Origin of the sequence: Agarivorans sp. OAG1 (assembly GCF_037076485.1) — a bacterium.
In the GTDB taxonomy this organism is placed as follows: domain Bacteria; phylum Pseudomonadota; class Gammaproteobacteria; order Enterobacterales; family Celerinatantimonadaceae; genus Agarivorans; species Agarivorans albus.
This window is the reverse complement of record NZ_AP028990.1, coordinates 540314-597984: the sequence shown is the minus strand read 5'-3', so window position 1 is coordinate 597984 and position 57671 is coordinate 540314. Positions and strand designations below refer to the sequence as shown.

The window sequence follows — 57671 nt, the reverse complement described above, 5'->3', positions numbered from 1 at the left end:
CTTCTCTCGCATTCGATACACTTTACGCAGAAGGTCAGCGACGCTATGTAGAGTCTCTTTCTGCTTATGCTCGCCAGTTCCTGTCATTAATGGAAAAGCCCGATGTTGATCATATCGAAGGTTTATCACCAGCTATTTCTATCGAGCAAAAATCAACATCTCACAACCCGCGCTCTACAGTGGGAACCATTACCGAAATTTACGACTATTTGCGCTTACTTTACGCTCGCGTCGGCGAGCCTCGCTGTCCTCATCATAACGAACCGCTAGCTGCACAAACCATTAGCCAAATGGTCGATAAGGTTTTTGAGGAGCCAGAAAATAGCAAGCTGATGTTGTTAGCCCCGATAATACGAGACCGCAAAGGCGAACATGTAAAAACTCTGGAAAACTTAGCGGCACAAGGTTTCATTCGAGCACGCATAGATGGAGAAGTGTGTGACTTAAGCGATCCTCCAGAGCTAGAGCTGCACAAAAAACATAATATTGAAGTGGTGATTGATCGCTTTAAAGTTCGCGCCAGTGAAGATTTAGCCCAACGTTTGGCCGAATCTTTTGAAACAGCCCTAGAGCTTGCCGAAGGCACTGCCATTTTAGTTGACATGGACAGCGGCGAAACTCGCCAACTGTTCTCGGCAAATTTTGCCTGCCCAATATGTGGCTACAGCATGACCGAACTAGAGCCAAGGATATTCTCCTTTAATAACCCAGCGGGGGCTTGCCAAACCTGTGATGGTTTAGGTGTGGATCAATTCTTCGACGATAAAAAGGTGATTGTAAATCCTGAGCTTAGTTTATCGGGCGGTGCCATCCGCGGTTGGGACAAACGTAACTTCTACTATTACCAAATGCTCAAGTCATTGGCAGCGCATTTCGAATTTAACTTAGATATGCCCTTTCAAGACCTTAGCGACAAACACCAAAAAGTGATTTTGCATGGCTCGGGGCGCACCAGTATTGAATTCAAATACATGAACGATCGCGGTGATGTTACCGTGCGCAAACACCCTTTTGAAGGGATCATCCCTAATATGCGTCGCCGCTATAAAGAAACCGAATCAAACGCGGTGCGCGAAGAGTTGGCAAAATTCATTAGTAACCAAGAATGTCCAGGCTGTGGCGGCAGCCGGTTGCGCGAAGAAGCTCGCAATGTATTTATTGGTAGTACTAACCTGCCGGAAGTGAGCTGTAAGTCCATTGGCGAAGCCATGGAGTTTTTTGAAGCGCTTAATCTAACAGGCCAACGAGCACAAATTGCCGACAAAATCTTAAAAGAGATTTGTGAGAGGCTTAAGTTTTTAATCAACGTGGGCCTCGATTACCTTTCGTTAGATCGCAGTGCCGACACACTGTCTGGCGGCGAAGCGCAGCGAATAAGACTTGCCAGCCAGATTGGCGCAGGTCTAGTCGGCGTTATGTATGTGCTCGACGAACCTTCTATCGGCTTACACCAACGCGATAACGAGCGCTTACTCGCGACCCTCAATCACCTGCGAGATTTGGGCAACACCGTAATTGTGGTAGAACACGATGAAGATGCCATTCGAGCCGCAGACTATATTGTAGACATTGGCCCAGGCGCTGGTGTACATGGCGGAGAAGTTGTTGCTCAAGGTTCAATGCAACAAGTGATTGATACCCCAAGCTCACTTACTGGACAGTATTTATCTGGCAGTAAATCTATAGCAGTACCTAGCAAGCGACAAGAAGGCTCAGGCGATTACTTAAGCCTACTCGGCGCTAGTGGCAACAACCTCAAGAATGTAGATTTGCATATCCCACTAGGCCTGCTTACCTGTATAACAGGTGTATCGGGTAGCGGTAAATCTACCTTAATCAACGATACTTTATATAAAATTGCTCAAAAGGCGCTCAACGGTGCAGCTGGCGAAGATATCGCCCCGCACAAATCGGTAAAAGGCCTCGATAAACTCGATAAAGTGGTTGATATAGACCAAAGCCCGATCGGCAGAACACCGCGTTCCAACCCCGCTACCTATACCGGGATCTTCACTCCCATTCGTGAGCTGTTCGCAGCTACGCAAGAAGCCCGTTCAAGAGGTTACAAACCTGGTCGTTTTAGCTTTAACGTAAAAGGTGGTCGCTGTGAAGCCTGCCAAGGAGACGGCGTTATTAAAGTAGAAATGCATTTTTTACCCGATGTGTATGTGCCCTGCGACGTATGTAAAAGCAAACGCTATAACCGCGAAACTTTAGAGATAAAGTATAAAGGCAAGAGTATTCATCAAATTCTGGAAATGACGGTAGAAGAAGCTCGCCCCTTCTTTGATGCTGTACCAGCGATTGCCAGAAAATTGCAAACCTTGATTGATGTTGGCCTTACCTACATCAAACTCGGTCAGTCGGCTACTACCTTATCAGGCGGCGAAGCTCAACGAGTTAAACTCGCTCGCGAACTTAGCAAGCGCGATACTGGCCAAACCCTTTATATTCTTGATGAACCAACCACAGGCTTGCACTTTCATGATATTGAGTTGCTGTTAGAAGTTATTCATCGCTTACGTGACCATGGTAATACTATTGTTGTAATTGAACACAACCTAGATGTCGTTAAAACCGCAGATTGGATTGTCGATCTGGGGCCAGAAGGGGGCAAAGGTGGCGGAGAGATTCTAGTTGCTGGCACTCCGGAAGATATCGTTAATGAACCGCGCTCACATACCGCCCGATTCTTAAAACCAATGCTAATAAATCAAAAATAAGGCCAAAAGCCAGATTATCAAGGATGTAACATGCTATCGAAGTTTAGCCTAGAGCGTACTTTTATTTATGTATTTGCTGCAATGCTGTTGCTAGGCATGCACTACTTTCAACACAACCAAGGTGGAACAGGTCTAGCCCTCCCTTTTAATTTGGTTGTTTGGTGCTTTGCTAGCATTCTTATCGGCCTTGGCCTTATTAAAGTAAGTCAATCGCAAACTTTGCGCTATAACAAAACACTTATTGGTTTAGCTATTTGTGCTATTGGCTTATGGATCCCACTGTTTTATCCAAATGCTGAATTTGGCGCTTTTGCTTTAGACCGTTTAATCGGATTGGCAGCAGGTTTACTGCTTATCTTCTCCATTATTCAGCTCGAAATAAGCCAAAAGCAATGGCACCAAATGATGTACGTGATTGTTGCAGCAGTCTTAATCGAGAGCCTTTATGCATTAACCCAAATGTACCTATTAACAGAGGGTAATTGGGTCGGCTTTAATGTTAATTCAACCAGAGCTGCCGGCATTTTTCAGCAACCCAATGTATTAGGAACCTTTGTGCTTTTTGGTCCAGCCATATCCGCTTGGTTGTTGTCACAACAAGCTATAAACGAAAAATGGCAGCTCTTACTTATACTTGTAACTAGCTTTACAGCAACATGGGTATGTTTCTTAACAGGATCTAGAACAACAGTAGTAGCGTTGTTTCTTATACTCCCGCTAATGGCTCCTTACCTATTTAAAACTGCAAATTTATCGCACCTTAGATGGTGGCTAGTTTGTATTTTGTTTGGAGTTTTAGCACCTATGCTTCCCGAACTATTCAATTCTAACGAAGCAAGAGATGCCTTAGGTGGCGCAACCACAGCTTATAGAGTAACAATGCTTGAGGTTAGTTGGCAGCTGTTCAAGCAGCAACCGTTGTTAGGCTGGGGTTATGGTGCTTATGATGGTGTTTACCATGCGGCGCAAGCTTTACTTAATCAACAAGGCTTAATCGATGGTTATCATTTTAATGTAGCTCACCCCCATAACGAACTAGCTTATTGGGCGGTTGAAGGTGGGCTTCTGCCAGTCACAGCTTTGTTCGCGATGGCTTTCCTAATAATAAAGAGCATGCTCAAACAAAGCTGGGCTAAGGGATTATTTTATTTTGCAATGTTGTTTCCCAGCCTACTTCACTGCATGACTGAACTGCCTTTTTATCACTCTGCGGTCTTATGGATTCTATTCTGCACATTAATTAGTCAGATTCTAAAAAATGAAGAAATTGTAGTCAAAACGTTCCCGGCTAAATTTGCCCCAAAGATATTTGGAGTTCTAATTCCATGCTTCACTATCGTGTTCATGGCAACTGGTTTACAGGCCATCCATAAAATCACCCAATTTGAACGAACCGGTAGTACAAATGCAGCTTTGCTCGAAGAAGTGATCAATCCAGTACCCTTGCAAACTCGCTATGAATTCAACGCTATGTCATTTAGGTTAAACGCAGCTTTGTCTTTAGATCTCAAAGAAGAACTTAAAGGCTACCTAGCATGGTCAGAACAGCTGTTAAAGAGGCAAGCGAGAACTGAACATTTTTATAATCGCTCAGTTGCTTTACGAGCCCTAGGCTTAAACGAACAAGCAAAAGCTAATGACAAACTGGCTAACGATATATATCCAAACTTTGAACGTGTATCCTATAGGCTTGTTTCCGCAACTAATGGCGGTGAGGAAACACTACGACAGTACTTGCTATGGAATAAAGCAGAAATTGAAAAGACTCCTTTACCACAACTATATATTCACCAAATTAACGCTTTAGTAAAGCTTGGTGATATCAAACCAGCAGTAGATATGCTTATAAAAGCACAACACAACCTCCCTGAACAAATTAGTTTGAATAGTGTTCCGAGTTTAAAACCCTATATTAAGATTCAAACGCCTAGTTAAGTAAAAGCGTAGGTGGTGAGCAAAACTAGTTTTGCTCACCACTAGCAGTTTTGTTCAAGCTAAATCATCCTCAGTTTACCGGTTGTAAGCTCGAAAACTCTTCTTGGTAAGGATTGCGCCAACGCTTCCTGCTCTCAGAATAATCATTAGTTCCACAGTCGTCGAAGAATCGGAAACTCCCCCCCTGAGTTGTTTGACTGATACGAAAGTACCTTTCTGAGCTAAGGTTATAATAAGCCCTACCACCATCATGTTAGTCAGAATCTAAAGCCTGTTAGCAACAACAGGGTTTTGTTATTTCGGATATTGCCCAAACTACCCACCTAGTACACCTCCCAGAATCCAATACCTTAAGAAAGACTTCATTAACTTAAGAAAAAGTCCCTCAACACTATCTGCATAGACTTAGACGATGAACACATGTCACCACTAAGTATCAACGAGTTAAGCGAGCGGGCGAGCCTTGCCAAGAAACACGCCAAGCGCGGCCAATAATAAAAACGCTCTTTTATAAAAATGAGAGATAGGGAAGGGGATGATATGCCTGAGGGACTAAATCACAGGCAATAAAAAAGCCCTCGTCGTTAGACGAGGGCTTAGTATGAGAGCCTGGCGGTGGTCAGGTGCGCAGCATAGCTGCTTCCGCTTCGGCCTGAAAGCGCTTCGCCCTTTCCGAGCGACCTCCGCCCTACTTTTGAAAGCAGGCCACGCTAAACACAAACAAAAAGGGCTTCCCAATCGGGAAGCCCTTTTCGATAATGAGAGCCTGGCGGTGACCTACTTTCACATGGGGAAGCCCCACACTATCATCGGCGCAGTTGCGTTTCACTTCTGAGTTCGGCATGGAGTCAGGTGGGTCCACAACGCTATTGCCACCAGGCAAAAACTGTTGTCTTTAACATTCGAAAAAGCTGAAATATCTCATGAGCACTAACAAGTATTCATGGTTTCTAAAATAAAGTATCTATAAGCAACACCCTTTAGGTGTTGTATGGTTAAGCCTCACGGGTAATTAGTACAAGTTAGCTCAATGCCTCACAGCACTTACACACCTTGCCTATCAACGTTGTAGTCTCCAACGGCCCTTCAGAGGACTTAAAGTCCTAGTGAGAATTAATCTCGAGGCCTGCTTCCCGCTTAGATGCTTTCAGCGGTTATCAGTTCCGAACGTAGCTACTGGGCAATGCTATTGGCATAACAACCCAAACACCAGCGGTTCGTCCACTCCGGTCCTCTCGTACTAGGAGCAGCTCCCCTCAATTCTCAAACGCCCACGGCAGATAGGGACCGAACTGTCTCACGACGTTCTAAACCCAGCTCGCGTACCACTTTAAATGGCGAACAGCCATACCCTTGGGACCGACTTCAGCCCCAGGATGTGATGAGCCGACATCGAGGTGCCAAACACCGCCGTCGATATGAACTCTTGGGCGGTATCAGCCTGTTATCCCCGGAGTACCTTTTATCCGTTGAGCGATGGCCCTTCCATACAGAACCACCGGATCACTATGACCTACTTTCGTACCTGCTCGACGTGTCTGTCTCGCAGTTAAGCTGGCTTATGCCATTGCACTAACCGTATGATGTCCGACCATACTTAGCCAACCTTCGTGCTCCTCCGTTACTCTTTGGGAGGAGACCGCCCCAGTCAAACTACCCACCAGACACTGTCCGCAATCCCGATAAGGGACCAACGTTAGAACATCAACACTACAAGGGTGGTATTTCAAGGTCGGCTCCACGTCATCTAGCGACAACGCTTCAAAGCCTCCCACCTATCCTACACATGTAGGGTCAATGTTCAGTGTCAAGCTGTAGTAAAGGTTCACGGGGTCTTTCCGTCTAGCCGCGGGTACACCGCATCTTCACGGCAATTTCAATTTCACTGAGTCTCGGGTGGAGACAGCTTGGCCATCATTACGCCATTCGTGCAGGTCGGAACTTACCCGACAAGGAATTTCGCTACCTTAGGACCGTTATAGTTACGGCCGCCGTTTACCGGGGCTTCGATCAATAGCTTCGCGCGAACGCTAACCACATCAATTAACCTTCCGGCACCGGGCAGGCGTCACACCGTATACGTCATCTTTCGATTTAGCACAGTGCTGTGTTTTTAATAAACAGTTGCAGCCAACTGGTATCTGCGACTCTCAGCAGCTTAGGGAGCAAGTCCCATCACCATCAAGAGCGTACCTTCTCCCGAAGTTACGGTACCATTTTGCCTAGTTCCTTCACCCGAGTTCTCTCAAGCGCCTTGGTATTCTCTACCCAACCACCTGTGTCGGTTTGGGGTACGGTTTCGTATAATCTGAAGCTTAGAGACTTTTCCTGGAAGCAGGGCATCAACCACTTCGTGTCCGTAGACACTCGTCATCAACTCTCAGCGTAATGTAAACCCGGATTTGCCTAAGTTTACCGCCTACTGCCTTTCACGTGGACAACCATCGCCACGCTGGCCTAGCCTTCTCCGTCCTCCCATCGCAATTATACGAAGTACAGGAATATTAACCTGTTTCCCATCGACTACACTTTTCAGTCTCGCCTTAGGGGCCGACTCACCCTGCCCTGATTAACATTGGACAGGAAACCTTGGTCTTTCGGCGAGGGGGCTTTTCACCCCCTTTATCGTTACTCATGTCAACATTCGCACTTCTGATACCTCCAGCAAACCTTACGATTCACCTTCAACGGCTTACAGAACGCTCCTCTACCGAGCATGCAAGCATGCTCCCGTAGCTTCGGTGGTATGTTTAGCCCCGTTACATCTTCCGCGCAGGCCGACTCGACCAGTGAGCTATTACGCTTTCTTTAAATGATGGCTGCTTCTAAGCCAACATCCTGGCTGTCTAAGCCTTCCCACATCGTTTCCCACTTAACATACACTTTGGGACCTTAGCTGACGGTCTGGGTTGTTTCCCTTTCCACGACGGACGTTAGCACCCGCCGTGTGTCTCCCGAGTAGTACTTGATGGTATTCGGAGTTTGCAAAGGGTTGGTAAGTCGGGATGACCCCCTAGCCTTAACAGTGCTCTACCCCCATCAGTATTCGCTCGAGGCGCTACCTAAATAGCTTTCGAGGAGAACCAGCTATCTCCCGGTTTGATTGGCCTTTCACCCCCAGCCACAAGTCATCCGCTAATTTTTCAACATTAGTCGGTTCGGTCCTCCAATTGGTGTTACCCAATCTTCAACCTGCCCATGGCTAGATCACCGGGTTTCGGGTCTAATCCCAGCAACTATGCGCGCAGTTAACACTCGGTTTCCCTACGGCTCCGCTATTCGCTTAACCTTGCTACTGAAATTAAGTCGTTGACCCATTATACAAAAGGTACGCAGTCACCCCACGAAGGGGCTCCCACTGCTTGTACGTATACGGTTTCAGGTTCTATTTCACTCCCCTCACAGGGGTTCTTTTCGCCTTTCCCTCACGGTACTGGTTCACTATCGGTCAGTCAGGAGTATTTAGCCTTGGAGGATGGTCCCCCCATATTCAGACAACATATCACGTGTGCCGTCCTACTCGATTTCACTTAAAGTAGATTTTCATGTACGGGGCTATCACCCTGTATCGCCATCCTTTCCAGAATGTTCCACTAATCACCTAAAAGCTTAAGGGCTAATCCGGGTTCGCTCGCCGCTACTACCAGAATCTCGGTTGATTTCTTTTCCTCCGGGTACTTAGATGTTTCAGTTCCCCGGGTTCGCCTCGCAACGCTATGTATTCACGTTGCGATACTGCATAAAATGCAGTGGGTTTCCCCATTCGGAAATCCATGTCTATTACGTCTTTTATCGACTTAACATGGCTTATCGCAGATTAACACGTCCTTCATCGCCTCTGACTGCCAAGGCATCCACCGTATACGCTTAGTCACTTAATCATACAACACCTAAATGTTGTCGCTTAAATCACTTGAATGGTCAGGCTGTATAAATCCTGCCATTCGAGTACGATCACCTTATTTTTGAATACCAAGAACACTTGTTATTAAACTCATATTCTTGAGATATTTTTTTATCAGCTTTTCCAAATTGTTAAAGAGCAATGGTTTCGAAGAAACCAAAGCTAAGCACTATATAAACAAATGCTTAGCTTTGTATTCTCAAACCAAGAGAGAGAATGGTATCCCGTAGGGGATTTGAACCCCTGTTACCGCCGTGAAAGGGCGGTGTCCTAGGCCTCTAGACGAACGGGACACTGCAGTAGCTGTTCTCGTTGGTTCTACACCACACTAGAACTTCTCTCTTTTCTTTTTCATCAAGCAATCTGTGTGAACACGTCACAAAACCTAAGCATCATAATAAGGAGGTGATCCAGCCCCAGGTTCCCCTAGGGCTACCTTGTTACGACTTCACCCCAGTCATGAACCACAAAGTGGTGAGCGTCCTCCCGAAGGTTAAACTACCCACTTCTTTTGCAGCCCACTCCCATGGTGTGACGGGCGGTGTGTACAAGGCCCGGGAACGTATTCACCGTAGCATTCTGATCTACGATTACTAGCGATTCCGACTTCACGGAGTCGAGTTGCAGACTCCGATCCGGACTACGACATGCTTTTTGGGGTCCGCTTGCTCTCGCGAGTTCGCATCCCTCTGTACATGCCATTGTAGCACGTGTGTAGCCCTGCCCGTAAGGGCCATGATGACTTGACGTCGTCCCCACCTTCCTCCGGTTTATCACCGGCAGTCTCCCTAGAGTTCCCACCATTACGTGCTGGCAAATAAGGATAGGGGTTGCGCTCGTTGCGGGACTTAACCCAACATCTCACGACACGAGCTGACGACAGCCATGCAGCACCTGTATCTGAGTTCCCGAAGGCACTAAACCATCTCTGGTAAATTCTCAGTATGTCAAGGGCAGGTAAGGTTCTTCGCGTTGCATCGAATTAAACCACATGCTCCACCGCTTGTGCGGGCCCCCGTCAATTCATTTGAGTTTTAACCTTGCGGCCGTACTCCCCAGGCGGTCTACTTAATGCGTTAGCTGCGTTACCCACGAGTTAAACTCACAGACAACTAGTAGACATCGTTTACGGCGTGGACTACCAGGGTATCTAATCCTGTTTGCTCCCCACGCTTTCGTACATGAGCGTCAGTTTTTGTCCAGGTGGCCGCCTTCGCCACTGGTATTCCTTCAGATCTCTACGCATTTCACCGCTACACCTGAAATTCTACCACCCTCTACAAAACTCTAGCTTGCCAGTTCCAAATGCCATTCCCAGGTTGAGCCCGGGGATTTCACATCTGGCTTAACAAGCCGCCTGCGTACGCTTTACGCCCAGTAATTCCGATTAACGCTTGGACCCTCCGTATTACCGCGGCTGCTGGCACGGAGTTAGCCGGTCCTTCTTCTGTCGCTAACGTCAAAGATATAACGTATTAAGCTATACCCCTTCCTCACGACTGAAAGTGCTTTACAACCCGAAGGCCTTCTTCACACACGCGGCATGGCTGCATCAGGCTTTCGCCCATTGTGCAATATTCCCCACTGCTGCCTCCCGTAGGAGTCTGGGCCGTGTCTCAGTCCCAGTGTGGCTGATCATCCTCTCAAACCAGCTAGGGATCGTCGCCTTGGTAAGCCATTACCTTACCAACTAGCTAATCCCACTTGGGCTAATCTTTACGCGAAAGGCTCCGAAGAGTCCCCTCCTTTGGTCCGAAGACATTATGCGGTATTAGCAGTCGTTTCCAACTGTTGTCCCCCACGTAAAGGCATATTCCCAAGCATTACTCACCCGTCCGCCGCTCGTCATCTTCTAGCAAGCTAGAAATGTTACCGCTCGACTTGCATGTGTTAAGCCTGCCGCCAGCGTTCAATCTGAGCCATGATCAAACTCTTCAATCAAAAGTTTTTTCGCTCAAAGTTAAAAACTGAAATTATTACTGTGTTTTACAGTGCAAGACTCCAGTTCACTTAAGCTTAATTTTTTCGCTTAAGGCCCTGTGAGTGCTCACACAGATTGCTTGATAAATTGTTAAAGAGCGTTGCTTCTTGCCGAAGCGAGGTGCGCATTCTACGCTTTCCTCTGTGGCTGTCAACCGCTTTTTAAAACATTTTAAAAAGAAGTTTTTCAACCGGCTAACTCAGCCCTAGGCCTTGCTAACCCTGACGTAGCCTTGCTTCGCTTTAGCGCGCTGCGTGCCGTGTCAGTGGAGGTGCATTATAGGGATCGATTCCCGCGGCGCAAGCGTTTTTTGAAGAAAATCACAGAAACACGTTTAAGTGTTCAGATAGCAAACAAATTGCACCTTTTTTGACTGAATTCGCCAGATTTGAGCCCAATAACTATAGTTTAGTTTTAGTGCTTTATTATGGGCCTTAGCTACCGTGACCATATATATGTTGGTTTTGTTGTAATACTGGGTTTACTTCACCTGTGTATTGGATACCATAGCCGCCCTTTTTCCTGTGGAGTCTCTTGCTGATGTCATTTTCTATCGGCCAACGCTGGATCAGTGATTCAGAATCTGAGTTAGGTTTAGGTACCGTAGTTGCTATTGAAGGCAGGATGGTTACCTTGTTGTTCCCTGCTAGCGGTGAGAATCGCTTTTATGCTATGGCGGACGCACCAGTAACTCGAGTGGTATTTAATGTTGGTGATGACATAACCAGTACTGAAGATTGGTCGATGACCATTACAGAAATTGAAGAAGCGGATGAGTTGATTGTCTATCATGGCGTTCGTCACGATACTGAAGAAACGGTTCAGCTACGTGAAATGTTCTTAAGCCACTTCCTCAAGTTTAACAAACCTCAAGACCGACTTTTTGCTGGCCAAGTTGACCGCTTTGATAGTTTTGTTGTGCGTTACCAAACCTTAGTGAAACGCTTTGAGCAACAGCAGTCTGAGTTAAAAGGCTTAATGGGCGGTAAAGTTAGCCTAATTCCACACCAGCTTTATATAGCGAGCGAAGTAGGTCGACGTATTTCGCCTCGGGTATTGCTGTCTGATGAAGTGGGTTTAGGTAAAACCATTGAAGCCGGTTTAATTATCCACCAGCAGCTTATTGCAGGCTTAGCTAAACGAGTATTGATTATTGTGCCAGACGCGCTGCAATACCAATGGCTAATAGAAATGCTGCGCCGCTTTAACATGCACTTTAGCTTGTTTGATGAAGACCGCTGCATTGAAGCTTATGCCGAAGCTGACAACCCTTTTGAAACCGAACAATTAGTATTATGTAGCCTTAGCTTTTTACGCGGCAGCAAAAAACGTTTTGAACAAGTTGCCGAAGCTGATTGGGATTTGATGATTGTAGATGAAGCACATCACCTGCAATGGGATGAAGCAACACCAAGTCGTGAATACCAAATCATTGAAACACTGGCCAAACAAATTGCCGGCGTTTTGCTACTTACCGCGACACCGGACCAACTTGGCCACCAAAGTCACTTTGCCCGTTTAAGGTTGCTCGATCCTGACCGCTTTTACGACTATCAAGCCTTTACAGATGAAGAACAGCACTATCAACCGGTAGCGGAAGCTGCCCAGTCTTTGCTGGCCAGTAGCCCACTAAGCACCAAGCAAGCTAATCAACTTAGTGAACTGTTAAGCGAAAATGATATTGAGCCTTTGCTCGCGCTCATAAATGACAGCGCTTCAAGTTATGAACAGCAACAACAGGCGCGTGAAGAGTTACTACAACATCTATTAGATCGCCACGGCACAGGCCGAGTATTGTTTAGAAACACCCGCAGCGCGATTGAAGGGTTTCCGATGCGCCAATTGGCTAGCTATCCTCTCAGCTTACCTAGCCAATATAAAACTGCATTAAAAGTACAACAAATGATGCAAGGCAGTAACGCTGGTGCCAATAATCAATTAATGTTCCCCGAAGAGCTCTACCAGCAATTTGAAGGTGAAAGCGAAGGGGAAGCCAGCTGGTGTAAGTTCGACCCACGTATCGACTGGTTAATTGGCTTTTTACTGGCGCACAAACAAAAGAAAGTGTTACTAATCTGCGCTAAAGCTGCTACGGCGCTAGCTATTGAAGATGCGGTACGCACTCGCGAAGGTATTCGCGGTACCGTGTTCCATGAAGACATGTCGTTAATTGAACGCGATAAAGCCGCAGCTTATTTCGCTCAAGACGAAGCCGGTGCACAATTAATGGTGTGTTCAGAAATTGGCTCTGAAGGACGCAACTTCCAATTTGCTCACCATATCGTGTTATTCGATTTGCCAACGAACCCTGACCTCTTAGAGCAACGAATTGGTCGCCTTGACCGTATTGGCCAACAAAACGATATTCAAATTCATGTTCCTTATTTAGAAGGTACACCACAACAAACACTGTTACGTTGGTACCATGAGGGTTTAAACGCCTTTGAACAAACCTGCCCAGCAGGCTCAGCCATCTTTGCTGAATTTGGTGAAACCTTAACAGGCCTGCTTGGGCAAAACACGCCAGACGAAGCAGAACTAAACACACTAATAAAAGAAACAGCTAAGCGTTACCATGAAGTAAAAGCCAAGTTAGATGCCGGTCGTGACCGCTTGTTAGAAATACACTCAAGTGGTGGTAACAAAGCTGCAGAACTCATTGAGAAAATTCAAGCAGCAGAGCAAGACCCGCATTTTGTGACGTTTAGCCTACGTTTGTTCGATACCATCGGCATCAACCAAGATGACAAAGGTGAAAATGCCTTGGTACTGCATGCGAGTGAACAAATGCTAGTGCCGTCTATTAATGGCTTGCCGGAAGACGGTTGCACCATTACTTATGACAGAGACACAGCGCTTAGTCGAGACGAAATTCAACTTATGTCTTGGGAACACCCGCTGATTCAAAGCTGTATCGATACTATCTTGGGGGCCGACTTAGGCACAACGTCAGTAGCCTTACTCAAGAATCGCGCCTTACCAGTAGGTAGCTTATTTGTTGAAGGGATCTTTGTGGTAGAAACCAGCGCACCTGCCGAGTACCAAATTGAGCGATACTTGCCCGCTACACCGGTGCGTATTTTGCTGGATAAAAACGGCGGAAACTTGTCTGCTAATGTTGATTTTGAACAGTTCAATCAGCAGCTTTCTGCGGTTAACCGCCACTTAGCCGCTAAGTTGATTAGTGCTTCACAAACTCAAATTCATCCTTTGCTTGCACAAGCCAATGAGCTCGCCCAACAACAATTAGCAACTATTGTTGAACAAGCGAATGAGCATATGAAGCAAAGCTTAAATGGCGAGCTTGAACGCCTTGAAGCCTTAAGCGCAGTAAACCCAAGCATTCGTAAAGATGAATTAGATACCTTACGAAGCTTACGTGACAATGCTGGCGACTACCTACAGAAAGCCCAAGTAAAATTAGATGCGCTGCGGGTAATATTGGTTTCGCACAACTAGCAAATCGAAATTCTATTTTATTTAATAGCAGGCCTTAGCTTACACTAGGGCCTTATTTTTTAGAGCTGTACTGATGCCAGATTTTGTTTATCGCCCTCCAATGTCCCCCTACTTTAGTGTTGTTTACCAAGACGAAGCTGTAATTGTATTTAACAAAGCCAGTGGTTTACTGTCGGTACCTGGTCGGCTTGAGAAAGATAGCTTGTGGGATCGCGCTCAACGAGTTTGGCCAGACATTAAAGTTGTGCACCGGCTAGATATGGCAACCTCAGGGCTAATAGTTATGGCCTTAGGCAAACCAGCCCAAAGCCACTTGAGTCGTCAGTTTCAGCAACGGCGCACCACTAAAACCTACTACGCCGAGATCTTTGGTCATCCAAAGCAAGAGCATGGCGAAGTAAATCTGCCACTACGTTGTGATTGGCCTAATCGCCCCAAACAAATTGTAGATTTTGAACAAGGCAAAGACGCTTTAACACACTGGCAGATTATTGAGCAAAGGCCTCAAACAAGCTTAGTTGAACTTAAACCGATCACTGGACGAACCCACCAACTACGGGTGCATATGCAACAACTAGGCTGCCCCATTGTTGGCGATGGATTTTATGCATGCCAACAGTCAAAAGCGCTAAGCGAACGCTTACACCTTCATGCTGCCAAATTAGGTTTTTATCATCCAGAAACAGAGCAATTTATGGAATTTGAGTGTGCTCCGCCATTTTAGTTAAAGCAAAGCTAAGTATTGTCCGATACATTAAGCATACACCTCGCCAAGGAACCCAAATTGTGCAGCTTGCTAAGTATTGCTTTCTCTCCAGTTTATTAGCAATAAACTGCGCATTTGCTGAGGTTCAACCTCAAGACTTTAGCCATTGGCCAGTAAATGGTGAATTAAAACAGCTGGATGTAGAGCAACAACAGTTTGTTAGTTTGTGGCTAGAAGAAGAAACCCCGCAAAAACGTGGCACCATTATTTTACTTCCCGATTGGGGTATATCACCAAGCGCTCCCAACAGTATTGATTCACTTCGCCAAGCTCTTCCCAAACTAGGCTGGGAAACTGGGGCTATTTTACCCCCTAAGCCCATGTCAGGTTTAATGCAGCAAGCAGAAACCGAGAATGATGAGCAACTGCAGCAATACAAACAAAGCTTACAAGCGCTTATTCAAGCAGCTAAACAAAATCAGGCTGAGCAGTTTGGTTTTCAAGTGATTATTGCACAGGGTGTTATGGGAGCATGGCTGGTTGAATTGCTAGCCGAAGACGAGCTAGAACAACCCGATGGTATAGTACTCATTAGTGCTTATTACCCTAATCAAACGCTGAATAAAAAACTGGCGGAGCAAACCGCAACACTGGCTATTCCAGTGCTAGATATTTATGCCGAGCACTATAACCATTGGCAGCAACAAGCCCGAGAGCAACGTTTAATAGCCAGTAACAAAAATCAAAAGCTAAACTACCGACAAACCCATTTACCCGCCACCGCCGATACCGCGCCCAACAGTGCAAAACTAAATAAAACGGTTTACGGCTGGTTTAACGCACTAGGCTGGTATTAAGCTAAGACTCCTTTCTGGTGCTGGAGGCAACCACAAGATATTGCTAAGCTGAGGGCCACAAACTCTCGCTAATAGCTTGCCATGAAAATAGTTTTTTTAGATCGCCTCACCCTAGCTAGCCATATCAACTTGGCACGTCCCAGTTTTGCCCATCAATGGCAAGAGTACCCCAGCACCACACCACAACAAGTACGTGAGCGCTGCCAAGATGCAAACATCATCATTGTGAATAAAGTGCAATTAAGTAGGGATACATTAACTCAATTGCCACAGCTAAAAATGATTGCGGTTGCAGCTACCGGGACCAACAACGTGGATCTAGCGGTAGCCGAAGAACTTGGCATAATCGTTAGTAATATAAGAAATTATGCCGCTCAAAGCATTGCCGAACACTGCTTGGCGCTGATGTTTAATCTTAGGCGCAATGTATTAGCCTACCATCAGGCGATTCAACAAGGTCGTTGGCAACACGCTAAGCAATTTTGTTTTTTTGATTTCCCCATCGATAACTTGGCTAAGCAAACGCTGGCAATAATAGGCGGCGGCAACTTGGGCCAAGCAACAGCACAATTAGCCAGTAATTTAGGCATGGAGGTGGTAATGGCAGAGCACAAAGGCCAAACTCCTCGCCCCGGCAGAGTTGCCTTTGAAGAAGCAGTTAGCAGTGCAGATGTTATTAGCATCCATTGCCCACTTACTCCGCAGACTAAGGATCTATTTGGCGAGCCAGAATTGGAAATGATGAAGGAGACGGCCTTACTGATTAACACTGCACGTGGCGGAATAGTTAACGAACAGGCTTTGTTGCAGGCTTTGCAAAACAAGCAAATTGCTGGCGCGGCAAGTGATGTCTCTGAATGTGAACCACCTACGCACGACAGCCCACTGATGCAGGCACTTAGCCTAAATAACTTTATACTTACCCCACATGTGGGCTGGGCGAGCAGCCAAAACATGCAAGTTTTGGCTGACCAATTGATCGATAATATCGAAGCATTTGTAGCAGGAAAACCACGCCACCAAGTATTCGCTAATTAGCGCTCTTACGTTGTTGTTTGACTAACTCGTAAGCCTGTTGAATATCTTGAGTGCGCTGCTTAGCTAGCTCCATCATTTCTGGTGGTAAGCCCTTGGCGACTAACTTGTCGGGATGATGCTGACTCATTAGTTTGCGGTAAGCACGTTTGATTTGCTGGTCACTATCTTGTTGGTTAACGCCTAAGATTTGGTAGGCTTCTTCTAGCTGCTTAGCGCTACTTTGCGCGCTTTGGCGTTGACCACCATGGCGATGGAACTTGAGCTCGGCTTCCCAGCGTGAAATCATCGCCTGAAGCTCTGCTTCCGAGAAGCCTAAAGCCTTGGCTACACGCTTTAATAAAGCATGTTCACTATCGTCGATTACGCCATCTGCAAATACCCCTTGCAGCTGGATTTCCATGAACATTTGCAATAAATCACGACGCCCATTAACCGCGCTAACAAAGCGAGAAATTTGCTCCTCCAAGGGAAAATCTGCATCTTTGCCTTGGCGAAAAGCATCTTGAGCTTGGCGCCTAGCTTCGCCTTGCAGCCGCATTTGATCCATCAAAAAGTTAGCGACCTGAATCTCTTGTTGAGTCACCACGCCTTTTGACTTAGCAATATGGCCAAGTACCGCAAAGGTAGAGAACAAAAAGGCTTGCTGAGCAGCTTGGCTACTCGCTGCCGAGAAGGCAAAATTGCCGCCTACCGCTTTATCAAACCGATGGCCTAGCCATAGGCCAAGCAAGGCACCAAAAGGCCCACCAAACATAAAGCCAAAAAATACGCCTAATACTTTTCCCCAAATTCGCATCACTATTCTCTATCTTTGGTTAATTGCTGGTCTAGTTGTTGAAGCCGCTCAGGTGTCCCCACATCTACCCATTTGCCGCCTTGTAGTTGACCACTCACTTGTTGGCTTAACATTGCTGCACGCAATAAAGGTGCAAGAGCTTGTTTACCGCTAGGCACATGCTGAAAAAAGCGTTGATGATAAATGGCTACACCACTAAATGTAAACTCAGGCTTATCTATCACCAAACCTTGCTCCAAGCTAAAATCACCCCTTAAATTGTGGCTCGGATTAGCCACCAAGTATAAATGAGCATCACTGTCGGTTTGACTATTTTGGCAAATAGCTTGGTAATCCCAATCATTCCAAACATCCCCATTAATCACCAAGAACTGCTCGCTAGCGATAATGGGTAAGGCGTTAACAATGCCCCCGGCCGTTTCTAAGGCACTAGATTCATGACTATAAAGCACCTCGATTCCCCATTTGTCACCTTGGCCCACATGTGCTTCAACCATCTCGCCTAAATAAGCGGTATTTATCACGATGCGTGTTACGCCTGCAGTAACCAACTTGTCGATATGCCAGTTAATCAAGGCTTTACCAGCAACTTTTAACAATGGTTTTGGGCAATTATCAGTTAACGGACGCATCCGCTCGCCGCGTCCCGCAGCCAAAATCATTGCGGTGCGAATTTGGCTCATGCTTTAAACTCTTTTGCTATAGGACTAATCCACTGATGAAATGCCTGTAATTCAGGATAACGCTTGGTCACTTGAAGTACATATTCGAGTGTTTGAGGAATGGCTTCACGATAGGCAGTTTTACCATCCCGATGATCTAATCTGCAAAATATCCCTAGCGCTTTTATATGCCGCTGCAATCCAGTGAGATCAAACCAGCGCTGCCAAGTGCTCGGTTCGATACCCTCAACCAAATATGCCGACTTTTGGTTGAGGTATGTTTGCTGCAAGTGACTCACTAACTCTGGTGGCCAAGCAATATAACAATCACGCAGCAATGAAACCACATCGTAAGCAATAGGCCCCCAAACCATATCCTGAAAATCGATCATCACCATTTGCTGCTGATTGAGCATCAAATTTCGACTATGAAAATCACGATGCATAGGTGCATAAGGCTGTTCTAAAATAGCTTGGCTGACATTGTTACATAAGCCTTGCCAATCACAACGCTGCTGCCAATCTTCTCCCGCCTGCAACTCTGCTTTAACAAACCAATCGGCAAATATATCTAATTCACGTTGAATAAATGCTTGGTCAAACTCTTCCATTTCTGCCAAATCTTCACGCTTAGTAGCCTGAAGTTGAACGATTAATGCAAGCGCTTGTCTATAAAGTTCAGAAGCAGTATCGGCACTTAGCACTTGCTCAAGCATGGTGGAGCCGAGGTCTTCAACACATAGAAAACCGGCATCAATATTTGCTGCTAGCACCTTAGGTACAGGCAGCGCTTGTGCACTTAAGGCATTAGCAATATCAACAAACTGTTGGTTTTTCTCGGTGGAGGGCGGCGCATCAACGGCAATGGCAGTGTCACCATTAGAAAGTTGAAAACGAAAGTAGCGCCTAAAACTGGCGTCGCCACTGATCATCGTTAGCTCAGGAGAAACAATGTCTAAGGTTTTTGACAGCCATTGCTGTAAAGCAGATTCGCGCACTAAATTACTCATAATTTCTTATACTAATAACAGCCTTTAAATAGCCGCTCACCAATAAATCCAGTATTATAAGCGGCTAACTTTAACCACAGAATTCATTAAGCACAACGTTGACGTTACAAGCTTGGAATTTGTTTATATCAGGGAATGGTTCACATTTATATGTTCGTAACTAAACGGTGCCTGCAAACATCGCTAGGATTAGCGGCGTTGCTTTCCAGCCTCAGTGCCTATGCAGAAACACCGTTATCTATGCCTCAGTGCCGAGCACACATCCCAGAACGCGTTAAATCCGGCCCGGTAGATCCTACCGCGCCTTATGTTATTGCCGCCGATGAGTTACATGCGAAACAAGGTGATAAAGCCAGTTTCAGCGGTAATGTTGAGTTCTCTCAAGGTCCTCGCGCATTAAAAGCCGAAAACACTGTATTAGATGAGCAAGCGCAAACCCTAAAAGCTAGCGGCAACATTGAGTTTCAAGATAACTTAGTGAGCGTGAAAAGTGATACTTTTGACGCCAACTTAAAAGATCATCAAGCCTCGCTTAACTCTGCTGAATACCAACTGTTTGAACAACAAGGTCGTGGCGAAGCCAGCAACCTGAAGATCAATGATGAGCAGAACTTATCATTAGAAGATGCCAGCTATACCGCTTGCCCCCCTGATGATGTTACTTGGGAAATTCGCGCAGAGAAAATTGATATCGACTCAAGTGAGCAGTGGGCCACCACAAAAAATGCCACTGTTAGGTTATTTAACGTGCCGGTAATGTACTTACCGTATTTCTCTTACCCCATCGGCGACCAACGCCACAGTGGCTTTTTATTTCCGAGTATCTCTACTTCAACCAAAAACGGTGTGGATGTCTCCACCCCTTACTACTGGAATATTGCTCCGAATTTTGATGCAACTATTACCCCACGTTTGATGACACGCCGTGGTTTACAACTGCAAACTGAATTCAGGTATTTGCTCGGGCAAAACAACGGTAACTTAAATGTAGAATATCTAGCCAATGACCGTGAACTAGACCGCGATCGATACTTACTTCACTGGGACCACAAAGGGCAATACCAGCGTCATTGGCGCTTTAATACTGATTACACCCGTATTAGTGATGATAACTACTTTAATGATTTGGGCGACAAGCTTGGAAAGGTTAACGAGAACCAATTGCTGCAAACGGGTGATGTGGGATATCACACCAAAAACTGGTACACAGAGCTGTTAGTGCAAGACTTTCAAGTACTTGGTAACACCGAGCAACCACATACTCTACTTCCGCAGTTAAGCTTTGTGGGTGACTGGGATTTAAACTGGCAAACGCTGCAGTTTGGCTTTGATTCAGAAATCAGTAATTTCACCCACAGTGACAGTAGCTTATACACTGCTCAACGGGTGCATTTTGAACCTAGTTTAAGCTTGCCATATGTGGTGCCAGCAGGCTTTTTCAAAGCTGACTTAGCCTTAATGCATACCTACTATAGCCAAGATAAAGGCAGTAACTTTGAGTATGATTATTTAGCCAGCTCGGTTAATCGCACCTTACCTAAAGTGAGTGTTCAAGGTGGCTTAAACTTCGATCGAAATACCCTTTGGTTTGGTGATAACTACACCCAAACCCTAGAACCGGTGATTAAATACTTGTATATCCCTTATACCAATCAAGATGATATTGGCATTTATGATACCGATAACCTGCAACAAGATTACTACGGCTTATTTAGAGACAAACGCTATAGCGGCTTAGACCGGATTGCCGATGCGAACCAAATCACTCTTGGGGTACATTCGCGCTTTTTGTCGCCCAGTAACCAAGAGACATTGCGTTTAAGTCTAGGTCAAATCATTTACTTTGAACCCAGCCGTACCACCTTAATTCCGGGTAGTGAGCCTTCTGATAACTCTAGCTCTGCGCTGGCTTTTGAAGCTGACGCCAATATTCAAAAAGATTGGTACGGACATACCGGCTTTCAAATCGACACTTTGGAAGGTCGACTTAACAAGGCCAATGCCGCTATAGAATGGCGCCCGGAAGCGCAAAAGCTGGTGCAAATGAATTACCGCTATTCGCAAGCCACTGAAACCATGGTTAGCGACGTAAACCAAGTAGGTACTAAGGTTGCTTGGCCAATTACCGATAGCGTTTCTGCTGTGGGTAGTTACTATCGCGACATGATTTTAGACCGCAGTATCGAAAGCTACTTGGGTGTTCAATATAACTCTTGTTGTTGGGGCATTCGCCTTACATATCAACGAGGCTTACAAAGCACCTATGTGGATGACTCCTCAGGCGTTGACCGAGTGGGCGAGTTTGACACCTCGCTACGCCTCGACTTTGAAATTAAAGGCTTAGGTGGCAGCGATACCAGTAGCCGAGAAGAAATGCTAGAAGGCGGCAATTTCAAATACGGGCGCCCCTTTTACCTCAACAATTAAAACCTTTAACCCAAATATGGTAGAGTAAGCGGCGTTTTGCTCGCAGTAATGATAGGAACGAAATGAAAAGATTAATTTTGCTTAGTGTAAGTATGTTTATGCTTGCTACTGGGCTGGTTCGGGCTCAAGAGCAATTGCTCGATAAAGTTGTCGCCATTGTCAATAATGATGTGATCACTCAGAGCCAAGTTGAAGAACTCACCAATAAAGTTCTGCGCAATGCCAAAGGGGCAGAACAAGAGCTACCACCTGAAGATGAATTACAACAACAAGTAATGGACAGGCTTATTTTGGAGAGTTTGCAACTTCAATTGGCCGACCGCCTGGGTATTAAAATTAGCGACAGCCAGTTAGAGAACACCATCGATAACATTATTGCTGGTGAAAACAAAAGTCGTGAAGAGTTCTTAGATGACTTAACCAAGCAAGGCATTAGCTATAACCAGTTTCGTGAAGATATTCGCACCGAAATTGTTCTTGGCGAAGTAGGTCGCAGCCAAGTACAGCGTCGAGTTAATGTGTCAGAGCAAGAAATTGACGCCTTAATGAAACTGATTGAAGAGCAAGATAAAGGCACTGTTCGCTATCATGTTGGTCACATTTTACTGCGTATCTCTAGTGACGAACAAGCCACTCAACAGCTGGCAGAGAGCCTAGTTCAACAGCTTAAAGATGGTGAAAACTTTAATCAATTGGCAATGACTCATTCACAAGGTCCTAAAGCCTTGGAAGGTGGTGATTGGGGGTGGATGACCATTGAAGAGATGCCTACTTTGTTTGCGGGTGTGGTAAGAAACCAGCACCAAGGGTCAGTAATGGGCCCTGTTCGCACAGATTCTGGTCTACATATTATTATGGTTTTAGACGCTGAAGGTTTACAAAAAGTAGAAACCTTGGAAGTCAACGCACGCCATATTCTGATTAAACCATCGATTATTCTAAGCGATAAAAAGGCGCAGAGTTTATTATCTGAGTTCCGCCAACAACTAATCTTAGGTGAAGTTACATTTGAAGAGCTAGCGCGCCAATACTCTGAAGACCCAGGCTCGGCCGTACGTGGTGGTGAATTGGGGTGGTCTGATCCTAGTGTATTTGTACCAGCATTCAGAGACACAGCAACACGTTTGGAGGTAGGAGAATTAAGCCAACCTTTCCGTTCTACCTTTGGCTGGCATTTAATGGAAGTACTCGACAAACGCACCACCGACACTACCAATAAAGCCAGCAAAAACCGTGCATATCAGATGATCTTCAATCGTAAGTTCAATGAAGAAACTCAATCATGGCAAGAAGAGCTCCGCGAAGAAGCCTACGTAGAGATATTGGACGGTGATGCATGAGTAAGGCCGTTGCAAGAATAGCCATCACCCCGGGTGAGCCAGCAGGTATTGGTCCAGATTTAGTGCTGGCCATTAGCCAGCGTGATTGGCCAATGGAGTTAGTGGTGGTTGCCGATCCTCGCTTGCTAAAAGAGCGTGCCAATGAGTTGGGAATGGATATTACTCTACTCCCCTTTCAGCCAGAACAAGCTGCTAAACCTCAAGCGGCTGGCACCTTAACGGTTGCGCCAATTGCGATGGCAAGTCCGGCGGTAGCAGGTCAGTTAGATGAGGCCAACGGCCACTATGTGCTAAATACCTTAAAATTTGCTAGTGATGGCAACATGAATGGCCAGTTTGCTGCGGTCGTTACTGGTCCCGTGCACAAGGGTATTATTAATAAAGCTGGCGTGTCTTTTAGTGGTCATACCGAATTTTTTGCCCAGCAATCGGGTACTGCCGATGTGGTTATGATGCTGGCAACCGAAGGCTTGCGGGTTGCCTTAGCAACCACTCACCTGCCCTTAGCCTATGTAGCCAAAGCCATTACTCACGAGCGCCTACACAATATTATCAGCATTTTACATCACGACCTGCAAACCAAGTTCGCGATTAAACAGCCTAAGATCTTTGTCTGTGGCCTAAACCCCCATGCCGGCGAAGATGGCCACCTTGGTCGCGAAGAGCTAGATATTATTATCCCTTTGCTTGATGAAATGCGTGAACAACATGGCATGAACTTAATCGGTCCATTACCTGCAGATACACTCTTCCAAGATAAGTATCTGGCAGAAGCTGATGCAGTATTAGCCATGTACCACGACCAAGGCCTACCAGTGCTAAAATATAAAGGTTTTGGCCAATCAGTAAATATTACCCTTGGCCTACCCTTTATACGAACCTCAGTTGACCATGGAACAGCCTTAGAGCTAGCGGGAACTGGGAAAGCCGATCATGGAAGTATGATTACCGCCATCGAACAAGCCATTGATATGGTAGAGCGAGAACATGAATAAACAAGTTCATCAAGGGCACCGCGCCCGTAAGCGTTTTGGTCAAAACTTCCTTAACAACGACTCCATTATTAGCCAAATTGTAGCGACAATTTATCCGCAATCAGGAGAAAACCTGGTTGAAATTGGTCCTGGTTTAGGTGCTTTAACTGAGCCAGTGGCCACCACTGCTGGCCACCTACAAGTGGTAGAGTTAGACCGCGATTTAGCTCAGCGCTTACGCGAGCACCCGACTCTAGCAAGTAAATTGACTATTCATGAAATTGATGCGCTTAAATTCGACTTCATGCAGTTAGCCAAGCCTGAGCAAAAAATGCGGGTATTCGGTAACTTGCCTTACAACATTTCTACACCGCTTATTTTCCACTTGCTTAGCTTTACTAGCGCTATTTCTGATATGCACTTTATGCTGCAAAAAGAAGTAGTGAAACGCATGGCTGCAGGCCCCGATAGCAAAGCGTACGGCCGTTTAAGTGTAATGACCCAAGTGCAATGTAATGTAATGCCAGCGCTAGAAGTACCGCCTGAAGCGTTCGCGCCACCACCAAAGGTTGATTCAGCAGTTGTACGCTTAGAGCCCTACGAAACGACTCTTTATCCGCTGAACTCATTGGCGACCCTAGATAGAGTGTGTAAAGAGGCCTTTAATCAGCGCCGTAAAACGATTCGTAATGCATTAGGCAATTTACTTACGGTTGAGCACCTCGCCGAGCTCGATTTAAAGCCCACGCTGCGACCAGAAAATTTAACTATTCAGCAATTTTGTGATATTGCTAATTACATTGATAAAAATCAGTTATTGCAGGCTTCTAGCAGCGATGAGTAATACTCCAGAATATGATTTGGATATTGAAGTTGAATCAGGTTTTTTACCTGAGCACTCTGTTCCAGAAAAACAACAATTCGCTTTTTTTTACACCATCACTATTCGCAACTGCAGCGCTGAAGCGCTACAACTATTGCGTCGCCATTGGGTAATCACCGATGGCGACGGTAAAGTAAATGAAGTGAAAGGCGACGGTGTAGTGGGTAAGCAACCCCACCTTAAGCCGGAAAAACCTTTTTCCTATACTAGCAGCGCAGTGTTAGCGACCGAAGTAGGCGTAATGCAAGGCAGTTACACCCTGATTGACGAAGCTGGTAACGAGTTTGAAGCGGAGATCCCACCGTTTCGTTTATCACTTCCAAATAAGCTTCACTAATTATAGGTGAGCCATGGCGACTTATTTTGTTGGTGACATCCAAGGTTGCTTGGATGAATTAAAAGCACTGTTAAAACAGTGCAAATTCTCCACTAAAAAAGATCAACTCTGGCTCGCCGGAGACTTAGTTGCTCGAGGCCCTAAATCTCTAGAAACCTTGCGCTTCGTTAAGGAGCTAGGCAGCTCTGCACAGATAGTTTTGGGTAATCACGATTTGCATTTGTTAGCGGTAGCCAACGGTATTCACCGGGCTAAACGTCGCGACAAGCTACAAGATTTACTCGAAGCCCCCGACAAAAACGAATTACTGTATTGGCTGCGCCAACAACCCTTAATTAAGAAGCACCCAGACTTCGATGTAGTAATGGTGCATGCGGGCATCTACCCCAAATGGAAAGTCAGCAAAGCACTCAAACTCGGCAAGGAAGTTCACAAACAGCTTTCAGGTAATGACTACTTATCGTTACTTAAGAATATGTACAGTAATGAACCCGCTCATTGGAGTGATGAACTAGTGGGGTATGACCGCCTGCGGTGCATTATCAATGTGTTTACCCGGATGCGTTATTGTTTCCCTGATGCTAGCCTTGATTTTGAATCAAAGCTGCCTCCCAACAAAAATACTAACCCTAACCTAAAACCTTGGTTTGAAATCCCCGGAAAGCACCTTAAAGAAACGCATATCGTATTTGGGCACTGGGCTGCGCTAATGGGCAAGAGTAAGCACGACTTAGTATCTGGGTTGGATACAGGCTGTGTATGGGGTAATCATTTATCTATGCTGCGCTGGGAAGACCAGCGCATGTACACTCAAGATTGCCTAGACAAAAATATAAGCAACTAAACGCGCTCTAAGGTAACAAACTCATAGTTGTAAGGATTTTTCTCATCAGCTAGGTGCTTTTCGCTAGCAAGTTGTTGCCATTGATACTGCTGGTAATCTGGGAAGTAGGCGTCTCCTTCTACCTCTTTCTCGATAAAAGTTAAATACAGGGTATCGGCAAACGCTAAACACTGTTGGTAAATATTTCCGCCACCAATAACCATCACCTCGGCTTCGTCTTTAACTAAATCTAAAGCCGCCTGAACGGTGTTAACTACCGTAACCCCCTCTATGACCAAATCCACATTGCGACTTACCACTATATTTAATCGACCCGGCAGTGGGCGACCAATTGACTGATAAGTTAAGCGCCCCATAATTACCGGCTTGCCCATAGTAACCGCTTTAAAATGCTTAAGATCGGCCGGTAAATGCCAAGGCATTTGGTTATCTTTGCCGATGACTCGTTGCTTCGCCATTGCGGCTATCATTGCTACTTTCACTGTTTTACCTTTTTTAAACTTAGGGCTCTAAACGATTGGCCGACCACGGTATATCACTACCGATGGTATCGCCAAGCCAAAACTCAAGGCCATTAAAATAAACATTGTTCTTAAACCATTTTCGATAATGGTAGCTAATAAAGGTTCACTAAAACCATTGCTGTATAAGCTAATAATGCCCACCATGGTAGTAAATGCATAACTACCCGGAATCATCGGAATAATAGAGGCTACCGTAAATACTGGCCGTGGAATTAAATAACGACGAGACCAATAAACGCCAATTAAGCCCACGCTGGTAGACGCCACTAAGGTTGCCCATTCGAGTGGTACTCCCCAGTAAATACATAAAGTTCTAAGGCTATGTGCAAACGCACCACCAATGGCACAAAAACCTAACATGCGAGTAGGCACATTAAACACCATAGCGAAGCCAACCGCAGGCACCGCTGAAAACAGCGCATCTTCGAGTAGTAATGCTAGTAATTCAATCATCTTATAACCACCCGCTTACGCCAGTAGCCCACATCGACAATGCGATTCCCATGGCCACGCCCAAACTAAGCAGAGAGGCAAAAAACCAGCGTGAGATCCCCATACTGATATGACCTTTAACCATGTCTGAAACAGCATTAATTAGTGGGAAACCTGGTACCAACAGTAACACCGAAGCTGCCATTACCGTTTGTGGCTGATTGCCTATATCATAACGCACCGCTAAACCCGCGATAGTAGTAGCAACAAAGGCGGTCATGCCAAAATTAAGAATGGGGTTATGGTGGCGATGCGCCATTTCTTGGCGAAACAACATAGCAACAGCAGAGGCGACAAAGGTCATTGCAAATACCGCCCAATCACCGCCAAATAATCGGCTAAAGCACGCGCAAGACATACCAATCATAAACACCACTAACCAGCGATTATGTTTGTATGGCTGCAAGCGTTCTAAACGTTTAACTACGTCATCAACATCTAATAGCTGCTTCTCCGCCATAATGGTGATCCGCTGCACTTCGCATACCATATGCATGTTAATGCCGCGATCGTACACCCGGCGAGTAGTTGTAATACAACGCCCTTGAGACAAACCTGTGAGGATCAGCGCATTAGCAGTGATTGCCAACTCTACGCTATCCAGCCCTAAGGCTTTGCCTAAACGGACTGTCGTTTCTTCAATTAGCTTACTTTCAGCGCCATGCTGCTGCATGATTCTGCCAGCTTGCACTGCAACACGACAAATTCGAGTTTGTTGTTCTAGAGAAATAGTACGAACCGGAGCCTGAACAGGCTCCGGAGAGTTTCTAAATGAGCGTAACATGTAACGATCCAAGTAATACTACCACTACAGATAGCTTACTATGGCTGGTAGATAACCTCTACATCATAATCGTCATCATCCCAATCATCATCGTCGTCTTCATCATCCCAATCTTCTTGGTTTGCTTTGTCGATTTGTTGTTGATGATAGTCATCCCACTGGAATTTAACTTCTTCACGCTCGGCCATTTCTTCTTCAACCACTGGTAGGGTTTCAATAAATTGACCAATCGCTTTACAAATGTCTTTAGTTCCATTGTTTTCTAAAGCAGAAATTGAGAAAACCTCACCTTGCCAATCTAGTGCTTCAATCACTTTTTGGCGGATCTCTTCAGCCTCTTCTTCAAGTACTAAGTCGACTTTATTAAATACCAACCAACGTGGTTTTTCGAATAGCTTTTCGCTGTATTGCTCTAGCTCGTTGATAATAGTGATGGCATTTTCCGCTGGGTCGCTACCATCAGCCGGCAGCACATCTACCATATGCAACAATACACGACAACGCTCTAGGTGCTTCAAGAAACGTACGCCAAGCCCAGCACCATCTGCTGCGCCTTCAATCAAACCGGGAATATCAGCAATAACAAAACCGCGGTTTTCTGATTGACGCACCACGCCTAAATTAGGGATAAGTGTGGTAAATGGGTAGTCTGCCACCTTAGGTTTAGCTGCAGATACGCTGCGAATAAATGTGGATTTACCCGCATTTGGCAAACCCAACATGCCTACGTCGGCAAGTAGCAATAGCTCCAATTGAAGGTTACGAACCTCACCGGGAGTACCGTTAGATTTACGACGAGGCGCACGGTTAGTACTGCTCTTAAAGCGAGTATTACCTAAACCATGAAAACCACCTTTAGCTACCAACAAACGTTGTTTATGTTGGGTAAGATCGCCAAGGATCTCTCCAGTGTCTTGATCACGCGCTCGCGTACCAACCGGCACAGGCAACTCTAAATCCTCACCACGCTTACCGGTACAATTAGAACCCTGGCCATTTTCGCCACGCTCTGCTTTATGAAAACGTTCAAAGCGGTAATCAATCAAGGTGTTTAGGTTTTCATCGGCAACTAAATATACACTGCCGCCATCTCCGCCATCACCACCATCAGGACCGCCACGTGGAACATACTTCTCCCGACGGAAACTAATGGTGCCGTTGCCGCCGTCACCTGCGTCTACTTTAATTACCGCTTCATCTACAAATTTCATTTTTCACTCCAGCATTATCGCTTAACTATAATGCACCACGCCTACTTCGTAAGCGAAATAGTGGTTTCTTGGAAAAAAAAAGCCCCGCAGTTGCGGGGCTTTTCAAATATCGAGTTGGACGTTTATTCAGCTTCGATGCTTACAAACTTACGGTTTTTAGGACCTTTAACTTCAAATTTCACTTTGCCTTCGGCAGTTGCGAAAAGAGTATGGTCTTTACCGATACCAACGTTAGAGCCAGCGTGGAACTTAGTACCACGTTGACGAACAATAATGCTACCCGCTAATACAGACTCGCCACCGAAACGCTTAACACCTAGGCGTTTGCTTTCCGAATCGCGACCGTTACGAGTACTACCACCAGCCTTTTTATGTGCCATGAGTATTTTCCTCTAAATTAACCGTTAATGCCTGTAATGCGAACTTCAGTGAACCACTGACGGTGGCCCTGTTGCTTACGTGAATGCTTACGACGACGGAACTTAACGATTTTAACTTTATCGCCACGACCATGAGAAACAACTTCAGCTGTTACTTTGGTACCATCTACATAAGGTGCGCCTACTTTAACGTCTTCGCCATTAGCAACTAGTAATACGTTATCAAATTCAACTGTGTTACCAGTCTCAACGTCTAGTTTCTCAAGGCGAAGTGTTTGACCTTCGGCCACACGGTGCTGTTTACCACCACTTAGGATAACCGCGTACATTTTCTTCAAACTCCGCTTACACCTGATATTTCAAGGTGTCTATAATTCTCAACAATGACGGCGGATTCTACGGAAAAAGATCTGTTCCCGCAAGGGGAATTTCAAAAAAGTTTAAAAATCACGCAAGGCCAAGAATTTTAAGCGGTGAAAGCTGCTTAAACAAAGGAATTGAGATACTATTACAGCATTAAATTATCACCATAATATTGCTGAATCATCGGCAACAACCTCTAATAAGAAATTATGCAATTGGATGCGATAAAAAAGCTGTCTGATCAAGACATGTCTGCGGTAAACGAGCTTATCTTTAAAGAACTCGAATCAGATGTGGCTCTTATAAACCAAATCTCTTTTTATATTGTAAATAGTGGTGGCAAAAGGATCCGACCGCTGTTGACCGTATTGGCAGCGCGAGCTTTAGGTTATCAGCAAGATCAACACATCAAACTTGCGGCCATTATTGAATTCATTCATACCTCTACTCTCTTACACGATGATGTAGTTGATGAATCCGAATTACGCCGCGGTAAAGATACTGCCAATGCACGCTTTGGCAACGCAGCCAGTGTATTAGTTGGCGACTTCCTCTACTCACGCTCTTTCCAGTTAATGACCCAACTGCAAAACCTTAAAGTGATGGACATACTAGCCGATGCCACCAATGTAATTGCGGAAGGTGAAGTATTACAGCTAATTAACTGCAACGACCCTGATACAGATGAAGCACGTTACTTTGAAGTTATTTATTGCAAAACAGCCAAATTGTTTGAAGCGGCGACTCGCTTAGCAGCAGTAATTGGTGAACAAAGCGCTGAGATAGAACTTGCAATGCAAGACTACGGCAAATACCTAGGCACAGCATTTCAAATTATGGATGATGTATTGGATTATGTTGCAGACCAAGCCGAGATGGGCAAAAACGTGGGTGACGACCTAGCAGAAGGTAAACCAACCCTACCGCTTATCTACGCTATGGAACAAGCTGAGCCAGCCGATAAGGCGCTAATTAGCGAAGCCATTAAACAAGGCGGCTCGCGCGACCAACTCGACGCGATATTAGCGATTCTAGACAAAACCAAGGCACTTGATTACTGCCGAGAGCGCGCAGCAGAAGAAGCACAAAAAGCGATTGACGCTTTAGCCTTGATTGCTGACAGTGACTACAAACAAGCACTAATGAGCCTAGCCAATATCGCAGCCGACCGTGCCGCTTAGCTAGTTTTAATAAATAGATACAAAAAAGGCTGCCTAAGGGCAGCCTTTTTATTAGCTCAACATTAATTAAGCAAAAGGATGGCGTAAAATAATAGTTTCTACGCGATCTGGGCCAGTTGAAATGATGTCAACCGGCACTTCTAATAGCTCTTCAATGCGCGCTATGTAGTTTAATGCTGCTTGTGGCAGTTGCTCGCGAGCAGTTACACCAAAGGTGTTCTCCGACCAACCAGGCATTGATTCATACACAGGCTCAGCCACTTCGTAACCTTCAGCTGCCATAGGCGGTACTGAAAGCACATCGCCATTAGGCATTTTGTAACCGGTACAAATCTTTAACTCTTCCAAGCCATCTAGCACATCAAGTTTGGTTAAACACAAACCTGACAGGCTGTTAATTTGTACTGCGCGACGCATAGTTACTGCGTCTAACCAACCACAACGGCGTTTACGGCCAGTGGTTGCACCAAACTCATGACCTTTCACACCTAAGTGTTGGCCGATGTCATCATCAAGCTCTGTAGGGAAAGGACCAGAACCCACACGCGTGGTGTAAGCCTTAGTAATGCCCAAAACATAATCTAAATGGCAAGGGCCAAAACCACTACCTGTAGCTACGCCACCCGCAGTAGTGTTTGATGAAGTAACAAACGGATAGGTACCGTGGTCAATGTCTAATAAAGTGCCTTGAGCACCTTCAAACATAATTGAGTCACCACGACGACGAGCCTTGTCTAGCAAGTCAGTAACGTCTGTTACCATAGCCGTAATTACTGGCGCCATCTTGGTCATTTGCTCAAGCACTTCTTCATAACTTACGCTTGGCGCGTCGTAGTAATGATTAAGTTGGAAGTTATGGTACTCCATCACTTCTTTTAGCTTGGTAGCAAATTGCTCCATGTCGAACAAATCGCCAACACGTAAACCGCGACGAGCAACTTTATCTTCATAAGCAGGACCGATACCACGACCAGTAGTACCAATAGCGTTTTTACCACGCGCTTTTTCGCGCGCCATGTCTAAGGCAACATGGTAAGGCAAAATTAGAGGACAAGCTTCACTGATCACCAAGCGTTCTTTTACAGGAACGCCGCGCTCTTCGAGCATAGCCATTTCTTTAAATAGCGCATCAGGTGCTAATACCACGCCATTACCAATTACACAGGTAACGTTATCGCGAAGTACACCAGATGGTATTAAGTGGAGGACAGTTTTTTCACCGTCAATAACTAAGGTATGACCAGCATTGTGACCGCCTTGATAGCGCACCACATAGCTTGATTTGTCGGTAAGTAAGTCTACGATCTTACCCTTGCCTTCGTCTCCCCATTGGGAGCCAAGGATCACTACGTTCTTTCCCATTGTCTTTTGTCGTCTCAGTTAAAAAGCGATTCTAGCAGAAATCGGACAGTCAAGGGGTGCATGTTATACCGATTTTATGTGCCAAGGTCAAAGATTAATCACATACAAGAGTATAATAGAAACACCCACTAAGCCGAGTCCAATTTGCCGAATATTACTCGCCGGCGCTTCCGATAAAGTTTTTAGTAGACGTTTCCAACGCTTAGGAAACAATAAAGGCCCTAGGCCTTCGATAAGGCACACTAGAGCCAATGCAAGTAATACAGAATCTGTCATAAAAAAGCCCAGCGTTAACTGGGCCCTCAGTATTATTGTTTCGCAGGTTCTTTCATATAACGGAAGAATTCGCTATCTGGTTCTAGCACCATTACGTCTCCACCGTTATCGAAACTGGTGCGATAAGCCATTAAACTACGCCAGAACTTATAGAACTCTGGGTTCTTAGTATAAGCGTCTGCGTAAATTTTAGCGGCTGTTGCATCACCTTCACCACGCATTTCGCGACCACGCTTATCTGCATCGGCCAGCAATACATTTACACGGCGGTCAACATTAGCGCGAATAATCTCGGCTTGCTCTTGACCTTGCGAACGGTGCTCTTTAGCTACTGCTAAACGTTCTGCACGCATCCGTTGGTAAATACTACTACTTACTTCATCAGGTAAGTTGATTTGCTTAATACGCACATCGGTAACTTCGATACCAATCTCAGAAGAGCGCGCCATACGTTTAAGCGCATCTTCCATTACTTGGCCACGTTCACCAGATACGATATCGCGAATAGTACGCGCACCAATTTCGCTACGAAGACCATTGTTAATCTTACGCGTTAACAGAGACTCGGCTTGTAGCACCGAACCACCTGTTGATAGGTAGAATTGTGAAAAATCTGCGATTCGCCATTTCACGTAAGAATCAATGATTAAGTCTTTTTTCTCAGAGGTTACAAAACGGTCAGCGTTGCCATCTAAAGTTTGAATACGTGCATCTAAAGTACGCACAGAATCAATAAATGGAACCTTAAACTGTAAACCCGGTGGGTAAACCTTGGTTGCGCCATCAGCGGTACGTTTTACTTTACCAAACTGAATAACAATACCGCGCTCGCCTTCATTCACTACAAATACCGACGAGTAACCCACTAACAAGGCTAAAATAATGCCAAAAATAGCTAATTGTTTCATGGCTTAGTTTCTCCCCGAACTAGAGCGGTCACTGCTTCGAATCGACGAAGGGCGTGACGGAATCGAGCTAGCAGGCTCTGAACTTATAGTAGATGGTTTATTGCCCGAGCTAGATTTACGTTGAGTAGGCTGCTGGCCTTGCTCCATTAGCTTGTCGATAGGCAAGTAAAGCATGTTGCTGTTATTTGAAGCATCAATCAGCACTTTGTTCGACTTACCGTAAATCTCTTCCATCGTCTCTAGGTATAAACGGTGGCGAGTTACGTCTGGCGCATTTTCGTACTCTGGAAGCAATTGCTCAAAACGAGCCACTTCACCTTGTGCACGTAATACAATCTGCTCTTGATAACCTTGGGCTTCTTGCTCAATACGCTGAACTCGACCACGTGCTCGTGGTTCAATTTCACGTTGATAAGCTTCAGCTTCACGAATGAAACGCTGTTCATCTTCTTGTGCAGAGATAGCATCATCAAAGGCATCTTTAACTTCTTCTGGCGGACGAGCCGGCAGGAAGTTCACGTCAACCACTTCAATACCTAAGTTATAAGGTTCGATGATTTTGTTTAATAAGGCTTCGGTTTCGCTACGTACAACTTCACGACCCGTGGTTAAAATATCATCCATGGTGGTGTGACCAATCACGTAACGTAAGGCACTGTCGGTAGCTTGTGCCAAGCTATCATCTGGCGCAGTCACACTAAACAGGTAAGCATGTGGACGAACCACTTTGTACTGCACATCCATCTCTACACGTACAACGTTTTCGTCTTCAGTCAGCATAAAGCCCGATGCAGGTAAAGAACGAATAGCCTCTACGTTCACTGGAATCACTTCTTGAACAAAGGTTGCTTTCCAGTTCAAACCAGAATCTACCAAACCTGATTCAGGATCGTATTTACCAAAGGTAAGAATTACGCCCTTTTCCGCTTCTTTAATGGTGTAGAAACCGCTCGCTACCCAAATAACAGCCAAGATGACCACTACTACAGCAATGCCAAAACCACTCACACCACCGCTGCTGCCACCAGATGATGGCTTTTTACCACCACCAAAAATGCCACCAAACTTACGGCTTAGCTTAGTAATTACTTCATCTAAATCAGGCGGACCCTGATTACCATTCTTATTGTTATTGCCCCAAGGGTCACGGTCACCGCCGCCACCTTTGTTGCCAGGCTCATTCCAGGCCATCTGTGTCTCCAGAAATTAAAGTTAATGCCTACTCACATTGAGCAATAAAACTTTCCAAACTATGGTCGAACTGTTTATCTAACCGTTGCCATGCAATAGCATCAAGTCGGATATCTACAACGATATTTCCTTCATCGTCTAAACGTTCACCTGCTACGCAGTCTAACTGATACAGACGACTACGCAAGCGCCCTTCGCTAGGAGGCAAACGTAAAGTGTGGTTAACCATATCTCCGACCAAACGTTCGCTGATTGCCTTAAACAACAAAGGCAAACCTTCTCCCGTTAACGCCGATACCCACACTTTTTGGGGTAAACCTTGGTCATCACGCTCAATGCGTGGACTCATATCAGGGTGTTGATCTACTTTATTGTAGACTTGCAAGAAAGGGATCTCTCCTGCCCCTATTTCATCTAATACTACCTCAACCTGCTCAACGTTTTCAGCCATTCTTTCATCACTACAATCAATCACATGTAATAATAGCTGGGCTTCTCGGGTTTCGGTTAGGGTGGCTTTAAAAGCCGCCACTAGGTCATGAGGAAGGTGGCGTATAAAGCCCACAGTATCGGCAAGTATCACCTTACCTACATCCTCAATATCGATTTTCCGTAGTGTTGGATCTAGGGTTGCAAACAACTGATCTGCGGCATAAACCTTAGATTCAGTAATTCGATTAAACAAGGTCGACTTACCTGCATTGGTGTAGCCAGCTAAGGAGACAGTGGGTAACTCGGCACGTTGCCTTGCTCTTCTGCCCTGCTCTCGTTGTTTACCAACCTTTTCTAAACGCTGTTGAATTTGTTTAATACGCGCGCGCAATAAACGTCGATCGGTTTCTAACTGAGTTTCACCTGGACCACGTAAACCGATACCGCCCTTTTGTCTTTCTAGGTGAGTCCAGCCGCGTATTAATCGGGTCGACATATGGCGCAATTGCGCTAGCTCAACTTGCAACTTACCTTCGTGGGTTCGCGCGCGTTGGGCAAAAATATCTAAAATGAGGGTGGTACGATCTAAAACCCGCGCCTCACAGAGCATTTCTAAGTTTCGCTCCTGTGCTGGCGATAAAGCGTGATTAAAAATAATCACATCCGCTTGGGCACTTTTCACTAATTCTGCGATTTCTTCTGCTTTTCCGGCACCTACAAAGTACTTAGGGTGGGGAGAAACTCGGCTACCGGTGATGGTAGCCACCGCATTTACGCCTGCAGAGCTGACTAACATCTTCAGCTCTTCCAGGTCTTCTCGCTCATCTTCGTCACTAAAATTTACATGTACTAAGATGGCTTGTTCACCTGCTTCATAACGGTCAAACAAGCTATTTTACTCCTTGGCAATTACCAAGGCTGATAAGCCTTCGCAAATGCTATTCGTCGTTCTTCGAGTCGTCAGATACTGGGGTATGGTGTGGAACAGCGCGAGCTGGTACCACAGTAGAGATAGCATGTTTGTATACCATCTGGCTGACAGTGTTCTTCAACAAGATGACAAACTGATCAAATGATTCAACTTGGCCTTGCAACTTAATACCGTTTACTAAATAAATTGAAACGGGAATACGCTCACGTCGTAACGCATTCAAAAATGGGTCTTGTAATGATTGCCCCTTCGCCATGTTATTGTTCCTTTTTTCTTATTAATTAATTGGCATAGATCAAATTCGATTATATACCACTAACTTGGAGCCTTATAGCGACAATTTCAAGTATCACTTAGCGAATTAGTAATTATTTTGTTATTTCTTGGATCACCACTCTGTAACCAAGTGAGATTTGACCAGCTTTTTAACCAATTCATTTGTTTTTTAGCCAGTTGCCGTGTAGCCACTACACCACGAAATACCATTTCATCATAATCCATCTCGCCACTTAGATATTGCCACATTTGACGATACCCAACGCTCCGCATAGACGGCAAACTTAAATCTAAATCCCCCCTCTGCATCAGCGATTTGACCTCGGCTTCAAAGCCAAGTTCCAACATCATCTTAAATCGCACTTCTATTAGATGGTGCAGTTGAGCTTTTTCTTTCGGCGCTATAGCAAACTGGTGGATTTTATAAGGTAAGGCCGCAACCGGTTGATTATTAATCTCAGTCAGAGATTTACCGGTTAAACGATATACTTCAACCGCCCTCATTAAGCGCTGATGATCGTTTACATTGATCCTTGCTGCAGAGGTGGGATCGTATTGGCTAAGTTCTTGATGCAAACTTTCCCAAGAACCATCTGCTGCTTGCTGCTGAATCTCATTGCGTAAGGCTGCATCTGCTTCTGGCAAATCAGCAATGCCGTCCACTAAGGCTTTAAAATACAACATAGTGCCGCCCACCAACAACGGGACATTACCACGCGCATGAATGGCATCAATTTGCTCGAGAACATCGCGGCGAAAATCGGCGGCTGAATACACTTCAGTAGGATCGCAAATATCAATTAGAGCATGCGGGGCTTGCTGCTGTTCTTCGGCAGTTGGCTTAGCGGTGCCGATATCCATGCCACGATAGATTAATGCAGAATCAACACTAACCAATTCAGCGCCCATTTGCTGATGAAGCTGAATAGCTAAAGCGGTTTTGCCTGAGGCTGTAGGCCCCATCAACGTAATAACAGGCAGGCTAGTTGTCATGATTGAAACTCTCGATGCTGGCACTTAAATCCACCGCTCGCCATAGATGCTTAGGCAGTTGACTCGGATAGTGACTATGCAATTGTTGGCTTAACTCTATCGCCTGTTGCCAAGTGTGCTCTTTAGGTTTGCTTTGTAGCTTAATTAGCCCACTTAACAAGGCTTCGGCTTGCTGCCATTCTGAATCCGGAAGCTGACTCATTGCCGTTAATAAACTTGGGATTAACTGAGCAAAGTCAGCTTTGCGTATCAACTTTGGCACTTGAGCCACGATAACTTGCTGCTTGTTAGCAATATTAAACACAAAGCCGATACGCCGCAGTGCTTCTTGTTGTTGGCTTAGTAAAAGATGCGTCGGCTCATCTAAAGCTAGTTTTAGCGGCAATAGCAAAGGAACGCTATCTAATCCTTGCGGCCACTGCTGCATTGCTTGGGTATAGGCCAAGTGTTGCTGGCAAGCCCAAAGGTCTAGCAATATCAACTTCTCGCCAGTACGCGCTAATAAATAGGCGCTTTCAACTAAATGCAAAGGATAAAGCGCAGCGGCCTGTGGCTTAGCACTCTCAGAACTCACTTGGCTAGTAGAGTCTGCTCTAGTTGCTTCACGAGTAAAATCAGCAGAACTGCTCAACCACTGATGATTAGCTGATAATTCTGAGGGTCGCGGCTTATCAGCTCGCTGTAAGCTAGACTGGTAGCTCTGACGACCTTCGCTCACTCTAGGCGTGGCAGGAGCTGCACTGGTGTAGCTATGAGCAACTTGCGCTAGTGGTGGAGCGAACATTTCATTTACCGGTTCATCTTGGCAAACCTGCAGTTCGCCAGTGTGATTATGGGCCGGTATTTTGCTCAAGGCTGATGCCAATACTTGTACGATGTAGTCATGTACCAAACGGGCTTGATGAAAGCGCACTTCATGTTTAGCCGGGTGCACATTCACATCGACTTGGTCTAATGGCAACTCCAGAAATAATACATAACTGGCATATTGTTCATCGGGTAAATACGCCGCAAATGCTTGACGAATAGCGTGTTGTAGCAACTTGTCGCGCATCATCCGACCATTCACATAAAAATACTGCTGGTCGTTTTGCGCACGTGCCACTTCCGGTAAACCTAACCAACCGTGTAAACGTAGTTGGTCATGCTGATTATCTAGATGCAAACAGTGGTTAGCAAAAGGGGCACCAAATACTGTGCTTACTCGCTTCAGTTGCTTATCCAAGTCTGTGGCTATGCGATACTGACGGATTAATTTGCCATTGTGTTTTAAACTTAGCGCCACATCAAAGCGGCTTAAGGCTAAACGTTTCAACAGCTCATCAATGTGCGAAAACTCGGTTTTCTCAGTGCGTAAAAACTTGCGCCGTGCAGGCGTATTAAAAAACAAATCGAGCACTTCTACCGAACTGCCAATTGGATGGGCGCAGGGTTGCAAACTAACTTGCATGTCACGACCAGCAGCTTGAGCTTGCCAAGCTTGTTCTTGCTCAGCAGTACGAGAACTTAAACTTAAGCGAGAAACCGAGCTAATACTTGCCAAAGCCTCTCCGCGAAAACCCAAGGTGGCTATCGCACTTAAATCATCAAGGCTGTCTATTTTGCTGGTTGCATGGCGACTAAGCGCTAAACCCAACTGCTCTTTAGCAATGCCGCTGCCGTTGTCGCGAATTAGTATGCGCTTTGCCCCACCCTTATCAATTTCGATATCGATACGTGTTGCGCCGGCATCAAGGCAGTTTTCAATTAGCTCTTTAACTACCGAAGCAGGACGTTCTACCACTTCTCCGGCAGCAATTTGGTTAGCCAGCTGTGCTGGCAATATTTGAATAGGCATCGAATTAACTATTTGGGATGGTCAGTACTTGACCGATACGCAAGGTATTTGAAGTTAGTTTGTTGGCCTTTTTCAAACCCGCAACGCTGGTATTGTAACGAGCAGCCAACACCGATAAAGACTCGCCCTTTCTCACGGTATGCTTACGCACGCCATAGGTTTGCGCATACAAAGTACCCGCCAAAGGCTTAGTGCGGTAATGGGCTTTAATGCCTTTAACTACCGCCTTGGCAATCTTTTCTTGGTGATTACCGGTTTTTAGTAACTTTTCTTCTTTGTGATTAGTAATAAAACCGGCTTCCACCAAAATAGAAGGAATGTCTGGTGACTTAAGCACTGCTAGGCTGGCATGCTCGGGACGTTTTTTATGTAGCGAGGTTACTTTACCCAACTCGCTGAGTACCTTCTTCGCCACCTCGTAAGCGGTGTTCATTGAGTAGTCCATCTGCATATCAATCAAAGCGAAGTTAAGATGTGCGTCATTTTCTACACTGCCCATTACTTCACCTACACCACCCAAAAGGTCAGATTCAGCTTCATGCTGCTCCAAATGTCTACCCACTTCACTTTTTGCCCGGCGAGTAGATACCACCCAAACCGACGCGCCTTTTGGTTGAGAGGAGGTAAATCCATCAGCATGAATCGACACCAAAAAATCAGCTTTGTTTTTGCGCGCTATTTGCGAGCGTTTATTTAGATTAACAAAGTAGTCACCTTCTCGAATCAACACCGCTTTTAAACCAGGCTCTTGATTAATCAGGCGTTGTGCACGCTTAGCGATAGCCAGCGTGATGTGTTTTTCGTAGGTTCTTTTGTTGCCGATGGCGCCGGGATCTTCCCCACCGTGGCCAGCGTCGATAGCAATAATAATGTCGCGATTGCCCGCTAACTGTTGCTGCGTTTTAGCTTTAGAAATCTGCTGTTGTTGCTTTTTAATTTGCGCGCTACCAGCTTTGTCTGGCAAGTCTATTACCAAGCGATGGCCATAATTTCCGGTAGGCTTAAGAGCAAATACCGTAGGATTAACCGCTTGTGAAAGCTCTATAACCAAGCGAAAATCGCCTTTAGCCTTTGGGGTACTAGGGCGAATTTTTTTAACCAAGTCGCCAGATAAGGGGACTTTACTCAAATCACTGAGCATTTTACTAGCGGAGAGGTCCAAGACTAGGCGGTTAGGTTTACTTAAGTTGAAATGGCTAAACTGTGGCGCGCCAGATAAATCCAATACAATACGAGTATTGTCAGGGCCGCTCCAAACACGCACCCCAGATACATCGCTACTGGCCATTGCCAGCCCACAAAGCAAATACAATCCTAAGCCTATCCAGCGACTTAATCTAAAACTACCCAGCATGTTGACTCAACCACTCCACTACTTTTTGTCCTTGCTCGCTCAATGCTTTCACTTGAGCACTGCGCTGCTCGCCTCGATAAGCTAGCTCAACCAACAAGTCTGCTGCTGGTAAAAAGCCCAGCCCCTTTTCAGGCCACTCCACCAAACACAAACAATCGTCGGCAAAGTAATCGCGAATACCAATAAATTCTAGCTCTTCAGGGTCGGCCAAACGGTACAAATCAAAATGATTGACTCGCCACTCACCTAATTCATAAGGTTCAACCAAGGTGTAGGTTGGACTTTTTACCTTACCAGTGTGGCCTTTACCTTGAATAAAACCACGGGTTAAAGTGGTTTTCCCAGCGCCTAAATCACCTTCTAAATAAATAACTGATGCCTGCTGACAAGCTTTAGCTAATAATGCGCCTAAAGCTACGGTTTGTTCTGCGTCAGCTAATTCAATATGCCACGTTTTCATTACAATTTTGGATTCACTAGTTGTCTTATAAAAGGCATTAGATCTGAGGCCAGCATGCCTCTTTCTCCCTGTTCTGCAGCTTCATCTGCAGCCATACCATGAATACACACCCCAAGGCAGGCAATATCAAACAATGAGTGCTTGGCTGCAAATTGGGCGATTAAGCCGCCGATTATACCAGACAAAACATCTCCCATCCCGCCCGAAGCCATGCCGGGGTTACCTACAGTACAAATTTTCACTTGTCCTTGCGCGCCTGCTACAACGGTGCCGGCACCTTTTAATACACATACACCGCCAAAACAGCGCTGTATGTTTTGAGCAGCGGCAATTCTATCACTTTCTACTTCTGCCACAGAGCAATTCAACAAACGCGCTGCCTCGCCTGGATGTGGAGTTAGTACCCATTGCTCATGCTGCATCGGTGCTTTAGCCAACAGATTAAGTGCATCGGCATCGACCAAGCAGGCTTTGTCTTCACTTAATACAGCTGAAAACAGCGCTTGCGCCCACTCATCTTGTCCCAATCCGGGACCAATAACCATGCAACTAGCCTGCGCCAAACAGGTATCTAGCTGCAGGTTAGCGTGATTTTCAACTGCTACAACCATTAACTCTGGGCGCCCGCTACTCACCACCGACTGATTTTGCGCCTGAGTAAATACATTAACCAAGCCAGCACCAGTGCGTAAACAGGCTTCGGCAGCCATACGTATAGCGCCGGCCATTCCAGTATTACCGCCTACTAAAGTCACTCGGCCACAACTACCCTTATGAGCTGTTTTTGCCCTAGGCGTAAGCATCGAGCGTAACTGAGCATAATCTGCGCGGCTAACTTCAGTAGTATTTTGTTGCCCGAACAAATCACTTAGCCCCAAGCCAGCAAATACAAGTTTGCCAACATATTCAGGTGCTTGCCCAGTAAACAAACCTTGTTTGGCAGCGATAAAACAAATCGTAGCACTAGCTTTTATCGCACTACCTAACAGCTTTCCGGTATCTGCAGATAAACCTGAAGGTAAATCTAAGGCAAGCACTGGCACGCCGCTTTGATTGACTTGAGCAAACAGCGCTTGCAATGGCGCTCGCACATCACTGTTTAAGCCAATGCCCAACACGCCATCAATAATCACATCACAAGGCCAATCAAATTGTTTACTAAGATCAAGCTGTCCGCCCTCGGCTTGCCAGCCGGCTAAGGCTTGTTGTGCTTCACTAGGCATTCGGTCTAAATCACCTAAGGCAAGCACTTTTACCTCTTTACCAGCTTGCTTGGCCAACCGCGCAACCACCAAGGCATCTCCGCCGTTATTGCCACCGCCCGCAAATACCAAAATACGCTTGGCATTGGGCCATTGGCACTGCATCAGTTTAAAGGCAGCCAGCCCCGCCTGTTCCATCAAAGAATACAAGCTAATACCTTGCTGCTCAGCCAGCACTGCTTCTTGGCGTTTCACCACTTCGGCGCGCCATAAACTCTGTGGTAAACTGTGCGAAAACAATCGGTGCTCTGGAGCCATGTCCCTACTATCCGAAATCGACCTAAAACAGCTGGTTCAACATATCAAGCTAACCGCTAAATCGCTAGGTTTTCAGCAGATCGGCATAACAGATGTGGATCTCAGTCAACATCATCAAGATGTTGAGCAATGGCTGGCAAAAAACTACCACGGAGAAATGGACTATTTAGCCCGTAACCTTGAGCTTCGCAAACATCCAGAGCAGCTGCATGAAGGCACTCAACGGATCATTTCGGTGCGCATGGATTACCTACCAGAGGACGCTAAGTTTGCCCAAAGCCTCAGCGCCAGCGATCAGGCATATATTAGTCGTTATGCGCTGGGTCGTGACTACCATAAGCTAATGCGCAAGCGGCTAAACCAACTGGGAAAAGCGATTAATGATTACTGCCAACAGCAGCTAAATATGCGCCCATTTGTCGACTCTGCCCCGGTAATGGAGCGCCAACTAGCCACTAAAGCAGGCTTAGGTTGGACTGGTAAACACAGCTTAATCATCAACCAAGATGCCGGTTCGTGGTTTTTTTTAGGTGAGTTGTTTGTTGATTTACCCCTGCCCATAGACCAACCAGTAGACGAGCAATGTGGTGATTGTGTTGCCTGCATCACCATTTGTCCCACCCAAGCCATTGTTGAACCCTACCAAGTGGATGCACGTCGCTGTATTTCTTATCTCACCATTGAATACGATGGGATCATAGATGAAGAATTACGACCGCTAATGGGCAATCGCATCTACGGCTGCGACGATTGCCAACTTACCTGCCCTTGGAATCGCTACGCCCAGCTCACTCAAGAAGCCGACTTTGCCGCCCGAGAGCAACTGGATCAACCAACACTGTTAGCGTTATTTGCCTGGACCGAAGAAGAGTTTTTAAAGAAAACCGAAGGCTCGCCTATTCGTCGGATCGGCTATCAACAGTGGCTACGTAATATCGCGATTGCCTTAGGCAACGCCGCCTATTCACAACAAGCTATTGACGAGCTAAGAGCCAAGCAGGGGCTTGAAGCCGTTGCCCAACACCACGTTAATTGGGCAATAGAGCAACAACAGAATAAAGCGGCAAAAGCTTCTCGCAAAACCGCACGTTTGATCCGTATTATAGAAAAAGGATTAACTCGTGATGCTTAATGCATCAGTAGAATAAGTTCTGTTACACTTTTTAAGAACAAATAAAATGGAAGCAGCTCATGCACTTACTTGGCGTTGATATTGGTGGCACTGGCATAAAGGCAGCCATCGTAGATTCTACAACTGGCGAGCTTATTAGCGAGCGCCACCGCATTGCCACCCCACAGCCTGCCACGCCCAAAGCAGTAGCCCAAAGCTTAAAGCAAATGGTTGAGCATTTCTCTTGGCAAGGTCCTATTGGTTGCGGCTTTCCTGCAACGGTTCACCATGGGGTTGCCCAAACTGCCTCTAATATTGATAAAAGCTGGATTGGCACCAACGTTGAAGCCTTATTCGCCGAATATACCGACTGCCCGTGTTATGTCGTGAACGATGCCGATGCGGCCGGCATGGCCGAAATGGCCTTTGGCGCAGGTCACCAACACCAAGGTGTGGTAGTGATTATTACCGTTGGCACCGGCTTAGGTAGCGCTGTGTTTGTAAATGGCGAATTGCTTCCCAACACCGAGTTTGGCCATATTATTTTAGAAGGGCGAGTAGCCGAGCACTATGCCAGCGCCAGAGTGCGCGAAGCAGAAGAGCTAAGCTGGAAAAAATGGGGCAAGCGCTTCAACCTTTACTTACAGCGCCTCGAGTTTTTAATGTCGCCCGATTGCTTCATTATTGGTGGCGGTGCCAGTAAAAAATTCGAAAAGTACCAAGCGCAGCTCAATCTAAAAGCTGAAGCTTTGCCAGCACAGGGTTTAAACCAAGCCGGCATTGTTGGCGCAGCCATGTACGCCCAACATCAAAGCTAATTAAGATTCGAGGATAGAGCCGCTTAAATAAGATTGGCGAAGCGGCTCGTCAAAATGCTCAATGCTATAGCGAAGCAGCTCTCTAGGCAGTTCGCTAAGATGCTGTTGTAAAAATGCCTCTACCGCTGGCTTATCTCGCTTGGCCAGCTCTCTCAGCATCCACCCCACCGCTTTGTGCATTAAGGGGTGAGCATGGGTACGAAAACGCTTAGCTAGCGTAATTGTTAAATCAACATCATTTTGGCGTATATAGTAAAAGCAACTCACCATAGCAATACGTTGCTGCCACATACTACTGCTGCTAGCGAATTGCTCAAGCAGCTCCCAATCTTGATGCAGCCAGATATAAGGGCCAACAATTTTAGGCGCCGAGCAGTCAACCAAATCCCAATTATTCACATACTTAATGTAGCGCTGGTAAAACGCTAACACCGCTTGTTGTTGCTGATGATTTTTCGCTTTTTGATAATGCTGACACATGACTACCAAGGCAAAAAAGCGCTCCTCATGAAAGGCAGAGGAGATTAAGTCTGTAAGCTCCTCTAGAGGCAAAGGATAGGCCTTGGCAACTCTTCTTGTGTTGGGGACACGAACACCTAAAAACTGATCACCTTCGCCATAACCACCTGGCAATGCTTGAAAAAACTTCGGCAAATAAGCAGCTTTTTCTGGCTCAGCATATTCGCGTAAAGCTTTTTTAACTTGTTCGACTTGATTCATCACCCACCCTTTTATGCTCAACAAAATGCTTACCTTAAACACAAGCTTATACCAATCACACTAAGTAAGTGATCTGAAATAACCCAGGAAAAATACTCGAGAATAAGACAGAAACTTTCGATAAGTAGTTATTCTACAATCAAAAATTCTAACGCAGTGATCGAGTGTTTTAACCAGATAGATTGAACAGTTACTTAGTACAATTGGTATTAATCCACCAATAACGGCTTGAGTATTTGATTGACCATAAAACAGCAGGCAAAAAAAAGCCCCGCATCAATGATGCAGGGCTTTAATTTGGAGCGGCACATCGGGTTCGAACCGATGACCTCAACCTTGGCAAGGTTGCGCTCTACCAACTGAGCTAGTGCCGCTTAAATCTTTATCACTATTTAATGTGTTGAGAGCTTAGCCAAAGGTTGCGCTACTCTTTATATCCACACTGAGCTAGTGCTGCTCAACTTCAACTACTTGGTACTAGTTAAAGTTTTAAATTTGGAGCGGCACATCGGGTTCGAACCGATGACCTCAACCTTGGCAAGGTTGCGCTCTACCAACTGAGCTAGTGCCGCTTAAATCTTTATCACTATCTAGCGCTGTGTTCTTCCACGCTGAGCTAGTGCTGCTCAACTTCAACTACTTGGTATTAGTTAAAGTTTTAATTTGGAGCGGCACATCGGGTTCGAACCGATGACCTCAACCTTGGCAAGGTTGCGCTCTACCAACTGAGCTAGTGCCGCTTAATCTTTATCACTATTTAGTGCGTTGAGAGCCTAACCGAAGGTTGCGCTACTCTTTGTACCCACACTGAGCTAGTGCCGCTTAATTTGCTAAATCAAAGTTAGGCCATGCCTTCACGTTGTTTAGGGCTGCGAATTATACGAGGAAATTTTGCCTTTGCAAGAGCTGCAAAAGAAAAAATTACAGCTCTTAAACTGTTTGTTTAGTTTTCGCCCAGTTTAAAGAAGGTTTTTTGATAATGCTGCATTTCTGCTATTGATTCGCGAATATCATCCAAAGCTAGATGAGTACCGCTTTTAGTAAAGCCATCTAAAATTTCTGGCTGCCAACGGCGAGCCAATTCTTTTACCGTACTTACATCTATGTTTCGGTAATGAAAGAACTGCTCAAGCTCAGGAAGGTACTGATGCATAAAGCGACGATCTTGACCAATGCTATTGCCACACATCGGAGATACACCCTTAGGCACCCATTGCTTGATAAAATCAATCGTTTGCTGGGCAGCTTGCTTCTCATCAACACTGCTGGCACGAACTCTAGCAACCAAACCAGATCCAGTATGAGTGTTGGTACACCACTCATCCATGCCCGCTAAAACTTCGTCAGATTGGTGAACAGCAATCACCGGCCCTTCTGCAAGAATGTTTAATTGAGCGTCGGTAATAATCGTCGCGATCTCTAAAACGCGATCAGTCATGGGTTCGAGACCAGTCATCTCCATATCAACCCAAACTAAGTTCTGTTCACTAACAGTCATGTTGACCCTATTTATATTTCGGAAATATTTTCCGCAAATCTTTGATAAGCGGTATCATAGCGATTTATTACACTTACTTGAATAGCAGTTTTCGTGACAAAGAGAAAGAAACTGAGCCAAGGTCAGCTTCGCCGTGTGCGCAGCAACCAAGAAAAGCGCTTAAAAAAACAAGATAGCCACCAATGGTTAGATGACCAATTAGGTCCTCAACAAGAGGGAACTATCATTAGCCGCTTCGGTCAACATGCCGATGTGGAAGCTAACAATGGAGAAATATTCCGTTGTAATATGCGCCGTTCAGTAGGCTCTTTAGTCACTGGAGATGAAGTTGTTTGGCGAGCTGGCAACGAAGAACAATCTGGTATTCGAGGGGTTATTGAAGCCTGCCACGAACGCCGTTCGGTACTAACTCGCCCTGATTTTTACGACGGTATCAAAGCCATTGCCGCCAACATCGACCAAGTAGTGATCGTTTCTGCAGTATTACCCGAATTCTCCACCAGCATTGTAGACCGCTACCTAGTTGCCGTTGAAGATGTAGATCTTGAACCCATTATCCTGCTGAACAAAGTTGACTTGCTTGATGCCGAGCAACGCAAAGTAATTGAAGAACAACTCAAAAATTACCAGCAGCTTGGCTATAAAGTTATTTACGCCAGCACTAAACAAGCTGAAGGGCTTGATGATTTAAGCCAACAATTAAGCAATAAAACCAGTATTTTTGTTGGCCAATCAGGCGTAGGCAAAAGCTCGCTGGTAAATAGTCTTCTGCCAGAGCAAAGCATCGATACCAAAGAAGTATCTGAAGTATCAGGCCTAGGCCAGCACACCACCACTACCGCTCGTTTGTATCACTTAGTATGTGGCGGCCGCTTAATCGACTCCCCCGGAGTACGTGAGTTTCAACTTTGGCACCTTGAAAAAGACCGAGTAGCTTGGGGCTTTATCGAATTTCGCCCTTGGTTAAATCAATGCCGTTTTCGTGATTGCAAGCACCAAGGAGACCCTGGCTGCGCGATGCAAGAAGCGATAGACTCAGGCAAAATTTTGCAACAGCGTTTCGACAGCTACCAGCGTATTCTCGAAACGATGGAAAATAACAAACCTTCTCGGGTTATTCCCGGAAAGAAATAATTAAACCAATAAACAACGAGAACGTAGCGTGTTAGACAAAATTAAAGTTGCCGCCCAGTACTGCTTCCCTCAACACGGTTTATCCCGTTTAGTGGGTAAACTTGCTCAAGCTGAAGCAGGAAAGTTGAGTCATTGGATCATTAAAAAGTTCATAAACCACTATCAAGTAGACATGAACGACGCGGTTCACAGCGAAGCCAATGCTTACCCAAGCTTCAATGCGTTTTTTACTCGCCCGTTAAAGCCTGGAACCCGCCCTATTGTTGAAGGCGACAACAAGCTTGCTCATCCGGTGGATGGCGCAGTAAGCCAACTAGGCCCCATTCAGCATGGTCAGTTAATACAAGCCAAAGGTCATGACTACAGCGCCCGTGAACTGCTTGGTGGAGATAAAGCCTTAGCAGAAGAATTTAGCGACGGCGACTTCGCAACCATCTATCTAGCTCCCAAAGACTACCACCGCATTCACATGCCTTGTAAAGGCAAATTGCGCAAAATGGTCTACGTACCAGGGCAACTTTTCTCGGTTAACCCTCTCACTGCTGCTAACGTGCCGAATCTGTTTGCTCGCAATGAGCGCGTTGTTGCCATTTTTGATACAGAATTTGGTCCAATGGCCATGGTATTAGTAGGTGCAACTATTGTTGCTAGCATAGAAACCATTTGGTCTGGCACCGTAACGCCGCCAGGCGGAAAACAAGTATTCACCTGGGATTATCAAGACCAAGACATTAGCCTAGATAAAGGTGCCGAAATGGGCCGCTTTAAACTAGGCTCCACCGTGGTGATGTTGTTTGCCAAAGACGCCATAGAATTTGAACAATCTCTAGCGCCAACAGTTGCCACCGTAATGGGGACTCACTTTGCAACTAAAGCTGAATAGCCACTATAAGCCTTGGTCATTCTTTACCAAGGCTTATTCAATTCTGCTTATTATTACGCTATTTCAAATATTTAATATAAAATAACTAACAAAGCTAAGCGCAATGATGCGGTCTTAACCATGGCTGTTTACCAATGACTTTATCGATTTTCTCTCGCGGTTTCCTCGTATCGCTACTGTTTTTTTGCTTAGCGGCACAAGCAAACGTGGGCGGAGAATCTCATCTCAAAGGCTTAATCAGCTCGCTAGATACCCAGCCTAGCAACTTAAACACCCAGCAACAGCAACTCATCTATGAAGAATCCTTAGCGCTATTAAAAGAGGGCAATAGTTACCGCGAAAAAGCCAAATACTACCGCGGTATTATCAACAACTTCTCTCGCCTACGAAAAGAGCAACAAGAGCAACTTAATCAATATCAAGCGCCGGTCATTGAAAACTTAGCTGAGCTAAACTCGAATCAATTAAATGAACAACTCACTATTTGGCAGGCTAAACTCAGCAATACCAATAGCCAAATTGACGAGCTAAAACAGCGCCAATACCGTATCGATTTAGACGTAAGCGAAAACCACCAGCGCAGTGGACCGCTGCGCGAACAGTTAAACACCGTTCGCGCGAAGCTAGAGCAACTTGAGTTTGGCGTGCTTAACGAAGTGGAAGAAGCCGAGCGAGTTCGTGCTCAAGTTAACGAAGCCAGCCTAACCGCCCAGTTAGCGATGCTAGAACTCGCTGCACAAAGTGCTAACCACCGAAACGAGCTGCTGCAGCTTGAATTAAGCTTGCTACAACGCACCCAGTTGGCTGAAAAGCGGATTGTAGAAAGCGTTAAAAATCGCTTGTCACTAGAGCATCGCGCAGAAGCTCAACGGCTATCAGATCAGCTAGCTTTTGCCGCTCCCGAGTTACTTAATGACCCGATAGTGAAAAACTTAGTAGAACAGAATCAGTTACTACAAACAGAGCTATCAGCCTTATTTGAACAAAGTGAAGAGATTGCCGACCTACAGGAAGAAGTAAACGACGAGCTTGAACACATCAAACTCACCTTTGCCAATTTTAAAGAACAAGTATCCTGGTTAAAGGTCACTCGCTCCTATGGTGAATACCTACGAGAACAGATCTCGAGTTTGCCAAAATTCAAAGCAGTTGCACCAATAGAGCAACAGATCATTGAAGTACGGATCAGTAAACATCGTCACCAAAATCTACTTTATACCCAACGTAATCAAAGCCAAAGAAAGGCTCAGCGCGAGTTCATCGCCACCTTAAATCAAGAACAAGCCAGAATATTTAACAAGCATTTGAAGCTTAACCAGCAGCTTTCAGACAAATACCTATTGGAGTTAGACGCCAGACTATTTGAGTTAGCTCGACTTAAACTGGATTACTCAAAACTAAATAGCCAACTGAACACCATTAACCAAGAAGCTAACCAAGAGCTGTTTTGGACGGCCGATGTAAAAGCCATCGATTTAAGCTTTTTCAGTGATATTCGTTACTCTTTGATATGGTTATTTAGCGCTCAGCAATATTCACAACTCAGCGATGCCATCGCCAAGCTGTCCTGGCTATGGTTAGGCTGGTTGTTGCTAGTGGCAGCCAGTGTTGCTTACATCTACTACTTAAAAAAACATTGGCTTAAAGGCTACCTGCAGCGCATCGATTCAAAAACCGGCAACATTACCCGCGACAAATTTAGCTATACCCTTGCCAATTTATTAGTCAGTGCAGTATTTGCTACTCCCGTGGCGCTATTTATTGGCAGTGTGGGTTTTGCCCTGATGTATGAATGGGAGTCTTCCTTCGCTCGCGACTTGGGAGATGCCCTATTTAACGTTGCCATCGTGTTATGGCTATTCCATTTGTTACAGCAGTTTTGCCAGAAAAACGGCCTGCTAAATACCCATTTCAAATGGCCTTTGGTAAACATCAGCCAAGCAATTACCTTAATCCGCCGCGTGGTTTACGTAAGCTTGCCCTTAGTGTTCATCCTTAATCTGTGCATATTACAAACCAGTCAGCCGGCCTATAGTGGCTTGGCACGTTTGGCCTTTATCGCATTGTTATTGTGGGTAGCTTACGGCTTTCACAGTATTTATCGCATTGAGCTTCCGGTGAACTATCACTTAGACATTTTTAAAGCTCCGCAACTAGCGAAAAAGCTGATTTGGGGCGCCGCCATTAGCATTCCATTAATGGCAGCACTGGCCTCTGCAGCAGGCTTTTTTGCCACCGCATTTACGGTTTATTGGCAGGTTGTGCTTAGCTTCATCATCGCTGCGGTTTTCTTATTGGGCTATTTGCTTATTCATCGTTGGATGCTATTACAACGCCGCCGAATTGCTTTTGACCGAGCAAAAGTGCGCCGCGCTGAAATGATTGCCCAGCGCCAATCTGAAGAAGACGACCCTTCTAGCTCAAATGAAGGAGTGATTGATTCAATCGAGGAACCAGTCATCGACCTAGACACCATTAGCGCCCAGTCTTTGGGTCTACTGCGTGCTGCTTTGGTACTGTCGCTAGTATTAGTTCTACTGCTTAGTTGGTCGGAAATGACCAGTGCGTTTTCGTTTCTAGACAACATTACATTGTGGGAAAGCAGCTCTAGCCGCGCTGGTGTAGCCACGGTAGATGCCATTACGCTGCGCTCTTTAGGCTCTGCCCTATTGGTATTCTTTTTTGCAGTAGTGCTTATCCGCAACTTACCTGGTTTGTTAGAACTGATGGTCTTGCAGCATTTATCACTTAACCCAGGCACCGGCTTTGCCATCACCACCATGATTAATTACATGGTGATACTGTTTAGTATTTTCAGTGGTTTTGGTTTGTTGGGCATCGAGTGGTCAAAGCTTCAATGGTTAGTTGCTGCACTTACTGTAGGTTTAGGTTTTGGTCTGCAAGAGATTTTTGCTAACTTTATTTCGGGCTTAATTATTCTGTTTGAAAAGCCAATTCGAATTGGCGATACCGTGACAATTCGCGAACTTACCGGCACGATTTCTAACATTGAAACTCGCGCAACCACTATTGTCGATTGGGACCGCAAAGAAATTATCGTGCCTAACAAAGCCTTTATCACGGAACAATTTATTAACTGGTCGCTCACCGATCCTATCACCCGAGTGGTGCTAATGGTGCAAGTTAAACAAGGCTCTGATAACCAGCTAGTAAACAAACTATTGCAAGAAGCGGTAGATGCTAACAGCTTGGTACTAGCCAACCCTGCACCAGAAATATACTTTACCGAATACACCAACAACGGAATGAAATTTGAAATGCGTGTTCACGTGAGTGAAATGCGCTACCGCTTACCGATGACCCATGAACTGTACACTTTGATCAATGACAAGTTTAAGGCGAATAACATAGAGATAGCCTACCCACAATTAGATATATCTCTCAATCCCTGAGCACGGTTTTGTTATCTTAAGGGCTATAAAAAACCTCTATTTCAATTAATTAGCCCAGAGACCCTCGATCATGGCCGTGCAAAAACATTTCAAGCTGCTGGTTTGTTTTATTGTTCCCCTGTTAATACTGGCACTTCCCACCAGTGCCATTCCACTACCAGAGTTAACCGTGGTTCAACACCGTATCATTGCTATCTTTGTACTGGCGGCGCTGTTATGGATTTTTGAACCCGTGCCGGTGTTTGCTACTTCATTATTAATTATCACCTTGGAACTGGTGCTTATCTCTAACCAGGGAATTAGTGCCATTGTGGCCGATACAGGCCCAGCACCAATGGGTGAACTGCTGCCCTATACCAGTATCTTTAATGCCTTTTCATCGCCAATTATCATCCTGTTTATGGGCGGCTTTGCCCTAGCGATTGGCGCTTCTAAGTTTGAGCTAGACAACAACTTAGCCCGCGTACTTCTCAAGCCATTTGGCAAACGCATTCCAATGATCATGCTCGGCATTATGCTAATTACTGCCGTGTTCAGTATGTTTATGAGTAACACTGCAACCACCGTGATGATGCTGGCCATTGTAGGCCCCTTAATTGCCGCTGCACCGCGTAATGACTTGGGCATGAAAGGCCTAATTTTAGCTATTCCAGTAGCGGCTAATACCGGTGGCATAGGTACTCCAATTGGTACGCCACCCAACGCCATTGCCCTGCAATACATTCCCGAAGGGCAAATTACCTTCGCTTCTTGGATGGCATTTGGTATTCCTTTTGTGATCATTCAACTAGCGATTGGCTGGTTTTTACTGTGCAAGCTCTATCCCTCAAAAACCGGTGTATTAGAGCTGAATCTGAAAGGCCATTTTCAACGAAGTACCCGCGCTTACATTGTGTATGCCACGTTTGCGCTCACTATCTTATTGTGGCTAAGCACCGCGTGGCACGGCATGAACAGTTACGTAGTGGCTATTATTCCTTTAGCGGTGTTTACCTTAACGGGAGTTATTGGCAAAGACGATCTCAAGCTATTTAACTGGGACGTATTATGGTTAGTGGCCGGTGGTATCGCCATGGGTATGGCATTAGAAAAAAGTGGTTTAGCTGCCAAAATAGCTACATCTATCGATTTTGCTAGCCTGCCCACGTTAGCGGTAATTGTAGTGCTATCGATTATTTGTGTGGTGATGGCGAACTTTATGTCGAACACGGCCACCGCTAACTTAATTATGCCCATTGCGGCGGCAGTTGCCACCAGCTTGCATGGTTTGGATGGTGACGGCGGCATCACTACCCTACTAATTATTGTCGCCCTGTCGGCTTCCTTAGGCATGATGTTACCCGTTAGCACCCCGCCCAACGCCTTGGCTTACTCAACCGGCTTTATTGAAACCAAAGACTTAATAAAAGTAGGCGGGATTATTGGCTGTACCGGCTTGGCACTGCTGTATGTGGCTATGATGATATTCCTATAACACCACAAATAAACGGGAGCGCTGCTCCCGTTTATTTACGCTCTGTCTACGCTAAAACTTTGCACCGCTTGAATGTTAGGTGTGCCTAACGCCAACATCAACAGGCGGTCGATGCCTAGAGCAACGCCTGCACAAGCGGGGAGGCCTGCCGCTAAAGCAGCCAAGAAATGCTGATCCACTTGCGCAGCAGCCAAGCCCATATTTTCCCGAACCTGCTGGTCTTTAGCAAAACGCGCGGCTTGCTCCTTAGCGTCGGTGAGTTCATGAAAGCCATTGGCTAACTCTACACCTTTAAAATACAGCTCAAAGCGCTCTGCTACTTGTGGGTCTTTTGCTGAAATTTTAGCTAGCGCGGCTTGTGATGCTGGAAAGTGATAAACAAAACAAGGGCGCTGCTGGCCAATTTCAGGCTCAACGCCCAAGCTAAATAACAGCTGCAAAATGGTGTCTCGATCAGGCTCATTCGCCACTAAATCTTCAACCGATAGGCGTTTGGCTACTGCAACAAACTCAGCTTGGCTGGCATTAATGGGATTAATGCCAAGGTGTTGCTCAAATGCTTCCACATAGCTTAAACGCTCTGCCTTATCACAAGCCAATACCTCGGTGATTAACTCATCCATTTCATCCATTAAGGCAAAATGGTCAAAACCAATACGGTACCACTCCAACATAGTGAACTCTGGGTTATGAAAACGCCCAGCCTCTTCATTACGAAAAGCTTTTGCCAGCTGATAAATGCAGCCACTGCCAGCAGCTAATAAACGCTTCATATGAAACTCGGGCGAGGTTTGTAAATACAAAGGCATGGTTTTAGGTGCTGCCGGCCCTGACAAAGTTGTACTAAAGCTATGCAAGTGCACGTCACTCACGCAGGCTTGGCTTAAACAAGGAGTGTCTACTTCCATCACCTCACGTTTGGCAAAAAAACATCTGATTTTGTTAATGATTTTTGCTCTTTGCTGAAGTGATTGAATACTTGCAGAGGGTTGCCAAAGTGTTTCAGACATGCAAATTTTTTCCTGCATTGAGTTAGAAATTGTCGCGGGGTTTTATACCACTTTGCTAACAAAAGCGGGAGTTATATCTCAAAAGCTAAATTATCTCAGCAGCTTGCACAAAGTAGCGTCAATATTTGATTTTAGTCAAGCATCAAAAAGCTAATACCCGCACAATCATTGTAGGCTTATTTCGTATGGAGAAAAGCGTGGAAGTAATCAAAACTGATGTCGCCATTGTTGGCGCTGGGGGCGCAGGTTTACGCGCCGCCATTGAAGTTGCAGAACAACACCCCGAGTTAGAAGTAGCATTAATTTCAAAAGTATACCCAATGCGCAGCCACACCGTTGCCGCAGAGGGTGGTGCTGCAGGTGTAGCTCAAGATCACGATAGCTTTGATAACCACTTTAACGACACCGTATCGGGTGGCGATTGGTTGTGTGAACAAGACGTGGTGGACTTTTTTGTTGAGCGCGCTCCCAAAGAACTTACTCAACTAGAGCACTGGGGTTGCCCTTGGTCACGTCGTCCCGACGGCAGTGTAAACGTACGCCGTTTTGGTGGCATGAAAATCGAGCGAACTTGGTTTGCAGCCGATAAAAGTGGTTTCCACATTCTTCATACCTTGTTTCAAACTTCAACCAAATACCCCAGCATTAAGCGCTACGACGAGCATTTTGTACTCGACCTAGTTGTAGAAGACGGCCAAGTAAAAGGGGTTATCGCCTTAGATATCGCCGAAGGCGTAGCCAAGCTTATTCAAGCTAAGTCGGTGATTATTGCCACTGGCGGTGCAGGTCGCGTTTATCGCTTTAATACCAATGGCGGCATTGTGACTGGTGACGGTATGGCCCTGGCTTATCGTCATGGCGTAGCACTGCGTGATATGGAGTTTGTCCAATATCACCCTACTGGCTTACCCGGCTCAGGCATTTTAATGACCGAGGGCTGTCGTGGTGAAGGCGGTATTCTTACCAACAAAGATGGCTACCGTTACTTGCAAGACTACGGTCTGGGGCCAGAAACGCCAGTTGGCGAACCTAAAAACAAATACATGGAGCTAGGACCTCGTGACCGTTTAAGCCAGTGTTTTTGGCAAGAAGCGCAACTTGGTCGCACCATTGAAGGACCAAATGGCGACTACGTAAACCTCGACCTTACTCACTTAGGTGAAGACTACTTACTAGAACGCTTACCGTTTATTTGCGAATTAGCAAAAGCTTACATGGGCGTAGACCCTGTTAAAGAGCCGATTCCAGTGCGCCCAACCGTGCACTACACCATGGGTGGCATTGAAACCGACGGCCGCTGTGCCACATCACTAAAAGGCTTATATGCCGCAGGTGAATGTTCATCAGTTGGCTTGCATGGCGCCAACCGTTTAGGCTCTAACTCACTCACCGAAATAACCGTATTTGGTCAGGTGGCGGGCGAATCGGCAGCACGCAATGCCATTGTGAGTGAGCATAGCGACAGTGCTTCATTGCTTGAGCAAGCAGAGCAAACGCTGGCTAAGTACCAAGCCTTAAAATCGAATCAAGGTGATGAAAAAACCTCAGACATTCGCAACGAGTTAGGTCGTACCATGGAAGCTGGCGTGGGCATTTACCGCACCGCAGAAACCATGCAACAAACAATCGATAAAATTGCCGAGCTAAAACAGCGCTACAAAAACATTAAATTGGTAGACGACAGCGAAGTGTTTAATACCGAATGGCTCTACGCTGTAGAACTTGGTTACTTACTAGACGTAGCCGAAGCGATGGCGGTCTCGGCGATTAACCGCAAAGAGAGCCGCGGCTCGCACCAGCGTATTGACGGTTATGAGCAGCGTGATGATGTGAATTTCCTTAAACACACTTTAGCTAATTACCGCCCTGATAGTGCACCTGAGATTAGCTACAGCGATGTGAAGATCACCAAATCTCAACCTGCCGAACGTGTTTACGGCGCAGCCGCCGATGCCCAAGAAGCAGCCAAAAAACAAGCGGAGGCAAATTAACATGGCCGAAACGATGAAAATCGATATTCTGCGCTACCGCCCAGAAAGCGACAACGAGCCGGTATGGCAAAGCTACGACGTTCCTTACACCCGCGAAATGTCGCTGCTAGAAGCCTTGGCTTACATTAAAGACGAACTTGACCCTACCCTTAGCTACCGCTGGTCTTGCCGCATGGCTATTTGTGGTAGCTGCGGCATGATGGTAGATGGCGTTCCTAAGTTAGGCTGTAAAACCTTCTTGCGTGATTACCCCAATGGCATGAAGGTAGAAGCGCTAGCTAACTTTCCTATCGAACGTGATTTAGTGGTAGACATGAGCGACTTCATTGAGAAGTTAGAAGCCATAAAACCTTACATCATCAACGATAATCCACGCGCCTTAGAAGATGGCTGTCACACCCAGTCACCTAAGCAAATGGCGCAATATCGTCAATTCTCGATGTGCATTAACTGTGGCCTTTGTTACGCCGCATGTCCGCAATATGGTTTGGATAAATCTTTCACTGGACCCGCCGCACTCGCACTATTACACCGCTACAACCAAGACAGCCGTGACGCTGGCAAAGCCGAGCGTATGAAAATAGTCAACGCTGAAGAAGGCGCATGGGGCTGTACCTTTGTGGGTTACTGCTCAAAAGTCTGTCCGAAAGACGTCGATCCGGCCGCCGCTATTCAACTAGGCAAAGTAGATAGCGCTAAAGACTATGTGATAGCCATGTTCAAGCCAGGAGAGTAAGCATGAGCAAACGTAAACCTTATGAACGTAAGATGGGTGCAACTTGGTGGCTAAAAAATACTTTTCATACCAAGTACATCATCCGTGAAGGCTCAAGCCTAGTGATTGCCATTTACAGCTTTGTATTGCTGTTTGGTCTATTTCGTTTAAGCCAAGGGGCCGAGGCCTTTAACGGTTGGCTAGATGCAATGAGCCAACCAGGCTGGGTAGTATTTCACATACTTAGCCTTGCCTGGACGCTTTACCACAGCATTACCTGGTTTAGCTTAGCCCCTAAAGCCGCCAACATTTGGCTAGGCCAAAAGCGCGTACCCGACAGCTGGATAGTAAGTGGAATGTACGGCGCTTTGGCTGTGATTAGCTTAGCTGGCTTAATCTTGGTTTTGATTTAGGAGACACCAATGAAACGTTCTAATGAACCTGTATTTTGGGGAATGTTTGGCGCTGGCGGCATGGTTGCTGCGCTATTCACTCCTATCGCTATTTTGATTACTGGCTTACTGGTGCCTATGGGGATTATTCCGGGCGAACA

General features: G+C 45.8%; 45 protein-coding genes, 4 tRNA genes and 3 rRNA genes (2 of these 52 running past the window's edge). 23 read left to right on the top strand and 29 right to left on the bottom strand.

Annotated elements, in window-relative coordinates:
• Together uvrA and OAG1_RS02855 are read left to right on the top strand one after the other, a co-directional pair.
• A protein-coding gene (gene uvrA / locus OAG1_RS02860; protein ID WP_338623759.1) for an excinuclease ABC subunit UvrA crosses the window boundary here: on the top strand, nucleotides 1-2723 show its 3' portion. Its footprint begins 112 nt before the window's first position; only the last 2723 of its 2835 coding nucleotides appear in the window; its start codon lies off the left edge, out of view; its stop codon occupies nucleotides 2721-2723.
• A gap of 96 nt (nucleotides 2724-2819) precedes the next feature.
• The gene (locus OAG1_RS02855) at nucleotides 2820-4658 is read left to right on the top strand and encodes a Wzy polymerase domain-containing protein (RefSeq protein ID WP_338623757.1); all 1839 of its coding nucleotides are present in this window, start codon (nucleotides 2820-2822) and stop codon (nucleotides 4656-4658) included.
• A gap of 764 nt (nucleotides 4659-5422) precedes the next feature.
• Here the strand turns inward: OAG1_RS02855 and rrf are convergent.
• The 4 genes from rrf to OAG1_RS02835 form a co-directional block, all read right to left on the bottom strand.
• A 5S ribosomal RNA gene (rrf, locus tag OAG1_RS02850) occupies nucleotides 5423-5538 on the bottom strand.
• 111 nt (nucleotides 5539-5649) lie between these two features.
• Nucleotides 5650-8539: ribosomal RNA gene (locus OAG1_RS02845) — 23S ribosomal RNA — on the bottom strand.
• A gap of 240 nt (nucleotides 8540-8779) precedes the next feature.
• A tRNA-Glu gene (locus tag OAG1_RS02840) sits at nucleotides 8780-8855 on the bottom strand.
• Between the two features lie 105 nt (nucleotides 8856-8960).
• Nucleotides 8961-10503 (bottom strand): 16S ribosomal RNA (locus tag OAG1_RS02835).
• Together the 16S, 23S and 5S rRNA genes with 1 tRNA gene alongside form the textbook arrangement of a ribosomal RNA operon.
• Nucleotides 10504-11083: 580 nt before the next feature.
• Between OAG1_RS02835 and rapA the strand changes: the two genes are divergently transcribed.
• From rapA to OAG1_RS02815, 4 genes are all read left to right on the top strand, one after another.
• Nucleotides 11084-14002, top strand: a complete 2919-nt coding sequence (gene rapA, locus OAG1_RS02830; RefSeq protein WP_338623755.1) for an RNA polymerase-associated protein RapA — start codon at nucleotides 11084-11086, stop codon at nucleotides 14000-14002.
• A gap of 73 nt (nucleotides 14003-14075) precedes the next feature.
• Nucleotides 14076-14726: a pseudouridine synthase gene (locus tag OAG1_RS02825; protein WP_338623753.1), complete on the top strand. Its 651-nt coding sequence runs from the start codon at nucleotides 14076-14078 to the stop codon at nucleotides 14724-14726.
• Between the two features lie 62 nt (nucleotides 14727-14788).
• Complete coding sequence (locus OAG1_RS02820) at nucleotides 14789-15565, top strand: DUF3530 family protein (protein ID WP_338623751.1); 777 nt, start codon at nucleotides 14789-14791, stop codon at nucleotides 15563-15565.
• Between the two features lie 81 nt (nucleotides 15566-15646).
• Nucleotides 15647-16603 (top strand): D-2-hydroxyacid dehydrogenase, encoded by a 957-nt coding sequence (locus tag OAG1_RS02815; RefSeq protein WP_338623749.1) that lies wholly within the window; start codon nucleotides 15647-15649, stop codon nucleotides 16601-16603.
• On the opposite strand, the gene djlA is transcribed toward OAG1_RS02815, so the two are convergent.
• Genes djlA through OAG1_RS02800 form a run of 3 tightly spaced genes read right to left on the bottom strand, consistent with a single transcriptional unit; the run spans nucleotide 16596 to nucleotide 19071 of the window.
• Nucleotides 16596-17399 (bottom strand): co-chaperone DjlA, encoded by an 804-nt coding sequence (gene djlA, locus OAG1_RS02810; RefSeq protein WP_220719072.1) that lies wholly within the window; start codon nucleotides 17397-17399, stop codon nucleotides 16596-16598. The two genes, OAG1_RS02815 and djlA, sit on opposite strands and share 8 nt — an antisense overlap.
• Before the next feature lie 2 nt (nucleotides 17400-17401).
• Entirely contained in the window at nucleotides 17402-18082 is a 681-nt protein-coding gene (gene murU, locus OAG1_RS02805) for an N-acetylmuramate alpha-1-phosphate uridylyltransferase MurU (RefSeq protein ID WP_338623746.1), read from the bottom strand.
• On the bottom strand, nucleotides 18079-19071 hold the full coding sequence (locus OAG1_RS02800) for a phosphotransferase (RefSeq protein ID WP_338623744.1): 993 nt from the start codon (nucleotides 19069-19071) through the stop codon (nucleotides 18079-18081). The genes murU and OAG1_RS02800 overlap by 4 nt, the downstream gene beginning before the upstream one ends.
• 198 nt (nucleotides 19072-19269) lie before the next feature.
• On the opposite strand from OAG1_RS02800, the gene lptD reads away from it, so the two are divergent.
• The 6 genes from lptD (at nucleotide 19270) to OAG1_RS02770 (ending at nucleotide 25876) form a co-directional block, all read left to right on the top strand.
• Nucleotides 19270-21498 carry an LPS assembly protein LptD gene (gene lptD, locus OAG1_RS02795; protein ID WP_338623742.1) on the top strand — a complete coding sequence of 743 codons (2229 nt, stop codon included), beginning with the start codon at nucleotides 19270-19272 and terminating at the stop codon, nucleotides 21496-21498.
• Nucleotides 21499-21560: 62 nt separating this feature from the next.
• Nucleotides 21561-22838 carry a peptidylprolyl isomerase SurA gene (gene surA, locus OAG1_RS02790; protein WP_338623740.1) on the top strand — a complete coding sequence of 426 codons (1278 nt, stop codon included), beginning with the start codon at nucleotides 21561-21563 and terminating at the stop codon, nucleotides 22836-22838.
• Entirely contained in the window at nucleotides 22835-23833 is a 999-nt protein-coding gene (pdxA, locus tag OAG1_RS02785; protein ID WP_338623738.1) for a 4-hydroxythreonine-4-phosphate dehydrogenase PdxA, read from the top strand. Before surA ends, pdxA begins: the two co-directional genes overlap by 4 nt.
• Complete coding sequence (gene rsmA, locus OAG1_RS02780) at nucleotides 23826-24656, top strand: 16S rRNA (adenine(1518)-N(6)/adenine(1519)-N(6))-dimethyltransferase RsmA (RefSeq protein WP_338623736.1); 831 nt, start codon at nucleotides 23826-23828, stop codon at nucleotides 24654-24656. The genes pdxA and rsmA overlap by 8 nt, the downstream gene beginning before the upstream one ends.
• Nucleotides 24649-25032: a Co2+/Mg2+ efflux protein ApaG gene (apaG, locus tag OAG1_RS02775; protein WP_016403735.1), complete on the top strand. Its 384-nt coding sequence runs from the start codon at nucleotides 24649-24651 to the stop codon at nucleotides 25030-25032. The genes rsmA and apaG overlap by 8 nt, the downstream gene beginning before the upstream one ends.
• Nucleotides 25033-25045: 13 nt before the next feature.
• A complete protein-coding gene (locus tag OAG1_RS02770; RefSeq protein ID WP_338623733.1) occupies nucleotides 25046-25876 on the top strand; it encodes a symmetrical bis(5'-nucleosyl)-tetraphosphatase in 831 nt (276 codons plus the stop codon).
• On the opposite strand, the gene folA is transcribed toward OAG1_RS02770, so the two are convergent.
• The 6 genes from folA to rplU all read right to left on the bottom strand — a co-directional run bounded on the left by folA (nucleotide 25873) and on the right by rplU (nucleotide 29596).
• Complete coding sequence (folA, locus tag OAG1_RS02765) at nucleotides 25873-26358, bottom strand: type 3 dihydrofolate reductase (RefSeq protein WP_338623731.1); 486 nt, start codon at nucleotides 26356-26358, stop codon at nucleotides 25873-25875. The genes OAG1_RS02770 and folA overlap by 4 nt on opposite strands.
• A 27-nt stretch (nucleotides 26359-26385) precedes the next feature.
• Nucleotides 26386-26853, bottom strand: a complete 468-nt coding sequence (locus OAG1_RS02760) for a threonine/serine exporter family protein (protein ID WP_016403738.1) — start codon at nucleotides 26851-26853, stop codon at nucleotides 26386-26388.
• A gap of 1 nt (nucleotide 26854) precedes the next feature.
• Nucleotides 26855-27676 carry a threonine/serine exporter family protein gene (locus OAG1_RS02755; protein ID WP_016403739.1) on the bottom strand — a complete coding sequence of 274 codons (822 nt, stop codon included), beginning with the start codon at nucleotides 27674-27676 and terminating at the stop codon, nucleotides 26855-26857.
• Nucleotides 27677-27714: 38 nt separating this feature from the next.
• Nucleotides 27715-28887, bottom strand: a complete 1173-nt coding sequence (gene cgtA / locus OAG1_RS02750; RefSeq protein WP_016403740.1) for an Obg family GTPase CgtA — start codon at nucleotides 28885-28887, stop codon at nucleotides 27715-27717.
• Nucleotides 28888-29009: 122 nt separating this feature from the next.
• Nucleotides 29010-29267 (bottom strand): 50S ribosomal protein L27, encoded by a 258-nt coding sequence (gene rpmA / locus OAG1_RS02745; RefSeq protein ID WP_016403741.1) that lies wholly within the window; start codon nucleotides 29265-29267, stop codon nucleotides 29010-29012.
• A 17-nt stretch (nucleotides 29268-29284) separates the two neighbouring features.
• Entirely contained in the window at nucleotides 29285-29596 is a 312-nt protein-coding gene (gene rplU, locus OAG1_RS02740) for a 50S ribosomal protein L21 (RefSeq protein WP_016403742.1), read from the bottom strand.
• Nucleotides 29597-29839: 243 nt separating this feature from the next.
• On the opposite strand from rplU, the gene ispB reads away from it, so the two are divergent.
• The gene (gene ispB / locus OAG1_RS02735; RefSeq protein ID WP_338623727.1) at nucleotides 29840-30811 is read left to right on the top strand and encodes an octaprenyl diphosphate synthase; all 972 of its coding nucleotides are present in this window, start codon (nucleotides 29840-29842) and stop codon (nucleotides 30809-30811) included.
• 66 nt (nucleotides 30812-30877) lie between these two features.
• On the opposite strand, the gene OAG1_RS02730 is transcribed toward ispB, so the two are convergent.
• From OAG1_RS02730 to OAG1_RS02685, 10 genes are all read right to left on the bottom strand, one after another.
• On the bottom strand, nucleotides 30878-32173 hold the full coding sequence (locus OAG1_RS02730) for an adenylosuccinate synthase (RefSeq protein ID WP_040307643.1): 1296 nt from the start codon (nucleotides 32171-32173) through the stop codon (nucleotides 30878-30880).
• A 308-nt stretch (nucleotides 32174-32481) separates the two neighbouring features.
• Nucleotides 32482-33357 carry a protease modulator HflC gene (hflC, locus tag OAG1_RS02725; protein ID WP_016403745.1) on the bottom strand — a complete coding sequence of 292 codons (876 nt, stop codon included), beginning with the start codon at nucleotides 33355-33357 and terminating at the stop codon, nucleotides 32482-32484.
• Nucleotides 33358-33360: 3 nt separating this feature from the next.
• Nucleotides 33361-34548 (bottom strand): FtsH protease activity modulator HflK, encoded by a 1188-nt coding sequence (gene hflK / locus OAG1_RS02720; RefSeq protein WP_016403746.1) that lies wholly within the window; start codon nucleotides 34546-34548, stop codon nucleotides 33361-33363.
• A gap of 28 nt (nucleotides 34549-34576) precedes the next feature.
• Nucleotides 34577-35869, bottom strand: coding sequence for a ribosome rescue GTPase HflX (gene hflX / locus OAG1_RS02715; protein ID WP_152785517.1), 1293 nt, complete (start codon nucleotides 35867-35869; stop codon nucleotides 34577-34579).
• Nucleotides 35870-35918: 49 nt separating this feature from the next.
• Nucleotides 35919-36167, bottom strand: a complete 249-nt coding sequence (gene hfq, locus OAG1_RS02710; protein ID WP_016403748.1) for an RNA chaperone Hfq — start codon at nucleotides 36165-36167, stop codon at nucleotides 35919-35921.
• 86 nt (nucleotides 36168-36253) lie between these two features.
• Entirely contained in the window at nucleotides 36254-37180 is a 927-nt protein-coding gene (miaA, locus tag OAG1_RS02705; RefSeq protein ID WP_338623721.1) for a tRNA (adenosine(37)-N6)-dimethylallyltransferase MiaA, read from the bottom strand.
• Nucleotides 37170-39017 (bottom strand): DNA mismatch repair endonuclease MutL, encoded by a 1848-nt coding sequence (gene mutL / locus OAG1_RS02700; protein WP_338623719.1) that lies wholly within the window; start codon nucleotides 39015-39017, stop codon nucleotides 37170-37172. The genes miaA and mutL overlap by 11 nt, the downstream gene beginning before the upstream one ends.
• Nucleotides 39018-39021: 4 nt before the next feature.
• Nucleotides 39022-40371, bottom strand: coding sequence for an N-acetylmuramoyl-L-alanine amidase (locus tag OAG1_RS02695; RefSeq protein ID WP_338623717.1), 1350 nt, complete (start codon nucleotides 40369-40371; stop codon nucleotides 39022-39024).
• Entirely contained in the window at nucleotides 40361-40831 is a 471-nt protein-coding gene (gene tsaE, locus OAG1_RS02690) for a tRNA (adenosine(37)-N6)-threonylcarbamoyltransferase complex ATPase subunit type 1 TsaE (RefSeq protein ID WP_152785525.1), read from the bottom strand. Before tsaE ends, OAG1_RS02695 begins: the two co-directional genes overlap by 11 nt.
• A complete protein-coding gene (locus tag OAG1_RS02685) occupies nucleotides 40831-42351 on the bottom strand; it encodes an NAD(P)H-hydrate dehydratase (protein WP_338623714.1) in 1521 nt (506 codons plus the stop codon). The genes tsaE and OAG1_RS02685 overlap by 1 nt, the downstream gene beginning before the upstream one ends.
• Between OAG1_RS02685 and queG the strand changes: the two genes are divergently transcribed.
• Together queG and OAG1_RS02675 are read left to right on the top strand one after the other, a co-directional pair.
• A complete protein-coding gene (gene queG / locus OAG1_RS02680) occupies nucleotides 42350-43483 on the top strand; it encodes a tRNA epoxyqueuosine(34) reductase QueG (protein ID WP_338623712.1) in 1134 nt (377 codons plus the stop codon). The two genes, OAG1_RS02685 and queG, sit on opposite strands and share 2 nt — an antisense overlap.
• A 59-nt stretch (nucleotides 43484-43542) precedes the next feature.
• Nucleotides 43543-44280: an ROK family protein gene (locus OAG1_RS02675; RefSeq protein ID WP_338623710.1), complete on the top strand. Its 738-nt coding sequence runs from the start codon at nucleotides 43543-43545 to the stop codon at nucleotides 44278-44280.
• Here OAG1_RS02675 and OAG1_RS02670 read toward each other — a convergent pair whose 3' ends face one another.
• The 5 genes from OAG1_RS02670 to orn form a co-directional block, all read right to left on the bottom strand.
• Nucleotides 44281-45000 carry a DNA alkylation repair protein gene (locus tag OAG1_RS02670; protein WP_338623708.1) on the bottom strand — a complete coding sequence of 240 codons (720 nt, stop codon included), beginning with the start codon at nucleotides 44998-45000 and terminating at the stop codon, nucleotides 44281-44283.
• Between the two features lie 298 nt (nucleotides 45001-45298).
• Nucleotides 45299-45374, bottom strand: a tRNA-Gly gene (locus tag OAG1_RS02665).
• A 122-nt stretch (nucleotides 45375-45496) separates the two neighbouring features.
• A tRNA-Gly gene (locus tag OAG1_RS02660) sits at nucleotides 45497-45572 on the bottom strand.
• A gap of 92 nt (nucleotides 45573-45664) precedes the next feature.
• A tRNA-Gly gene (locus OAG1_RS02655) sits at nucleotides 45665-45740 on the bottom strand.
• 203 nt (nucleotides 45741-45943) lie between these two features.
• Nucleotides 45944-46498 carry an oligoribonuclease gene (gene orn / locus OAG1_RS02650; protein ID WP_040307241.1) on the bottom strand — a complete coding sequence of 185 codons (555 nt, stop codon included), beginning with the start codon at nucleotides 46496-46498 and terminating at the stop codon, nucleotides 45944-45946.
• A 93-nt stretch (nucleotides 46499-46591) separates the two neighbouring features.
• Between orn and rsgA the strand changes: the two genes are divergently transcribed.
• The 4 genes from rsgA (at nucleotide 46592) to OAG1_RS02630 (ending at nucleotide 53402) form a co-directional block, all read left to right on the top strand.
• Nucleotides 46592-47632 (top strand): small ribosomal subunit biogenesis GTPase RsgA, encoded by a 1041-nt coding sequence (gene rsgA / locus OAG1_RS02645; protein WP_338623706.1) that lies wholly within the window; start codon nucleotides 46592-46594, stop codon nucleotides 47630-47632.
• Nucleotides 47633-47660: 28 nt separating this feature from the next.
• The gene (gene asd / locus OAG1_RS02640) at nucleotides 47661-48515 is read left to right on the top strand and encodes an archaetidylserine decarboxylase (RefSeq protein WP_338623704.1); all 855 of its coding nucleotides are present in this window, start codon (nucleotides 47661-47663) and stop codon (nucleotides 48513-48515) included.
• A gap of 134 nt (nucleotides 48516-48649) precedes the next feature.
• On the top strand, nucleotides 48650-51928 hold the full coding sequence (gene mscM, locus OAG1_RS02635; RefSeq protein ID WP_338623702.1) for a miniconductance mechanosensitive channel MscM: 3279 nt from the start codon (nucleotides 48650-48652) through the stop codon (nucleotides 51926-51928).
• Between the two features lie 70 nt (nucleotides 51929-51998).
• Nucleotides 51999-53402, top strand: a complete 1404-nt coding sequence (locus OAG1_RS02630; protein WP_016402018.1) for an SLC13 family permease — start codon at nucleotides 51999-52001, stop codon at nucleotides 53400-53402.
• 35 nt (nucleotides 53403-53437) lie between these two features.
• On the opposite strand, the gene epmA is transcribed toward OAG1_RS02630, so the two are convergent.
• Nucleotides 53438-54412 carry an elongation factor P--(R)-beta-lysine ligase gene (gene epmA, locus OAG1_RS02625; RefSeq protein WP_338623698.1) on the bottom strand — a complete coding sequence of 325 codons (975 nt, stop codon included), beginning with the start codon at nucleotides 54410-54412 and terminating at the stop codon, nucleotides 53438-53440.
• A gap of 197 nt (nucleotides 54413-54609) precedes the next feature.
• Between epmA and frdA the strand changes: the two genes are divergently transcribed.
• The 4 genes in view from frdA to frdD are tightly spaced (at most 9 nt apart) and all read left to right on the top strand, a layout consistent with a single transcriptional unit that may run on beyond the window.
• Nucleotides 54610-56403: a fumarate reductase (quinol) flavoprotein subunit gene (gene frdA, locus OAG1_RS02620; RefSeq protein WP_016402021.1), complete on the top strand. Its 1794-nt coding sequence runs from the start codon at nucleotides 54610-54612 to the stop codon at nucleotides 56401-56403.
• A 1-nt stretch (nucleotide 56404) separates the two neighbouring features.
• Nucleotides 56405-57139, top strand: coding sequence for a succinate dehydrogenase/fumarate reductase iron-sulfur subunit (locus OAG1_RS02615; RefSeq protein WP_152785541.1), 735 nt, complete (start codon nucleotides 56405-56407; stop codon nucleotides 57137-57139).
• 2 nt (nucleotides 57140-57141) lie between these two features.
• Nucleotides 57142-57531, top strand: a complete 390-nt coding sequence (locus tag OAG1_RS02610) for a fumarate reductase subunit C (RefSeq protein WP_152785543.1) — start codon at nucleotides 57142-57144, stop codon at nucleotides 57529-57531.
• Between the two features lie 9 nt (nucleotides 57532-57540).
• Nucleotides 57541-57671: the start of a fumarate reductase subunit FrdD gene (gene frdD / locus OAG1_RS02605; protein ID WP_152785545.1), read on the top strand. Its footprint extends 223 nt past the window's final position; only the first 131 of its 354 coding nucleotides appear in the window; its start codon is at nucleotides 57541-57543; its stop codon lies beyond the right edge, outside the window.

Excerpts from the sequence above, each read along its gene's own strand:
- OAG1_RS02610 (WP_152785543.1), top strand. The coding sequence starts at position 57,142 with ATGAGCAAACGTAAACCTTATGAACGTAAGATGGGTGCAACTTGGTGG.
- OAG1_RS02630 (WP_016402018.1), top strand. The coding sequence starts at position 51,999 with ATGGCCGTGCAAAAACATTTCAAGCTGCTGGTTTGTTTTATTGTTCCC.
- tsaE (WP_152785525.1), bottom strand. The coding sequence starts at position 40,831 with ATGAAAACGTGGCATATTGAATTAGCTGACGCAGAACAAACCGTAGCT.
- OAG1_RS02675 (WP_338623710.1), top strand. The coding sequence starts at position 43,543 with ATGCACTTACTTGGCGTTGATATTGGTGGCACTGGCATAAAGGCAGCC.
- OAG1_RS02760 (WP_016403738.1), bottom strand. The coding sequence starts at position 26,853 with ATGATTGAATTACTAGCATTACTACTCGAAGATGCGCTGTTTTCAGCG.
- OAG1_RS02695 (WP_338623717.1), bottom strand. The coding sequence starts at position 40,371 with ATGCTGGGTAGTTTTAGATTAAGTCGCTGGATAGGCTTAGGATTGTAT.
- surA (WP_338623740.1), top strand. The coding sequence starts at position 21,561 with ATGAAAAGATTAATTTTGCTTAGTGTAAGTATGTTTATGCTTGCTACT.
- OAG1_RS02730 (WP_040307643.1), bottom strand. The coding sequence starts at position 32,173 with ATGGGAAAGAACGTAGTGATCCTTGGCTCCCAATGGGGAGACGAAGGC.
- mscM (WP_338623702.1), top strand. The coding sequence starts at position 48,650 with ATGACTTTATCGATTTTCTCTCGCGGTTTCCTCGTATCGCTACTGTTT.
- hflK (WP_016403746.1), bottom strand. The coding sequence starts at position 34,548 with ATGGCCTGGAATGAGCCTGGCAACAAAGGTGGCGGCGGTGACCGTGAC.
- rsmA (WP_338623736.1), top strand. The coding sequence starts at position 23,826 with ATGAATAAACAAGTTCATCAAGGGCACCGCGCCCGTAAGCGTTTTGGT.
- cgtA (WP_016403740.1), bottom strand. The coding sequence starts at position 28,887 with ATGAAATTTGTAGATGAAGCGGTAATTAAAGTAGACGCAGGTGACGGC.
- hflC (WP_016403745.1), bottom strand. The coding sequence starts at position 33,357 with ATGAAACAATTAGCTATTTTTGGCATTATTTTAGCCTTGTTAGTGGGT.
- orn (WP_040307241.1), bottom strand. The coding sequence starts at position 46,498 with ATGACTGTTAGTGAACAGAACTTAGTTTGGGTTGATATGGAGATGACT.
- epmA (WP_338623698.1), bottom strand. The coding sequence starts at position 54,412 with ATGTCTGAAACACTTTGGCAACCCTCTGCAAGTATTCAATCACTTCAG.
- miaA (WP_338623721.1), bottom strand. The coding sequence starts at position 37,180 with ATGACAACTAGCCTGCCTGTTATTACGTTGATGGGGCCTACAGCCTCA.
- queG (WP_338623712.1), top strand. The coding sequence starts at position 42,350 with ATGTCCCTACTATCCGAAATCGACCTAAAACAGCTGGTTCAACATATC.
- OAG1_RS02815 (WP_338623749.1), top strand. The coding sequence starts at position 15,647 with ATGAAAATAGTTTTTTTAGATCGCCTCACCCTAGCTAGCCATATCAAC.
- OAG1_RS02755 (WP_016403739.1), bottom strand. The coding sequence starts at position 27,676 with ATGTTACGCTCATTTAGAAACTCTCCGGAGCCTGTTCAGGCTCCGGTT.
- OAG1_RS02770 (WP_338623733.1), top strand. The coding sequence starts at position 25,046 with ATGGCGACTTATTTTGTTGGTGACATCCAAGGTTGCTTGGATGAATTA.
- djlA (WP_220719072.1), bottom strand. The coding sequence starts at position 17,399 with ATGCGAATTTGGGGAAAAGTATTAGGCGTATTTTTTGGCTTTATGTTT.
- murU (WP_338623746.1), bottom strand. The coding sequence starts at position 18,082 with ATGAGCCAAATTCGCACCGCAATGATTTTGGCTGCGGGACGCGGCGAG.
- OAG1_RS02825 (WP_338623753.1), top strand. The coding sequence starts at position 14,076 with ATGCCAGATTTTGTTTATCGCCCTCCAATGTCCCCCTACTTTAGTGTT.
- rapA (WP_338623755.1), top strand. The coding sequence starts at position 11,084 with ATGTCATTTTCTATCGGCCAACGCTGGATCAGTGATTCAGAATCTGAG.
- rplU (WP_016403742.1), bottom strand. The coding sequence starts at position 29,596 with ATGTACGCGGTTATCCTAAGTGGTGGTAAACAGCACCGTGTGGCCGAA.
- apaG (WP_016403735.1), top strand. The coding sequence starts at position 24,649 with ATGAGTAATACTCCAGAATATGATTTGGATATTGAAGTTGAATCAGGT.
- rpmA (WP_016403741.1), bottom strand. The coding sequence starts at position 29,267 with ATGGCACATAAAAAGGCTGGTGGTAGTACTCGTAACGGTCGCGATTCG.
- mutL (WP_338623719.1), bottom strand. The coding sequence starts at position 39,017 with ATGCCTATTCAAATATTGCCAGCACAGCTGGCTAACCAAATTGCTGCC.
- OAG1_RS02670 (WP_338623708.1), bottom strand. The coding sequence starts at position 45,000 with ATGAATCAAGTCGAACAAGTTAAAAAAGCTTTACGCGAATATGCTGAG.
- OAG1_RS02800 (WP_338623744.1), bottom strand. The coding sequence starts at position 19,071 with ATGAGTAATTTAGTGCGCGAATCTGCTTTACAGCAATGGCTGTCAAAA.
- pdxA (WP_338623738.1), top strand. The coding sequence starts at position 22,835 with ATGAGTAAGGCCGTTGCAAGAATAGCCATCACCCCGGGTGAGCCAGCA.
- OAG1_RS02685 (WP_338623714.1), bottom strand. The coding sequence starts at position 42,351 with ATGGCTCCAGAGCACCGATTGTTTTCGCACAGTTTACCACAGAGTTTA.
- hfq (WP_016403748.1), bottom strand. The coding sequence starts at position 36,167 with ATGGCGAAGGGGCAATCATTACAAGACCCATTTTTGAATGCGTTACGA.
- OAG1_RS02615 (WP_152785541.1), top strand. The coding sequence starts at position 56,405 with ATGGCCGAAACGATGAAAATCGATATTCTGCGCTACCGCCCAGAAAGC.
- ispB (WP_338623727.1), top strand. The coding sequence starts at position 29,840 with ATGCAATTGGATGCGATAAAAAAGCTGTCTGATCAAGACATGTCTGCG.
- OAG1_RS02855 (WP_338623757.1), top strand. The coding sequence starts at position 2,820 with ATGCACTACTTTCAACACAACCAAGGTGGAACAGGTCTAGCCCTCCCT.